Here is a 54,823-nt window from a genome sequence, read left to right on the forward strand (position 1 = left end):
GCGAGCTGTTCCGCCTGCCGGAGGGCTACGAGGTCGTCATCGGCAACGGCGGCTCGACCGCGTTCTGGGACGCTGCGGCGTTCGGCCTCATCGAGAAGCGCAGCGAGAACCTCGTCTTCGGCGAGTTCGGCGGCAAGTTCGCCAAGGCCGCGCAGACCCCGTGGCTGGAGGCCCCGCACGTCATCGAGGCGCCCGGCGGGTCGCGCAGCGAGGTCGAGGTCATCGAGGGCGTCGACCTGTACGCCTGGCCGCACAACGAGACGTCGACCGGTGTCATGGCGCCGGCCCGCCGCGTCCACGGCGACGACGGCGCGCTCACGGTGATCGATGCGACCAGCGCGGCCGGCGGCGTCGATCTCGACGTCAGCGAGGCGGATGTCTACTACTTCGCCCCGCAGAAGAACTTCGCGTCGGACGGCGGACTCTGGCTGGCCCTCTTCTCCCCCGACGCTCTGGAGCGGGTCGAGCGCATCGCGGCGAGCGACCGCTACATCCCCGAGTTCCTCAGCCTCAAGAACGCCGTCGACAACTCGCGGCTCAACCAGACGCTGAACACCCCGGCGATCGCGACGCTGGTGCTGCTGGAGAACCAGCTCGAGTGGATGAACGGCAACGGCGGCCTCGCCTGGGCCGACGCCCGGACCCGCGAGTCGTCCGGCGCGCTGTACTCGTGGGCCGAGTCGGTCGAGTACGCGACCCCGTTCGTCGCCGACCCCGCGCACCGCTCGCAGGTCGTCGTCACGATCGACTTCGACGACAGCGTGGATGCGGCGGCGATCGCGAAGACACTGCGCGCCAACGGCGTCGTCGACACCGAGCCGTACCGCAAGCTCGGCCGCAACCAGCTGCGCGTCGCGACGTTCACGGCGATCGAGCCGGCGGATGTGCGGGCCCTGATCGGCTGCATCGAGTACGTGGTCGAGCGGCTGGGCTGACCGCGCGATGCGCCTCTGGCTCCGCGACGACGAACGTCGGCCCGACCCGGTCCCCGTGAAGACGGATGACCGGCGGGCCGTCGTCGTCGGGCTAGCGCTGTGGCTGGTCGCCCTCGTCGTCGTCCTGATCGTCGGCGGCCCGGCGGTCGCCTCCGGCACCTGGCTCTGGACCATCGTCGTCGGACTCGTCCTCGGCGTCCTCGGACTCGGCTACCTCACCGTCACGCGCCGCCGCTGAGTCGTCTTCGTCGTCGGCCTCTTCGTCGTCGGCCTCGTCGTCTTCGTCGTCTTCGTCGGCGAGCGCCGCGGCCTCCTCCGCCTCCAGATCGAGGTCGCTGTCGACGTCCGTCTCCTCGTCGAAGTCGACGTCGACACTGTCGATGTCGACGCCGTCCACATCGTCGTCGCCGTGCAGGTCGTGCACGTCGTGGTCGTCCTCGGCGTCGTCGAAGCCCTCCTCGGACTCGTCGTCACTCTCGTCGTCACCCTCGTCCTCGTCGTCGTCCACGCTGTCGTCATCCGACTCGGCGTCCGCGCTCGCGTTGGCCTCCTGCGCGGCCTGGTACTCGGCCAGGCGCTCCGACCAGGGCACCCAGTCGGGCGCCAGCAGCGATCCGTCGCCCGGCATCAACTCGGCCTCGAGCACGGTCGGCTCGTCGTCATCGCCGGCGCGGCCGACGGTGACGGTCCAGCGCCAGTCCGGGTAGCCCGACAGGCGGCTGGCGAACAGCAGGGAGACGACACCGGGCCCCTCGACGACGTGGCCGAGGGGTTCGCCGATCGTGGCCTCCGGGGTGATCTCGGCCAGCGCCTGGAGCGCGAGCGGGACCGCGGCGAGCAGCTCGGGATCGGCGACCAGCGGTGCGGCCGGCTCCGCATCCACGATCACGTCCGTCACCTCAACGGCCTCGGCCGCCTCGGCGACCTCCGCCTCGGCGACCGGGTCGACGTCGTCGCCGCGCTCAGGCATCCAGGTCGTCCGCGACCTTGCGCAGCACGGCGGCGATCTTCGCGCCGTGCGCCTTGTCGGGGTACTTGCCGCGGCGCAGGTTCGCGCCGATGCCGTCGAGCAGCTTCACGAGGTCCTCGACGATGATCGCCATGTCGTCGGCCGACTTGCGCTTCATCTTCACCAGGCTCGGCGGAGCCTCCAGAACGCGCACGGAGAGCGCCTGCGCTCCGCGCTTGCCGTCGGCGATGCCGAACTCCAGACGGGTTCCCGCTTTGACGACGGCACCGGCGGGAAGCGCCGAGGCGTGCAGGAAGACTTCCTGGCCGTCATCGGAGCTGATGAAGCCGAAGCCTTTCTCCTCGTCGTAGAACTTGACCTTGCCGGTTGGCATGGGAACCTCACTTCGCATGGGGGATCGGATGACCAACCTCAATTATCCTTGATTTCGTGACCCAGCAGACCCCGCCGCCGGCATCGCGGCTCCAGCGCATCCTGTCGTACATCGTCGCCGCGCTCGTCATCGTTTCCCTGGTCTGCATCGCAGCCATCCTGATCGGGACGGCGGCCGGGCAATTCGCGGCCCAGGGTTCCGGCCTCGGGCTGTGGCCGACCGTCTTCTTCTTCCCCCTGGTGGCCCTGCCGATCGCCTTCGTGCTGATCATCGTCCTCCTCATCGTCAGCGCCCGGCGCAACCGGGCGGCCAACGCGGCCAACGGCACCAAGGGCCGGCGCTAGGGGCCGGGACGGCCGGCGGTTCGGCGCCATGACCACCACACTCGCTCTCGCAGCCCGGCTGCGGGAGCTGGACGACGCTGCGCTCGTCTCCGCGCTGCACCACCGCACCTACCGACGGACCGGGGTGTCCGACTTCTTCGACCTGGCGGACGCCCTCCTGGATGCGGACTCCCTCCAGCGCGCCCTCGCCCCGCTCGACCGGACGCACCTGGCGGCGCTCGTCGCCCTGGGCAGCGGAGGCGGCCCACTGACGGCCGACGAGCTCGCCCGGCGGCTGAAGGTCGAGCCCGCGACGACCGGGACGACGCTCGAGGCGGCGGAGGCGGCGCTGGCCGACCTCGACGGCCTCCTGCTCGTCCATCCCGCCGACGCCGACGCCGACGCCGACGCCGACGCGAGCGCCGACGCGCCCGCCGGTCGCGTGGTCGTCTACGACGCCGTCACCACCCACCTCGCCACCTGGCCCGCTTCCGGGCTGCCGTCGCCCGCCGAGCTGCTCGGCACCCCGCCCCCACCCGCCCTGGCGCCCGTGCCGGACACGGAGAGCCGGTTCACCGACCGCCTCGCCTCCGAGCGCGCGTTCGAGGCCGTGACGGCCGTGTCCGAACTCCTGGCGGAGCTGGGGCGCGAGGGCGCTCGCCGGCTGCAGAAGGGCGGACTCGCGCTCCCCGCGGTCAAGCGCCTGGCCGAGGCGCTCTCGGTGGATGCCGACATCGTCCCCGTGGTCCTCTCCGCCGCCGAGCGCGCCGGCCTCGCGGCGGTCGACGACGGGATGTGGCTGCCGACGGAGGCCGCCGCCGCCTGGTCGCACTCTCCCACCCGCGACCGCTGGCGCGCCCTCGCCGCCGCCTGGCTCGACGCGCTTCCGGCCGACCTCCGCACCCTCCTGGCGCTGCGCAGCCGCGCCGCGTGGGGCGACAGCCTGCGCGAGCACGTCGCCTGGCTGTACCCGGCGGCCGTCGAGGAGGCGCAGCGACGGGTGGATGCGCACACCCGCCTCGCCGAGTGGCTCGGCGTCACCGCGCACCAGGCGCCGTCATCCGCCGGCACCGCGCTGGTCGAGGACGGCCCGGAGGCCGCCACCGAGATCATGGCGGCCCAGTTCCCGTCCGAGGTGGACCGCGTCTACCTCCAGCACGACCTCACCATCGTCTCCCCCGGGCCACTGGCGCCGGAGGTCGAGGGGAGGCTGCGCGGGATCGCCGACCTCGAGTCCCGCGCCCTCGCATCGACGTTCCGCCTCTCCGCCACCTCGGTCGACCGCGCGCTGACCGCGGGCGAGACGGCCGACGGCATCCGCGACTTCCTGAGCACGATCTCGCTCACCGGGCTGCCGCAGCCGATCGAGTACCTGATCGCCGACGCCGCCGAGCGCCACGGGCGGGTGCGCGTGCACGAGGCGGAGCGCGAGAACATGCGCTCCGCGGTCCGGTCGGCCGACCCGACGGTGCTGCGCAGCATCCAGGTCGACCAGTCGCTCAGTTCGCTGCGGCTGATCCCGACCGGAGACGGCGAGCTGGGGAGCCGGTACCCGCGGGATGTGGTGTTCTGGGCGCTCAGCGACGCGCGGTACCCGGTGGTCGCCGAGGACGCGGACGGCCGCGAGGTGACGCTCCGGCGGCAGCGGTTCGCGCATCCGCGAGCCGCGCAGGAGGCCGACCGCGACGCGGAGCTGGTCGTCCGGCTGCGCCAGGCCGAGGACGACGCCGAGGAGGACACCGGCGAGCGGTGGCTGGCGCGGCAGCTGGATGCGGCGGTCAAGGCGCGCCAGACCGTGATCGTCGAGGTGGCGATGCCCGGCGGCGAGGTCGTCGACTACCTCCTGGAGCCGACCGGGGTCGGCGGGGGTCGACTGCGTGGACGCGACCGCGCCGCGGACATCGAGCGGACACTCCCCCTCTCGAGCATCCGGGGCGTGCGCCCGGCGCCCTGATCGCGGGAGCGCCCGGTTCCCGGCCACCCGGCCGGACCCCAGGGCGCAGGGCGTAGGCTGGTGAGCTATGTCCGATGGCCCCCTGATCGTCCAGAGCGACCGCACCGTCCTGCTGGAGGTCGCGCACCCGGAGGCGGAGGACGCACGCCACGACCTCGCCGTCTTCGCCGAGCTGGAGCGCGCGCCCGAGCACATCCACACCTACCGCATCACCCGGCTGGGGCTCTGGAACGCGCGGGCCGCCGGGCACACCGCCGAGGACATGCTGGGCACCCTGGAGCGGTACTCGAAGTTCCCCATCCCGCAGACGGTGTCGGTCGACGTCTCCGAGACCGTCGCCCGGTACGGGCGTCTCGTCATCGAGCGCGACGACGAGGGGACGCTGCTGCTCCGCTCCACCGACCTGGCCGTCCTGACCGAGGTCGCGACCGCCAAGCGGATCGCGCCGCTGCTGCTGGAGCGTCGTGACGACACGACGTTCGTCGTGGAGGTGTGGGCGCGCGGGCAGCTCAAGCAGGAGCTCGTCAAGCTGGGCTGGCCGGCGGAAGACCTTGCCGGGTACACCCCGGGGACGCCGCACGAGATCGGGCTGAAGGAGGACGGCTGGGCGCTGCGCGACTACCAGCGCAAGGCGGTGACCAACTTCTTCGACGGCGGCTCCGGCGTCGTGGTGCTCCCCTGCGGCGCGGGCAAGACGCTCGTCGGGGCCGGGGCGATGGCGACGGCGAAGACGACGACGCTCATCCTGGTGACCAACACGGTGTCGGCCCGGCAGTGGCGCGACGAGCTGCTGCGCCGCACGACGCTCACGGCCGAGGAGATCGGCGAGTACTCGGGTCAGGTGAAGGAGGTCAAGCCGGTCACGATCGCGACCTACCAGATCCTCACAGCGAAGCGGAAGGGCGAGTACGCGCACCTGGCGCTGCTGGACGCGCTCGACTGGGGACTCGTCGTCTACGACGAGGTGCACCTGCTGCCGGCCCCCGTCTTCAAGCTCACCGCCGAGCTGCAGGCCCGCCGCCGCCTCGGACTGACGGCGACGCTGGTTCGCGAGGACGGCCGAGAAGGCGACGTGTTCAGCCTCATCGGCCCGAAGCGCTTCGACGCCCCGTGGAAGGAGATCGAGGCGCAGGGCTTCATCTCGCCGGCCGCCTGCTACGAGGTGCGCGTCGACCTGCCGCCGTCGGACCGGCTCAGTTACGCCGCCGCCCCCGACGACGAGCGGTACCGTCTGGCGGCGACGGCTCCCGCGAAGCTCGACATCGTGCGTCAGCTGGTCGCGCGGCACGAGGGGGAGCGCATCCTGATCATCGGGCAGTACCTCGACCAGATCGACGAGCTCGCGACCGCGCTGGATGCGCCGCAGCTGACCGGCGCGACGCCAGTGGACGAGCGGGAGCGGCTCTACCAGGAGTTCCGCGACGGCCGGACGAAGGTGCTCGTGGTCAGCAAGGTCGCCAACTTCTCGGTCGACCTGCCCGAGGCGACCGTCGCCATCCAAGTGTCGGGCTCGTACGGCAGCCGGCAGGAGGAGGCCCAGCGCCTCGGACGCCTGCTGCGGCCCAAGGAGTCGGGACTGTCGGCCAACTTCTACACGCTGGTCGCCCGCGACACGGTCGACCAGGACTTCGCGCAGAACCGCCAGCGGTTCCTCGCGGAGCAGGGCTACTCGTACACGATCCTCGACGCGCACGCGCTGCAGGCGGCGTAATCGGGCGCGAGATCTGGCGCAAACCGCGGTTTTCCGCTCGCGGGGGCGGGCGGGGTCAGCGCAGGATGCGGGAGAGGGTCGTGCGCGCCTCGGGGTCGGCGGGGCGGTCGCGGAGCGTGATCGCGGCCTTCCAGAGGGCCCAGCCGCGCGCCCGCGACCACGTGTCGTCGTCGAGGCCGACCGTGTCGACGAAAGCATCGCGGGCCGCACCCTCGAACATGGTCCAGGCGGGCACGAGGTCGCAGGCGGGGTCTCCGACGCCGGACGTGCCGAAGTCGATCACCGCGGACAGCGTGCCCGACGCATCCGTCAGCAGGTTCCCCGGCGCGACATCGCCGTGGAACCACACCGGCGCGCCGGCCCAGCGGGATGCGGTGGCCTCGGCCCAGAGCGCGCGAGCCCGGTCCGCATCGACGGCCGGGAGGCGCGTGAACGCGGCGAGCGCCTCCTCGCCGTAGACCTCGGGCGGAGCGCCGCGGAAGAAGTTGTGCGTCCCCGGCTCGGGCGCGCCTTCGGTCGGAGCCGCCCGCAGCGCGACCAGGAAGCGGCCGATGGCCTGGGCGAGCGCCGCATCCTGCGACACGTCGCCCAGCAGCACCACCGGCCGGCCGGGCAGCCAGCGGTACACCGACCACGGCAGCGGGTACTCAGCGGTCGGCTCCCCCTCCGCGACCGGCTGTGGGATCGGCAGCGGCAGCAGCGGAGCCAGCCGCGGCAGCCACTCCTGCTCTTTGGCGACCTGCTCCCGGTACCCGGCGGCGCTCGGGAGCCGGACGCTCAGCTCGTCGCCGAGCCGGAAGGTCCGGTTGTCCCAGCCGTCGTGCTCGACCGGGCGGATGGGCAGCCCGCGCCACCGGGGGAACTGCGCGTCGACGAGGCGACGCACCAGGCCGGCGTCGATCTCCGGCCGGAGCTCGGCCTCCTCAGTTCCGGACATACCGCAGCAGCAGGGTGTCGTCCCCCGCCAGCGTGTGCGCCAACCGCAACCCGAGCGGGGCGATCGGCGCGGCGCCCGTCGCGATCCGCGACGACGTCCCTCCCTCCAGCCTCGGGCTGACCGTCAGGCACAGCTCGTCCACGGCGCGTGCCGCGATCAGGTCGGCGAACAGGTGCGGACCTCCCTCGCAGTGGATGCGCTTCAGCCCCCGCTCGTGGAGCACCCGCAGTCCGCGCTCGGCCTGCACGCGGTCCCGGCCGCAGACCACCACGTCGGCGACCTCCGAGAGCGCATCGCGCGCCTCCGGCCGCGACAGCTCTGTGGTGAGGATGATCGGGCGCTCCGGGGCGTCCTGGAAGATCGGGCTGCGCGGGTCGAGGTCGAGCCCGGCCGACACGATGGCGAACACCGGGTGCGCGGTCATCCCCGCCCCGCTGCGCGCTCTGGCCGACGCCGGGGCGACCCGCATCGCGCCGTACCCCTCGGCGCGCACGGTGCCCGCGCCCACCAGCACCACGTCGCACAGCCGCCGCAGCAGCTCGAACACCCGGCCGTCGACGTCGTTCGACAAGCCGCCCGACAGTCCCTGGTGGGTGGCAGCGCCGTCCACGCTGGTGACGAAGTTCACCCGCAGCCACGGCTCCCCCGCGCCCTCCTGGTAGAGGGCGGTGATCTCGTCGTCGGTCAGCTCGGGCTGCGACGGCAGCGGCGACAGGCGGTGGATGGCGGGCTCACTCATTCACGTCTCCCATGTTGTGCTTGAGGTAGGCCGGCGCACGGAAGCCGAGCACGGCCTCGGTCATGCGCACGGCGGCGACGGAGGCACGCACATCGTGCATGCGGACGATCCGCGCGCCGTTGACGATGCTGATGACCGCGGCGGCGAGCGACCCCTCCAGCCGGTCGGCACGCGGGGCGTCGAGCGTCTCGCCGATGAAGTCCTTGTTGGAGACGGCGGCGAGGGTCGGGTAGCCGAGGTCCGCGATCTCGCTGAGCCGGCGGGTCAGCTCCAGCGAGTGCAGCGTGTTCTTGTTGAGGTCGTGCCCCGGGTCGACGATGATCCGCTCCTCCGCAACGCCCGCGGCCTGCGCGCGCTCCACGCGGTCGAGCAGGAACGCGGACACCTCAGCGACCACGTCGCCGTACTGCGGCTTCGGGAAGGGGCGCCGCGGCTCGGCAAGGCTGTGGGTGATGACGAGCGTCGCCTCGCTGTCCGCGACGACCCGGGTGAGGTCGGGGTCGCGCAACCCGGTGGTGTCGTTGATGACGGTCGCACCGGCCGCGATGGCCTCGCGGGCGACGGCCGCGTGGAAGGTGTCCACCGAGATGACCACGTCGGATCCGGCCCGCAGCGCGGCGACCACCGGGACGACGCGCTCGATCTCCTCGTCGACCGGCACGGGCTCGCCCGGAGCGAAGGGCGCGCCGCCGATGTCGACCCAGTCGGCGCCGAGCGCAACCGCCTCGAAGCAGGCGTCCACCGCCCGGTCGAAGGCGTACGTGCGGCCCTGGTCGTAGAACGAGTCCGGCGTGCGGTTCACCACCGCCATGACGGCGACCTGCCGCGAGAAGTCGAACGTGCGCGCGCCGATCCTCCGGACCGGGACGCGCAGCGGCGGCAGGTACGGCTCAGAGCGTGGCAAGGTCGACGTCCCGACGGCGGTTCATGGCCTCATCGTATGCGTCCCGGCTGTCCGGCTTCGAGCGGCCGCACCGGCGGTCACCGCCGGAAGACGGCGTCGAGGGCCCGGAGCAGCACCTCCGAAGCGAGCAGGGCCGAGTGGTCCGACTCATTCGGAATGAGTTCGACAAGGTCGATTCCGACGATCTCCCGGCCCCGACACACCAGGTCGATGAGCTGCGTCAGCTCGGCCGGTGTCAGGCCACCGGGCAACGGCGTCCCTGTGCTCGGGAGGAATGCGGGATCGAGCACATCCACGTCGATGCTCAGATACCACGGCATCGAACGGTCGAGGGATTCCTCGACCCGGCCCGAGTCGAGCCTCAGGGCCGATGTGCCCGGCCAGACCATCACCTTGTCGCCGGGGACGGGATCCTCTTCCGCTAGTTGTCGAATTCCGAACTGAGCGATCGTCGCGATCTCACCCCGCCCTGCCAGCCAGCTCATGACATTCCCGTGGTGCAGCGATGTCCGCCAGTCCCCGTGCATCGGCTCCAGGTAGTCGGAGTGCGCATCGATGTGGAGGATACCGAGTCGTCGTCGCCGACGGAGATGCCCCGAGACGAGCCCGAAGGTGATGGAGTGGTCTCCCCCTATCGCGACCGAAACCGTCTGTCGGTCGGCACACGCGGAAGCGAACTCCTCCAGGCGCTCGAACATGTCACCGTTCCGTGTCTGCACCGTATCGGACAGGTTCCCGATGTCCGCCAGTCGCACGTTTTCGAGGACGCGTCTTCCACGAACCGGGTCGTACATCCCCCGTCCGTCTGCTCTGGTGAAGAGGCTGCCGCTCGCACGGCGGATGGCATCGGGCGCGGACCGCGACCCGGCCTTCTGCGACGCGCCCGCGTCGTACTCGACGCCTACGGCAATGGCATCGAAATGTGAAGTCCTGAGCGCAGCGGCGATCGTCGCGAAGGGGGCACCGAAGAGGCCCGTAGCACCCGGCGGCACATGTTCGGGGGACGCCACCGGCACGAGCAGTCCGGCCTCTCGAAGGCCGACGATCACTCGGGAGAGCGATGACCTTTCTGCCGCGTCGGTCGTGAGTCGTCGGAGCACCTCCTCCACGGTTCGGGGAAGGGCGAAGAAGCCCAAGATAGAGGCGGCGGTCCGCCCGATGGTCACCTCGGTTCCCTGCGTCGGATGCCAGAGCGTCGTCGCGGCAGCGTCTGCCGAGCGAACAATGAAGTCTTGATTTGCTCGAAGGACGTCGTTCGCACCCGGGGTCATCGGCCCGCCGCATCTGTGTCGTGCCACGCGTTCCAGAGCTCGGCGTAGAGAGCGTTCGACTCGAGAAGATCGGCATGCCGGCCATCGCCGACGATCAGTCCCCCGTCCATGACCAGGATGCGGTCCATCGACGGCATGACGTCCAGCCGGTGGACGATCGACAGGATCGTTGTCTGCGGCAAGAGCTCACCCAGACGCTGCTCCAGGCCGAACGCCTGCTGTCGTGGAATGGCAGAGGTCGCTTCGTCGAGGACGAGGACCTCCGGCTGTGCCAGCAGAACGCGCGCCAGAGCGAGTTGTTGGCGTCGCTCGGCGGAGAGGTCGCCATCCACCTCGTCGTCGAGCGCAGATGCGTGATCATCGATCCACTCCGCGGTCCCTGCCGTCATCAGCGCATCCGACATGGCAGAGTCGCTGACGTCGGACTGCGCCAGCTGCAGGTTGTACCGCAGCGTCCCTGCAAAGACATGCTGCTCCTGCGTCACCACCACGACGCGCGGAGGTCCGCCGGCACCGTCGGCCGTCCTGCCGGCGATCCGCACCACGCCCGCACTAGGTGGTTCGATGCCGGAGAGCACCAAGCCCAGGGTGGACTTTCCTGCGCCGGACGGCCCGACCAACGCGACTGTGGTCCCCGCCTCGACCTGCAACGTCACGGGTCCGAGCGCAGGTGTGCCCTTCTCATATTCGAAGCACACCGATGAGAGCTCGATGGTGCACGGCGCCGGGCGATCGAGCGAAGCCGGCGCCTCAGCCTGAGGGGTGGTGCCGCGCAGGACTCCGGCCACCCCCTGGATGCGCGCGAAGGCGCTACGGCCGAGTTGCAGCTGGTCCGCCCAGTACAACAGATCGTCCAAAGGGTCGATGACGATCTGCACGTACAGGGCGATAGCGACGACACTGCCGAGTGAGCTCACTCCCTCGATGACGAGCCACCCGCCCCACAGCACGACGAGAGCCAATGGCAGGTAGTACGCGGACTGGACGAGCGGGAACCACACGGCCTGGAGGCGCAGCGTGCGGTTCTCCGCCGCCGCGACATGCCCCGCACCCGCCGCCATGGCCTCGGCCCGTGCCGCTTCGAGGCCGAGCGTCCGAACACTGGTGCCGCCGGCGATCGTGGCCAGCACGGCCGTGTCGAACACGCCGTGGCTCCGCAGTTCTTCGTCGTACGACGGCTGCGAACGCCGGATGTACCACCGAGTGGACAGGACGAGGATCGGGAGCCCGACGATCATCGCGAGGGCGATTCGCCAGTCGATGGCGAAAGCCGCCACGGTCGTGACGATCACGGTCAATGAGCCGACAAGAACTTCCGGCAGCCCGATCCGCACGCCCTCGGACACGGCGTCGATGTCATTGGTCGTCCGCGCGAGCACGTCGCCGGCGGGGGCACGGTGAACGGTTCGGAATGGGAGCGCGACGATACCGCCGATGACCCGCTCGCGCAGCTGGGCGAACACGATCTCACCCGTGATATAGGACACGCGGTGCGCCAGCCAGGAGACGACGGCCTGGCCGGCCACCACACCGCACAGCACCGCAAGAGCAAGCCCTAGCCCCGTCCACCTCCCGGCAGTGGCCTCATCGAGGATCGTCCCGAACAGCAGGGGACCGATGGCGGCGAGGACAGCCGCGGAGAGGTGGAATCCAATCAGGAGCAGCACGCGCCTGGAGTGCTCCCGCGCGAGTGCCGCCACCGCTTCCACGGTCTCGCGCCTGCTCGCGACCGGCAGCCAGTCTGCGGTCATGCGAGCACCTCCTCGGCCAGGGTCCTGTACATCGATGACCGCTCCATCAGCTGCTCGTGGGTCCCGACTTCCACAGTCCCGTCCGTGCTGGCGAACACGACGCGGTCGGCGGCGCGCAGGAAGCAGGGACTATCGGTGACGACGATGGTTGTCTTCCCTGCTCTCGATTCGCGCAGTCGCGTGCTGATCGAGGCTTCAGTCGCTGCGTCTACGCCAGTGGTCGGTTCGATCAGGACCAGGACGTCCGGCTGTCGGGCGAGGGCTCGTGCGAGTATCATCCGTTGCCGCTGCCCGCCGGACAGGTTGCCCCCGTTGTCGTCCAGTACGCCCTCCATCCCGCCCAGATTCCGGATGATGTCGGTCGCCTGCGCGACCTCGCTCACTCGCAGGCAGACCTCCTCCGGAATGTGCGCTCCGAAGTGGTCGCGGATGGTGCCCTCGAAGATGTAGTCGGCGCCTGTTGCGATCAACCGAGGTCGTAAGTCCGTCGCGTCGGCCGCGAGGCTCTCGGCGAGACTCACGAGCGATTCGCTATCCGGTCCGGTGATGGCGACCAGCTCCTTTGCGCTGGAAGGACTCGGCGGGATTGGGCCCGCGTACCCGCCGGAGGCCCGAGGCTCGAAGTCCCCGGAGGACCGGAGCAGGCGACCCACCCGCTCCGCGGCGACGACGATCGGGGCGACCTCCTGTGCCCCATTGACAGCCGCACTGACGGGAGCCACCAGGTACAGCGCCAGGCCGTAGAAGGCCACGAGCTGTCCGTTCGTGATCGCTCCGGAGGCCAGCTGCGCCAAGGCGATCCCGAGGACCAGAAGCACCACGATCGCGGGCAGTGCGATCTTCACCCCATCGATGAGTGCGCGCACGCCGGCCACGCGCAGACCTGCCGAGCGCATTTCGCCGGACATCGCTGTGAACCGATCGAGGAACACGCGTTCTCCTCCGACGCCTTTGAGCACCTTGAGGCCCGTCGCCGCGTCCACACTCATCGTGCTCACCGCGCCGGCGAGATCTCGGTGTCGCGCAAGGCGCCGGGACAATGGTTTGACCATCACGGGCACTCCGAGTGCGAGGATCGGCGCGGCCGCCAGTATGACCAGGCCGAGCAGAGGCGACTGGAGGAGAAGGAAGACACCGACGACCACATAGACGGTGCTCGACACGACCAGGGAAACGACGACGTTATAGATGTCGCTCAGGGTCGCCGTGTCTTCCGACGCGATCTCAAGGGTCTCCCCGAGATCACGCCCTCCTGGCGCTTTCGCGACGTGTTCCGCGACGCGCCGCTTGAGGCGGACGCCAAGCCCGATCTCCAGACGCTTCCCGACCACGTGCGCCACCACGCTCAGGACGACGCGGGCGAAGACGAGCGCTGCGAGACCGAGTGTCGCGCCCCAGAGGGCTGTGATGTCGGCCGCAGAGATGGCCGCAACCCCGAACCCCAGTGCTACCGGGAAGCCCGCTTCGCACAGCGTGGACACCAGTTTCAGGAGAACGAGCCCCGCGGCCGGGACGCCGTCTCCTCGCACGAGCCCACGCAACTCCGTGATCGGCCGTATCGACCGGTCACCGTTTTCAGCCATGTCTTCCTCTCGTTGGACGCGCAGGCAGATCGAAGCGCGCAGGCGGAGCATCGGGATAGCGACGCGTCAGGGACCTCACGTCGGGATACTCGCCGAGCTCGCGAAAGAGGTCGAGCACAGCGTCGACTCCTGGGCCGGCACGTGTCCCGAGCGCGACTTTGAACATGCAGGACCGGGTGGCGACCGAGGGCACGATGACTTCGTAACGATGTCCGCGGAAACCGAAGCTTCCGCCGAGAGCCAGCGGGATCTTCCGACGGATGGCTTCCGCCCGCACAATGCCGAGCAGGGCTTGGTATTCCTCGAGCGTGCCGTCTGCGAACTGCAATACGGTGAACGGCGCAGGAATCTCGGCGGTGTCCGGTCGAAGCCCGGGATGCGCAACGCGGAACAATCCGCGGCCGCTGCCCGCCAGTTCACCTGCGAAGCGCCGGTTGTTCTCGAAGAGCGGACCGATGAATCGCTGATGATACTCGGCATCGAAGACGAAGCCGTTGGTCAGTACGGACGCTGCTTCGGCGCTCAGCGCTGCACCGCGCACACCGCGCACGACGGGAAGATTCGACACTGTCTCGCTCCACCAGCTCGTCGCGGATGCGTCGCTGGCGTAGCAGGTCACGATCCCGAGATTTGCCAACTCCAGACCTTGCTGATCGAGCTTCAGCCCCGATCGCACGTCTATCACCAGCTCAGGAGCCGAATCGCCGAGACCGCGAAGGAGTTCCGCGACCGGCCACTGTCCGCCGCATAGCGTCGAGTCGATGATGACGACCTGCGGATGGCGCTTGGTGGAGGACCACGCACCACGGACACGATCGACTGTCTCCCCCTCGAGATCCCCGTTGTACAGGACCGGCTCGAACATCATGAGGTCACAAGATGCGTCGAAGAGTTGCTCCAGACTGTGCACCATCGCGACGCCCGCAGCCCTCGGTCGGCTGAGTTCCAGCACCATCCTTGTTTCGAAGTACTCCGTCAGCGATCTCAGCTCGGGCCGCCGGGAATGCCTGCGTGTGAATTCATACGTCGTCCAGTCGAGGACGCAGGCGATCGCCGCCATGCCACTCGAGAAGACGAACGAAGCCGCCCTCCATCCTTCTGGGATTGGTCCGTCGCCCAGCCCTGTCACGCGCTGTTCGATGCTCAGACCCGGAAGGTTGCGCTCGTAGGTGTAGGCCAGCGGCCCCCCTCCTGCGAGGTCGAGGAAGGTACCGCTCTCGGGGCTGCGCATGATCGAGCCGCGTGCCCTCTCGGCGTCACGGAGGAGCATCCTCCGAAGAGCCTTCGCGCTGCTGGCGAGCTGCAGCTCCGCTCGCAACGAGTCACCGATGTCGATGGAGAGCACTCGTTCGGACAGCATCGCGTAGGCCGCAGGGGTCCGGCACTGATCGGCGTGCGCCTTCGCGAGATCTGCGAGCAGCTGACTCTCCGCGCGCAGCGGGTTCACGGTGGATCTCCCTGGTGATTCACCCATCCGGAGACACGCCGGAGGCCTTCACCGTCATACACATACTCGCTAACGCGCCCAAGGAGATTGAAATCGCGCTGGTTGGCCGTCGTGTATGCACCGGCGTTCGTGAGGACGAGCCGATCTCCCGGCACGCATACCGGAACGCCATAGTCCGAGACGCGACCGTGCGTGTCCACGCCGAAGTAGTCGTTCTCGTAGAGCGTGTTGCCCGCGATAACCCCCGGCACCAGTGGCGCGTCGAGCCTCGTCCGATCGGCGAGCGCGACGTGCGGTTTGTGCCATGGAGCAAGGTTCCACGCGGATGCGTCGACTTGCACGATGGAGCGGTCCGGCACGGGACGCCTCTGTTGCACCGACTGAACGGTGGCCACGAGGTAGCCGTGCGGGCCGAGCAGCGCGCCGCCAGGCTCGAATCGCGTGCTCAGCGAGCGCCGATGCGCAGCGCACCACGCGGAGATTCGTGCTCCCGCTTCACGGAGAGCCGATCGTGCCCGTGCGCGATCAGCATAGAAATCGAACAGACCGCCGCCGAAGTCGATAGTCGCCACGGTCGGGAGCGCGGCGGCGACACGGAGCAGGTACGACACGTGGAAGAGGAACGAAGCGGGAGTCAGCTGGCCGGTGTGAGTGTGCAGCCTCGTGACACGAAAGCTGTGTGTGGCCAGAAGCGCATGCAGCTCTGGGTCGAGAATGTCGACTCCGAATCGACTCCTGTCGCCGAAGCTGTGAAGAGAATCGAACTGAGCGGGCACGGGGACTCGAAGACGGAGTCCAATCTCCTTCCGATGACTGGGGTCCGCTGCGAGGAACCGCAACTGGTCTATGGAGTCCACATCGAGCGTGACCCCGGATCGCCGCAATACGCTCATCGCCGGGCGCGAGGTGAAGCTCGGGCCGGTAGCGGTGATCTCGGAGAACCCGGCTTCACGGACAAGATGCAGCTCACCGACGGAGGCGACATCGGCTCCTAGGCCCCAACCGCTCAGCTGCTCGAGAAGCGACACGCACTGCGTAGCTTTCGCCGCGACATTGAGCCCGCACCCGGGGATGAGCTCGAGATCGCGCCGCAACCTCTGAACTGTGCGCCCCAGATTCTCAAGGTCATAGACGAGAGCTGGGGTCTCCACGTCGTCAAAGCTCTGGAACAAACCGACGGTGGGGCTGTCGACGAGCGGCGGAGCAGGTGGTGATTCAGTCATGATGCGTCATTAGGAGCATGAGTGCAGGAAAGGCGGGCGCGAGTGCACTTCACGCCCGCCCGAGCCTCAGAACCTCGTGCGGGGGCGGCTCCCGCCCATCGTTGCGAAGTCGCTCGTCAGCGGAACGATCTCGCGAGTCAGCACGTCTGCCTCGCTGAGGGTTCCATCGACGTCGACGGCCCCCCACGATTCCACCTCGTCGAGGGAATGCAGAGACTCCTCGAGGTCTACCAGTGTTGCGAGCGTCATGTGTCCATCCTTTCGTCGGTCGGATGGACACACCATATCGTAACAAAAATATATGCATTTACATTGCGGACATGCGATGTCTAATCAGAGCGACGCAAGATCGACATCCCGATCGGCCAGGCGGCTCGCATCCACGTGCTCGCCCAGGCGGATGAGGCGCTGGATGTCGTCCTGCACATCCCACACGTTGACGTTCATGCCCGCCACCACCCGGTCGTTCCGCAGCCAGAACGCGATGAACTCGCGGGAGTCGACGTCGCCCCGGAACACGACGCGGGCGCCGGCGGTGAGCGGGCCGTACCCCGAATACTCCATGCCCAGATCGTATTGGTCGGAGTAGAAGTACGGGATGTCGTCGTACGACGCGCGCTCGCCCAGGATGGCATGCGCCGCGACCTTCCCGCTCGCGATCGCGTTCGCCCAGTGCTCGCTGCGGAGGTGCCGGCCGATCGCCGGGAGGAACGGGTTGGCCACGTCGCCGACGGCGTACACGTCGTCGATGCTGGTCCGCATCCCCTTGTCGGTGAGCACGCCCTCCGCCACGGCCGCGCCGGAGCGCTCGGCCACCAGGCTGTTCGGCGACGCGCCGACACCGGCGACCACCACGTCGGCCGGGATGCGCTCCCCGGTCGCCAGCACGACGTGCTGCTCCTCGCCGCCGTCGACGCCGACGACCTTCGCGCCGTTGCGGAACGCGACGCCGTTGTCCCGGTGCAGCCGCTCGAAGACGCCGCCGAGCTCCCGACCGATGGCCCCGCTGAGCGGGACCGCCGAGTGGCCGATCACGGTCACGTCGTTGCCGTACCCGCGCGCGGCCGCCGCGACCTCCATGCCGATCCAGCCGGACCCGACGATGACGACGCGCCGGCCGCCGACCTCGAGCGCGGCGCGCAGCCAGGCGGCGTCCTCGCGGGTGCGGAGCGGGAACACCGCGCCGTGCCCGCTGCCCGGCACCCCGAGCGGGCGGGCGCGCGCCCCGGTCGCGAGTATGAGGCTGTCGTAGGTGATCCGGCCGCCGTCGGAGACGAACAGCTCGTGCGCGTCCGCCTCGAACGAGCCCGCCTCGACGTTCGGAATGAACTCGACCGCGTTGTCGGCGTACCAGCCGGCGGGGTGCACGTCGGCATCCTCGATCCCGCCATCGCCCTTCAGGTACTCCTTCGATAGCGGCGGGCGGATGTACGGGTGGTGCTCCTCGGCACCGAGAAGCAGGATGCGACCGCCGAAGCCGCGCTCGCGCAGCTCGGTGGCGACGGTCGCGCCGGCCAAGCCGGCCCCGGCGATCACGACGGTGGGTTCAGACATGATCTCAGCATCCACCGTTCACACGGCCCGCGCCAGCGCCGTGCACTCAGGGCGCACCGACGGCTCACAGCTAAGACCCAGCCGACGCGCAGATACTGTCTCCATGAACGCAGGACCCCGCATTCTCATCGTCGACGACGAGCCGAACATCCGCGACCTCCTCACCACCAGTCTCCGTTTCGCCGGGTTCGCCGTCCGCGCGGTCGGGAACGGCGCGCAGGCGATCTCCGCGGTCCTCGAAGAGGAGCCCGACCTCATCATCCTCGACGTCATGCTGCCCGACATGAACGGCTTCGGCGTGACCAAGCGCCTCCGCGGCGCGGGCTACACCGCGCCCATCCTGTTCCTCACGGCGAAGGACGACACCGAGGACAAGATCACCGGCCTCACGGTCGGCGGCGACGACTACGTCACCAAGCCGTTCAGCCTCGACGAGATCGTCGCCCGCATCAAGGCCATCCTGCGCCGCACGATGCAGGCCGACGAGGACGCGGTCATCCGCGCGGGCGAGCTGACGATGGACCAGGACACGCACGAGGTCTTCGTGGGCGACACCCCGATCGAGCTCAGCCCGACCGAGTTCAAGCTCCTGCGCTACCTGATGCTGAACCCCAACCGCGTGCTGTCGAAGGCGCAGATCCTCGACCACGTCTGGGAGTACGACTTCAACGGCGACGCCGGCATCGTCGAGTCCTACATCTCCTACCTGCGCCGCAAGGTGGATGCGCACTCCAGCGAGCCGCTCATCCAGACCAAGCGCGGGTTCGGCTACATGCTGAAGGCCGCGAAAGCCTGAGGTGCACACCGGGCGCACACATGCCCGGCACAGCATCCCCCGCTTAGACTGACGGCCTGATGCACTCACGTCTGCTCGACCGCTGGAACGCGATCTCCCTGCGCACGAAGATCACGGGCGTGACCGTGCTCATGCTGACGCTCGGGCTGCTCGTCACCGGCATCGGCACGATGTCGATGCTGAAGCCGGTGCTTCTCGACCAGCTGGATGCGCAGCTCTCGGCCGCGTCGGGTGCGTCGTACCTGAACACCTACCTCGGCACGGCGTCGTCGGACGACGACCAGATCGCGACCGACTCGAGCCCGTCAGACTACTTCGCCGCGCTGTACGACTCCAGCGGCAAGCTGGTGAAGCGCAACTGGTCGAACATCCCGTACGCGCACCGTCCGGCGATCCCCACGACCCTGACCCTCCCCGAGGCGAAGGGCATGAACGGCGGATTCACGCTGCTGAGCAACGACGGCCGCACCACGTACCGTGCCCTCGCGACGACGCAGACGTTCGCGGGCAGCGGTGAGCTCGCCACCGCGATCGTGGCGACGACGACATCGCAGATCGACACCGTGATGGCGAGCTTCCTGGCGATCTTCCTCGGCTTCGGCGTGATCGTGATCGTGGTGGGCGCCGGGCTGACCCGGATGCTCGTCACCACGACGTTCTCGCCGCTCCGCGAAGTGGAGCAGACGGCCGCGGCCATCGCCGACGGAGACTTCAGCCAGCGGCTCGGCGGCGCCACCCCGAACACGGAGGTGGGGCGGCTCAACCGCTCGCTCAACACCATGCTGAACCGCATCGACCGGGCCTTCAGCGACCGCGCGCGCACGATCGACCAGATGCGCCGCTTCGTGGGCGACGCCTCGCACGAGCTGCGCACTCCGCTGGTCTCGGTGCGCGGCTACGCCGAGCTGTACCGGATGGGCGCGCTGCAGACTCCCGAAGACGTGGCTCAGGCGATGGATCGCATCGAGAAGGAGGCGATCCGCATGGGCATCCTCGTGGAGGACCTCCTCGAGCTCGCCCGGCTCGATGAAACCAAGCCGCTCGACCTGCACCGCGTCGACCTCGTGAAGATCGCGCAGGACGCGGCGATGGACGCGATGGCCGGCTCCCCGGGCCGTGTGGTGACCGTCGTGCCACCGGAGCCGCGTGCACCGGAGGACGACGACAGCACGGAGCCCGGGCTGGACACCGTCCCGATGACGATCCCCGACACGGACGCGCGGCCGAGCAACGCCACCGGACCGATCGCGTTCGCAGGCTCGGCGCTGGCGCGCCTGCGCCGCGGCCGCACCCGCCGTGCGACGACAGGACCGCTGCCGATCTCGACCGGCGAGAAGGTGGTGCTGACGCAGCCGGCCCCCTCGGAGCCCGCGATCGTCATGGCGGAGGAGAACAAGCTCCGCCAGGTCATCACCAACCTGATGGGCAACGCGCTGCGCTACACGCCGGAGGGCAGCCCGATCGAGATCGCGGTGCAGATCGACCACCGCACCGAGCGCGGCATCATCGAGGTCCGCGACCACGGCGAGGGCATCCCTCCGCAGATCCGCGAGAAGATCTTCCAGCGCTTCTGGCGCGCCGACACGTCGCGCGCCCGCGAGACCGGGGGCAGCGGACTGGGGCTCGCGATCGTCTCGTCCATCGTGGCCGCGCACAATGGGACGGTCGACGTCGTCGACACCGAGGGAGGCGGCGCGACCTTCCGCGTCTCGCTGCCGCTCGCCGGCTCCCCCGCCTCCCCCAAGCCCGTCGCGCCCTAACGGCCCGCCCCGCCCGCCGAGGTGCGACATCCTGTCGCCGCTCGACCCGGATTCCGGCATCGAGTCACGACTCGATGGCCCTCCGCGATGTCGCGAAGGGACGCACGCGAAGAGGGCGCCTCCCCGAACGGGGAAGCGCCCTCTCTGCGTGATGCGGGACTTAGAAGTCCATGCCTGCGCCCGGGTCGCCGACCGGAGCCGGGTTCTTCTCGGGCTTGTCGGCGACGACGGCCTCGGTGGTGAGGAACAGGCCCGCGATCGACGCGGCGTTCTGCAGCGCCGAGCGGGTGACCTTCACCGGGTCGTTGATGCCGGAGGCCAGCATGTCGACGTACTCGCCGGTCGCGGCGTTGAGGCCGTGGCCGACCGGGAGGTTGCGGACCTTCTCGACGACGACGCCGGCCTCGAGGCCCGCGTTGATCGCGATCTGCTTCAGCGGAGCCTCGATGGCGACCTTGACGATGTTGGCGCCGGTCGCCTCGTCACCAGTGAGCTGCAGCTTCTCGAAGGCGGTCTTGCCGGCCTGGATGAGGGCCACGCCACCACCGGCGACGATGCCCTCCTCGACGGCGGCCTTCGCGTTGCGGACGGCGTCCTCGATGCGGTGCTTGCGCTCCTTGAGCTCGACCTCGGTGGCCGCGCCCGCCTTGATGACGGCGACGCCGCCCGCGAGCTTGGCGAGGCGCTCCTGCAGCTTCTCGCGGTCGTAGTCCGAGTCGGTCGACTCGATCTCGTTGCGGATCTGCTGCACGCGGCCGGCGATGGCCTCCGGGTCGCCGGAGCCCTCGACGATCGTGGTCTCGTCCTTGGTGATGACGACCTTGCGAGCCTGGCCGAGCAGGTCGAGGGTGACGTTCTCGAGCTTGAGACCGACCTCCTCGGAGATGACCTGGCCGCCGGTCAGGATCGCGATGTCCTGCAGCATGGCCTTGCGGCGGTCGCCGAAGCCCGGAGCCTTGACGGCGACGGACTTGAAGATGCCGCGGATCTTGTTCACGATCAGGGTCGCGAGGGCCTCGCCGTCGACGTCCTCAGCGATGATGAGGAGCGGCTTGCCGGCCTGGATCACCTTGTCGACGATCGGCAGGAGGTCCTTGATGTTGCTGATCTTCTGGTTGGCGATGAGGATGTACGGGTCCTCGAACACCGCCTCCTGGCGGTCCTGGTCGGTCACGAAGTACTGCGACAGGAAGCCCTTGTCGAAGCGCATGCCCTCGGTGAGCTCGAGCTCGGTGCCGAAGGTGTTCGACTCCTCGACGGTGACGACGCCCTCCTTGCCGACCTTGTCGATCGCCTCGGCGATGATCTCGCCGATGGTGGTGTCGCCGGCGGAGATGGACGCGGTGGCCGCGATCTCCTCCTTGGTCTCGACCTCCTTGGCGGAGGCGATGAGCTCCTCGGTGACCGCCGCGACGGCCTTCTCGATGCCGCGCTTCAGGGTGATCGGGTCGGCGCCGGCCGCGACGTTCCGCAGGCCCTCCTTGACCAGGGCCTGAGCGAGGACGGTCGCGGTGGTGGTGCCGTCACCGGCGACGTCGTCGGTCTTCTTGGCGACCTCCTTGACGAGCTCCGCGCCGATCTTCTCGTACGGATCGTCGAGCTCGATCTCCTTTGCGATGGAGACGCCGTCGTTGGTGATCGTCGGTGCGCCCCACTTCTTCTCGAGGACGACGTTACGACCGCGCGGGCCCAGGGTCACCTTGACCGTGTCGGCCAGGGTGTTGAGGCCGCGCTCGAGGCCGCGGCGGGCGTCCTCGTTGAAAGCAATGATCTTTGCCATGTGTTTCTCGTCCCTCCCGGACGTGTGCGAAAGATTCCGTCTATTAGCACTCGATCAGATGGAGTGCTAAAGCGATTCTGGCACTCGCCGCTGTCGAGTGCAAGGTCACTCCGCGACCGGCGAACACCGGGAGCAACGGCGAAGCGCCGCCCCCGATGGGGACGGCGCTCCGCAGATTCGTTGGTTCGCTGTGCTCAGGCCAGTCGCACCGACTCGGCCTGCGGGCCCTTCTGCCCGGTGCCGACCTCGAAGACGACCTGCTGGCCCTCTTCGAGGACCTTGTATCCGTTCATGTCAATCGCGGAGTAATGAACGAAAACGTCCTGTCCCCCTCCATCGACGGTGATGAAGCCGTAGCCCTTCTCAGCGTTGAACCACTTCACGGTCCCGTTCGCCATGCATTACTCCCATTGCTGTGTCGCTCGCGCGATCCGTCGCCGCACGTTGACTCCCGATCCTAATGCTTTCAATAGGCGGCGACGCCAGAGATTTCGTGAATCGACTACGAAATGAAGCGAAAGTTAAACACGCGCGAAACAAAGGGATCCGGGGCTGGTCGGAGCGCGGATCAGCCCCGGTAGTTCGCGCCGATCACGACCGTGATGTCCGCGCCGGTGTCGTCGAACGCGTTGCTCTGCTGGATGGTCGCTCCCGGCAGCGACTGCACCACGCCCAGAGCGGCGGCCTGGTTGGCCGGGTTGCCGTAGTAGACGATCGTGGATGCCAGGTCGTTGCGGTCGGCGTTCGCCAGGGCGGCGACCTTCCAGCCCGCGGCCTTCAGCTTGTCGCCGACGGTCTGCGCCAGACCTTCCGTGGCCGTGCCGTTGAGCACGTTGACCTGCAGCGACGGGTTGACGGTCGGGACGATCGTCGGCGTCGGCGTGGGCGTCGGCGTCTGCGACCGGGACGTCGAGGCCGGCGATCCGTGGAAAGAGAGGTTGCCGTTGATGACCGAGAGCCCGAAGATGCCGGCGCCGACCAGCACGATCGTGGCGAGCGCCGCCCATCCGACCGCGATCCAGCCGCGACCCCGCGGGCGCGGTGCCCGGTGGGCGCCGACGCGCTTCAGGTCGTCGGGGATCTCGTCGAACCTGTCGCGGGGATACTTCTCAGCCATCGGGGGATGCGGTCCTCGGGGTCAGTCGCCGGACGGGAGGGTCCGTGCGTGTCGGGCGGCCAGCCTCGCCTCGCGCAGCCGCAGCAGCCTCTTGACGAGCATGGGGTCGTGGCGGAGGGCGGCCGGACGGTCGATCAGCGCACCGAGCAACTGATAGTACCGAGCCGCCGAGAGACCGAACTCCTCGCGGATGGCCTGCTCCTTGGCTCCGGCATGACGCCACCACTGGCGTTCGAACGCGAGGATCGCGGCATCCCGATCGCTCAGCTGATCCGTGTCCGAGGGCGTGCGGTCGGTGGCAGGCCGTCCGTCGGCAGACCGGGTCACGCGCACCGCCTTCCCTCGTCACGGACGCCGGGCGGTGCCGGTCGTGCCGGTCGCGCCCCGCGCTCGCGCATCATCCTAGGACGCCGGCCCTGTGTGTTCCTTGTTTCCGCCCGGCACGTCGCGGGACGAAACGGGAACAGCCGCCGGGGCGACGCCGTTTAGTCTGGTGACGACGAAAGGGACAGGCATGGCACAGAACGAGACGGCCACGAACGGGCACACCGACGGATACACGGTCTCCAAGAGCGAGAACGAGTGGCGTGAGGAACTCAGTCCCGAGCAGTACGCGGTGCTCCGCGAGGCCGGGACCGAACGCCCGTGGACCGGCGAGCTGCTCGACGAGAGCCGCGCGGGCCTGTACACCTGTGCCGCGTGCGGTGCCGAGCTGTTCAAGTCGGGAACCAAGTTCGACTCGGGATGCGGCTGGCCGAGCTTCTACGAGTCCGTCCGGCCGGAGGCCGTCCAGCTCATCGAGGACACCAGCCTCGGCATGGTGCGCACCGAGGTGCGCTGCGCCTCCTGCGGCTCGCACCTTGGACACGTCTTCCCGGACGGCTTCGGCACCCCCACCGGCGACCGCTACTGCATGAACTCCCTCTCGCTGAACTTCACGCCGGAGTCCTGATGACGGAGGCCCCGACGGTCGCCGGCCCCGCCGGCGGCCTCGCCGAGCGCGTCGCCGCACGCCGGTCGTACTCGCGTGTGACGCCGGATGCGCCGACGCACGAGGAGCTGCTGCCCCTGGTGGCCGCAGCCGGCCGGGTCGCCGATCACAGCGCGCTGCACCCGTGGCGGCTCATCGAGCTGCGCGGCGACGCCCGCCTGCGGCTCGGCCAGGCGTTCGTGCGGGATGCGAAGGCGACCGGGTCGGATGCGGAGAAGCTCGCATCCAAGCCGCTGCGCTCCTCCCTGCTGATCGCGATCGTCTCGGTGCGCACGAAGAGCGACAAGGTTCCCGGCTGGGAGCAGGACGCGGTGGCCTCGGGCGTCGCGCACATCCTGAGCCTGCTCCTCCACGACGCGGGCTGGGGCGTGATGTGGCGGACCGGCCACCACACCCGATCGAAGGCCGTGCACCGGATGCACGGGCTGAAGAAGAACGAGCGGCTGCTCGGCTGGCTGTACGTCGGCGGCATCACCGCGGACAGCCGGGAGGGGCACCGCCGGTCGATCGACCCGGAGCGGTTCCTGACGACGCTGGACTGACCGCCGGGCCTCTTGTCAGGCGGTTTGCCGGCGCCAGCCCCAGCGGATGCTGGCGACGGCGACCGCGACGATCGCCAGCAGCGTGCCGCCGATGGTCGAGAACGCGAGGACGTGGCCGGCGGTGGGCAGCAGGAGGTCGAGCAGCAGTGCGGAGGCCAGCTGACCGGCGACGGTGGCGAGGCCGAGCAGCAGGACGCCGGTGATCCGCACCAGGAACGCGGTCACCCCGATGAAGATGCAGCCGATCGCGCCGCCGACGTAGAGCCACGGCTCCGCCGGCAGGCGCGCGGGCAGCCCGGCGAGCGCCCAGTGCCCCAGCATGAGCACCACCAGCACGGAGGTGCCGACGGCGAAGTTGATGAAGGTCGCGGTGAGCGCGCTCTCGGCGACGACCCGGACCTGACCGTTGACGGCCTGCTGCCAACCGGTGCCGAGGCCGGCGATGAACGGGAGCAGCATCATCCACATCGGAGCGCCGCCGCCGAACTGCGCCGACACGGCCCACGTGACCGCGACCAGGGCGAGCATCGCGCCGACGAGACGCGCGGCGGTCAGCGGCCGGCGCCCTCCCGGGCCGAGGCCGATCCGGTCGAGGACGAGGCCGCTGATGGTCTGCCCCGCCACGACCGCGACCGTGAACAGCGCGACGCCGAGCGCGGCGGCGGTCAGCCCCTGCGACAGCACCAGGAACGAACCCGCGGCGCCGCCGAGGACGTACCACCAGCGCAGGCCGCGGCCGCGAAGGGCGTCGCGGACGCGCGCGAGGCCCCTCCGTCCGGCGGGGACGATCGCGAGCGCGACCGTGAGGATCACCAGGCCGGAGCCGAACGAGATGGCGGCGGCGGTGAAGCCGTCGCCCAGACGACTGCCCAGCTCACCATTGATGCGCGACTGCAGTGCGACCAGGGCGCCGCAGAGCAGGGCGAGGACGAGCGCGAGCCAGAGCGGGAGCGAGCGAGGGGTCACTCCTCCAACCCTAGGCCCGGCGGCGACCCGGCTCAGGGTGCCGGCGCCTCGCCGTCGGTCGGCTCCGGCGTCGGCAGCCAGTCGATGTTCTCCTCCGGCGCGACCTCCTTCTCCTCGCTGAGGTCGTAGTCGTCGTCGTTCTTCTTGTCGCTCATGCCGCCACCCTACGCTCAGCCGGCGACAGCGCCGGGCGTGTCCGCCAGCGCGCCGAGCGGCGACTCGATCGCGTCGGCGATCTCCCGCAGGAAGCCCGCCGCGACTCCCCCGTCGGTCACCCGGTGGTCGAACACGAGCGACAGCTGCAGGATACGCCGGGGCACGATCGCGCCGTCCACGACCCACGGCCGCTCGATGGCCCGCCCGAGGCCGAGGATGGCGACTTCGGGATGGTTGATGATGGCGGCGCTGCCGTCGACGCCGAGGCTGCCGTAGTTGTTGATCGTGAACGTCGACCCGGCGAGATCGGCGGGAGGGAGCGTCCCGTCGCGGGCCGCCCGCGCCAGGCGGTCGAACTCGGCGTCGAGCTCGCGCACCGAGAGGCGGTCGGCCCGGCGGACGACCGGGACGAGCAGGCCGCGGTCGGTGTCGGCGGCGAAGCCCAGGTTGACGCCGTCGAAGAGCTGCAGTCCCTGGCCGTCCGGGGTCACGCGACCCGCGAGCTCGGGATGCCGCGCGAGAGCGGTGAGGGCGAACCGCGCGACGAAGGACAGGAACGAGGGAGCGCGACCGCCGCGGGCGAGGCGGCGCCGGCCGTCCCACAGCTCGGTCGCATCCACATCCACCCAGACCGTCGCCTCGGGGATCTCGGAGCGGCTGCGCGTCATGGTCTCGGCGACGGTGCGGCGGAGGCGCGAGAACGCGGCGGTGTCGCGGACCGTGAGGCCCGTGCGCGGGTCGGCGGCGGCTTCGGGGGCGGCGGCTTCGGGGGCGGCGGGCACCGGGGAGGACGGGCCGGCGACGGATGCGCGCCGCGGCACCTGCGCGCGCGCCGACAGCGCCGCCTCCACATCGTGTCGGGTGACGACGCCGTCCGGGCGGCTCGGACGCAGGGTGGAGAGATCGATCCCGTGGCTGCGGGCGAGCGCGCGCACCACCGGCGAGACGACGGGGACGATCGGCGGCCGGGGCGAGGTGGATGCGAGACCGGCCGGAGTCGCGGGAGCCGCGGCGGGCGGGCGCGGCGGCTCGAGGGTCGTCGTGCGCGCGGACCGGGGCCGCCTGCCGGCGTGCGTCGTCGTCCCGTAGCCGACCAGCACGGCGCCCGACCCGCCGGACGCCGCCGGAGACTCGGCCGCCGCCGGAGACTCGGCCGCCTCCTCCACCTCGATCAGCGGCGCGCCGACCAGGATGTTCTCGCCCTCGGCTCCATGCAGCGCCGCGACCCGTCCGGCATACGGCGACGGCACCTCGACGACGGACTTCGCGGTCTCGACCTCCGCGATCGGCTGGTCGGTGACGACGGTGTCGCCGACCGCGACCAGCCAGCGCACCAGCTCCGCGTCGGTCAGGCCCTCGCCGAGATCGGGGAGGGTGAACACCCGTGCGGTCATGCGTCCTCCCACTGCAGCGCATCCACGGCGTCGAGCACGCGGTCGACGTCGGGCAGGTAGAACCGCTCCAGCTTCGGCGGCGCGAACGGAGTGTCGAACCCGGTCACCCGGCCCACCGGCGCGAGGAGGTGGTGGAAGCAGCGCTCCGAGACGCGCGCGACGATCTCGGCCGCCATGCTCGCGAAGCCCGGCGCCTCGGCCACCACGACCGCGCGGCCCGTGCGGCGGACCGCCGCGCAGACCGTCTCGTCGTCGAACGGGACGAGTGACCGCAGGTCGACGACCCCGATGCTGCGGCCGTCCTCCGCGGCGGCCTCGGCAGCGGCGAGCGCGACCGGCACGGACGGCCCGTACGCGATCAGGGTCGCGTCGTCGCCCTCGCGGGCCACACGCGCGCGGCCGATCTCGGGCAGCGGCGCTTCCACATCCACCTCGCCGGTCGACCAGTACAGCTTCTTCGGCTCGAGGAAGATCACCGGGTCGGGATGCGCGATGGCGGCGCGCAGCAGCCCGTACGCGTCCTGCGGGGTGACGGGCGACACGACGGTCAGCCCGGGCGTGTGCACGTAGTAGGCCTCCGACGAGTCGGAGTGGTGCTCCACCCCGCCGATGCCGCCGGCGTAGGGGATGCGGATGACGAGCGGAAGACGCACGCGGCCTTGCGTGCGGTTGCCCATCTTGGCGACGTGATCGACGATCTGCTCGAACGCGGGATACGCGAACGCGTCGAACTGCATCTCGACGACCGGGCGCATCCCGTTCATGGCCATCCCGACTGCGGTCCCGACGATGCCGGACTCGGCCAGCGGTGTGTCGAAGCAGCGGCTCTCGCCGAAGCGGGCGGTCAGCCCGTCGGTGATGCGGAAGACGCCGCCGAGGGCGCCGACGTCCTCGCCGAACACGACGACGGACGGGTCGGCGGCGAGCGCGTCGGCGAGCGCGCGGTTGAGCGCCTGCGCCATCGTCATCGTGGCCGGAGCGGCGGCCGGAGCGGCGGCTCCATTCTGGGGGTCGGCCCCGGCGGGGGCGTCATGCATGAGCGTCATCGGGCGGCCTCCTGAGTGTTCGGCCGACCCGCTTCCGCGGCGCGGAGTTCGGCGGCGAGCTGCGCGGCCTGCTCGCGCAGCTGCGGGGTCGGTGTGGCGTAGACGTGGGCGAACAGGTCTTCGGGGTGCGGCTCGGCGTCGGCCATGACCGCGGTGCGGAGGTCGGCGGCGACCCGCTCCGCCTGAGCGTGCGCCTCCGCATCGTCGCCCTCCGCGAGCTCCCCCTGGGCGGTCAGCCAGGCGCGCAGCCGGAGCAGCGGGTCGCGCGCGAGCCAGGGCTCCACCTCGTCGGAGGTGCGATAGCGGGTGGCGTCGTCGGCGTTGGTGTGCGACTTGATGCGGTAGGTGACGGCCTCCACCAGGGTCGGACCGCCGCCCTCCCTGGCCTCCTCGACGGCCTCCCCGAGCACCGCGAGCAGGGCGGCGAGGTCGTTGCCGTCGACGAGCCGGCCGCGCATCCCGTAGCCGATGCCCTTGTGCGCCAGGCTCGGCGCGGCGGTCTGCCTGCTGAGCGGCACCGAGATCGCGTAGCCGTTGTTCTGCACCAGGAACACGACCGGAAGGTGGAAGACGGCCGCGAAGTTGAGCGCCTCGTGGAAGTCGCCCTCGCTGGTCGCGCCGTCGCCGCACATCGCGAGCACCACCGTGTCCTCGCCGCGGAGACGGGCCGCGTGGGCGAAGCCGACCGCGTGCAGCAGCTGGGTCGCCAGGGGCGTGGCCTGCGGGGCGACGCGGTGGCGGTTCGGGTCGTAGCCCGAGTGCCAGTCGCCGCGGAGCAGCACGAACGCCTCGAACGGGTCGACGCCGCGGGCGATCACGGCGACGGTGTCGCGGTAGGTCGGGAACAGCCAGTCCTGCTCGCCGAGCACCATCGCGGCGGCGATCTCGCAGGCCTCCTGGCCGTGCGACGACGGGTAGACGGCGAGACGCCCCTGGCGCACCAGCGCGTCGGCCTGATCGTTGAGCCGGCGGGCGAGCACGAGCCGCCGGTAGCCCTCGAGCAGGGTGTCGGCGGCGGGCATCCGGTGGCGGTCGTCCGGGTGGGACGCGCCATCCTGATCGATGAGCCGCAGCGGGGTGTCGCCGGGCAGCAGATCGTCCGCGTGCATCTGTTCTCCTTCGAAAGACGTCGCTCCTCCCCAGCATGACTTCGGCAGACGCGGGACGCTACGGGTGCGCGCGAGTCGAGACGAACGGGTGCGGGCAGCGCGGATCGGTGGCAGACTGTCCAGCACCATGGACGACATCGACGTACGGATCCTGGACGCTCTGCGCGCGGACGGCCGCGCCTCCATCACCTCCGTGGCGGAGGCGGCCCACGTGTCGCGCGCCAACGCCTACTCGCGGGTCTCGCGGCTGGTGTCGGACGGGGTCATCACCGGGTTCACCGCGAAGGTCGACCCGCGGCGATCGGGGCGCGCATCGTCGGCGTACGTGACGCTGCGGGTGGAACAGGCGGACTGGCACGACCTGAGGGAGCGGCTGCAGCGCATCCCGGAGGTGGAGCACTTCGCGCTGGTCGGCGGCGACTTCGACGTCATCCTGCTCGTGCGCGCCCGAGACAACGAGGACCTGCGCCGCGTCGTCCTCGAGGAGCTCACGGCGATCCCCTCGGTGCGCGACACCAAGACCTCCCTCGTCTTCGAGGACCACGACCTGCGATGAGGATGGTCGGGAGCAGTGACCGCGACCCGGGCCGGGCCGACTGGATGGAGCTGTTCTTCGATCTGATCTTCGTGGCCCTGGTCGGCCAGCTGGCGCACGGCCTCCACGTGCATCCTGGCTTCGCGGCGATCGGGGTGTTCCTCGCCCTGTTCGCCGCGGTGTGGTGGGCGTGGGGCAACCTGACGTTCGTCGTCAACGTGTCGCGGCGGCTCACCCGGCGAGGGCTGTCGCTGGTGATGCTGCTGGCGATGGTGGCGGTCGGTGCGATGGCCGTCGCCGCTCCCGAGGCGATCGGCGAGCGCGCCTGGCTCTTCGCGGCCGGGAACGCCGCGCTGCGGATCGTGCTGCTCGTCGCCTGGATCCGGCTGTCGTGGGCGGACGGGGTGGCCTCGCGCATCCGGATCAGCGTCTACAACGGTGTGACGGCGGTGCTCTGGCTGGTCTCCATCCCGCTGCCGGAGCCGGCCGGCTACGTGCTGTGGGCGGTCGCGATCGCGCTCGAGGTCGTGCTGCTGGTCACGACGGCGTCGAGCTGGGCGTCCGGCGCGTTCGAGACGCTGAATGTGGACCACCTGTCGGAGCGGTTCGGGCTGCTGGTGATCATCGTCCTCGGCGAGTCCGTGCTGAGCATCGTGGCCGTGGTGAGCGAGTCGTGGACGGCGGGCGGTGCGCTCGTCGGCCTGCTGGGGCTGGTGATCGTGGCCGGGCTGGCGTGGACGTTCTTCCTCTACGGCGTCGACGTCATGCACCAGGGGCTGGAACGGCTGCTCGCGCGCGGGGATGTGCGAGGCATCCGGGACACGGTGGCCTTCCTGCCGTTCCTGCTGCTGGCGGGGGTGACCGCGCTCTCCGGCGCGCTGTCGGCGGCGATCGAGCATCCCGCCGAACCGCTGCCGCTCGCCCTCTCGGTGTGCCTCGGGGGCGGGATCGCGCTGTTCTACTTCGCGAACACGGTCATCTCCCGTCGCTACGGCGACGAGTGGCGGGTGGTGCTGCGCTGGGGCGTGCCGGCCGTCGTGCTGTCGCTGCTGCTGATCCCGCTTGGCGCGGTGCTCCCCGCCGCGGCGACGGTCGCGTGCGCCGTGCTCGTGCTCGCTTACAACGTCTCCGCCGCCGAGCGCACCTCCCGCCGCCGCGCCCGTGCCGCCTCCCTCTGACTCCGCCCACCGTCGAGTCCGCAAAGACTGCACGCTCGGGCGGCGTGTCGCGTGCAGTCTTTGCGGACTCGACGGTGGGGGATGGCGTGGGAGGCGGGTTGATTGCGCGGGCCGGGTCTGCGACGATGCAATTGCTGAACGATTGTTCGGTAATTCGTGGCGTCGAGGGAGAGGGCACGATGGCGGAGGCCTACCTGGTCGACGGGGTGCGCACGCCGGTCGGCCGCTACGGCGGCGCGCTGGCGGGCGTCCGGCCCGACGACCTCGCGGCGCTGGTGGTCGGCGAGGTGGTCCGCCGCGCGGGCGTTCCCGGCGACGCGCTCGACGAGGTCGTGCTCGGCGCGGCCAACCAGGCGGGCGAGGACAACCGCAACGTCGCCCGGATGGCCGTGCTGCTCGCCGGACTGCCGGACGAGGTCCCGGCACTGACCGTCAACCGGCTATGCGCGTCGGGGCTGACCGCCGTCATCCAGGCCGCGCAGGGCATCCGGGCCGGCGACGCCGACCTCGTGGTCGCGGGCGGCGTCGAGTCGATGACCCGCGCTCCCTGGGTGCAGGGCAAGCCCGAGCGCGCCTACGCGAAGCCCGGCCCGCAGTACGACACCGCGATCGGCTGGCGCTTCACCAACCCCCGGCTGCTCGCGCGCGACAAGGCGACCTACACGATGCCCGAGACGGCGGAGGAGGTCGCGAGGATCGACGGCATCAGCCGCGAGGGCGCCGACGCCTTCGCTCTGCAGAGCCACCGGCGGGCGGCCGCGGCGGCCGATGCGGGCCGGTTCGACGCCGAGCTGCTCGCGGTCGACACCCCCGCAGGTCCGGTCGCGGCCGACGAGGGCATCCGTCGCGACACCAGCCTGGAGGCGCTCGCCCGCTTGAAGCCGGTTGTGGCCGGCGGCGTCGTCGTCACCGCTGGCAACTCCTCCCCGCTGAACGACGGCGCGTCCGCGGTCGTCGTCGCGAGCGCGGAGGCGGTCGAGCGGCACGGGCTGAAGCCGCGGGCACGTATCGTCGCCGCGGCGAGCGCCGGCGTCGCGCCCGAGGTCATGGGACTCGGCCCGGTGCCCGCAACGCGCAAAGCGCTCGCGCGAGCCGGCCTCGACGTCTCCGACCTGGGCGCCGTCGAGCTCAACGAAGCGTTCGCCAGCCAGGCGCTCGCCTGCATCCGCCGGCTCGGACTCGACCCCGCGACCGTGAACGCCGACGGCGGCGCGATCGCCCTCGGCCACGCCCTGGGGTCGAGCGGGTCGCGCATCCTGGTCACCCTGCTCGGCCGGATGGAGCGCGAGGGCGCCCGCTACGGCCTCGCGACCATGTGCGTGGGCGTCGGGCAGGGCACCTCCCTCATCGTGGAGGCGGTATGAGCGACACCCGGAGGCTCACCGTGGCCGAGCTCCCCGACCGTGTGGTGGTGACCCTCGACCGGCCGGAGCGGCGCAACGCGATCGACCAGCGGATGGTGGACGAACTGCACGAGGTCTGCGACGCCCTGGAGCGCGCGCCGCGCATCCTGATCCTCACCGGCTCCGGTGGAGTGTTCGCGTCGGGCGCCGACATCGCACAGCTGCGCGAGCGCACCGCCGCGGACGCCGCAAGCGGCATCAACGACTCGGCGTTCACGCGGATCGCCGAGCTCCCCATGCCGGTCATCGCCGCCCTCGACGGGTACGCGCTCGGCGGCGGGGCCGAGCTCGCCTACGCAGCAGACCTGCGCATCGGCACGCCGCGAGTGCGGATCGGCAACCCGGAGACGGGTCTCGGGATCATCGCCGCCGCCGGCGCGCTCTGGCGGCTGCCCGCGCTCGTCGGCCTGCCGCTCGCGACCGAGCTCGTGCTGACCGGGCGCCTCCTGACCGGCGAGGAGGCCCTCGCCGCGGGTCTGGTGTCGTCGCTGCACGATCCGGACGAGCTGCTCGCCGCGGCGCACGCCCTCGCCGACCGGATCGCCGCGAACGATCCCCTGGCCACCCGCCACACCAAGCGCGTGCTGCGGGAGCCTGCCGACCGGCATCCCGCCGCCGAGCGCGAGGCGCAGGCCGAGCTGTTCGACTCTCCGGAGAAGCACCGGAGGATGACCGAGTTCCTGGAACGGAGGAGACGCACGTGAACCACGCGGCACTGCCCGAGCGCGTCGCCGTCATCGGCGGCGGCCGGATGGGCGCGGGCATCGCGCACGCCTTTCTGATGGCGGGCGCCGAGGTGGTCGTGATCGAACGGGACGCGTCGGCCGCGGCGGAGGCGCGCGACCGTATCCTCGCCGCAGTGGAGGGCAGCGTCCGTCGCGGCGCCGCACCGCCCGACCCGGAGAGCCTGCTGGTCACCGTCACCTGGGAGGCGCTCAACGGCGCCGGGCTGGCCGTCGAGGCGGTGCCAGAGCTGGTCGGCCTCAAGCGCGAGGCCCTGCGGCGGGCCGAGGACCTGCTGCCCGTGGATGCGGTGCTCGCGACCAACACCTCATCCCTGTCGATCGACGTGCTGGCCGAGGGGCTGCAGCGACCGGGCGCGTTCCTCGGAATGCACTTCTTCAACCCCGTGCCCGCCTCCACCCTCGTGGAGCTCGTGACCGGGACGGCGACCGCGACGACCGCCGCCGAAGCCGCGGAGGGCTGGGTCGCCGCGATCGGCAAGACGCCGATCACCGTGCGCGACTCCCCCGGCTTCGCCTCGTCGCGACTCGGCGTGCTGCTCGGACTGGAGGCGATCCGGATGGTGGAGGAGGGCGTCGCGACGCCCGAGGACATCGACACGGCGATGACGCTCGGCTACAAGCATCCGGTCGGGCCGCTCCGGCTCACCGACATCGTCGGGCTGGACGTGCGCCTCGACATCGCCGAGTACCTCTCGCGCGAGCTCGGGCCGCGGTTCGAGCCGCCGGAGCTGCTGCGGCGGATGGCCGCCGAGGGGATGCTCGGGCGGAAGTCGGGACGCGGCTTCTACGACTGGACCGAGGGCGATGAACCCGGGGACGCTCCCGGCTCCTCTACCGCTCCGGAGCGTCGATGATGAGGTTGGTGATGCGCGCCGTGCAGAGCCGGTTGCCCTCCTCGTCGGTGATGACGATCTCGTGCGACGCGATCGTGCGGCCGAGCCGGATCGCCGTCGCGACCCCCGTCACGAGGCCCGAGCGCGCCGACCGGTGGTGGGTCGCGTTGATGTCGATGCCGACCGCACTGCGCCCCGGCCCGGCATGGATGACGGCCGCCCACGATCCCAGCGCCTCCGCGAACGCGACGGACGCCCCGCCGTGCAGCAGCCCGAACGACTGGCGGTTGCCCTCCACCGGCATCGTCGCCACGACGCGCTCCGCGGACTGCTCCAGGATGCGCACGCCCATCTTCGTGTCGAGCTCGCCCAGTTCGATCGTCCAGTCGCCGTCGGCCATGCCGTCAGCTTACGCATCCACCGTGCCCGCCTCATCCACCGCATCCCGCATCCCTCGCCCCGAAGGAGCCCGCCCATGATCCTGCCCAGCTACCTCCGCGACGGATGGTGGACGCCCGACACGGAGGAGGGCGCGGCCGACGTGCTCGACGCCTCCACGGGCGAGCTCGTCACCCGGGTCAGCACGGCCGGCCTCGACCTCGCCGACGCACTGGAGCACGCCAGGACCGTGGGCCAGCGCTCCCTCGGCGCGCTCACCTTCCATCAGCGCGCCCTGCTGCTCAAGCAGCTCGCCCAGGCGCTGACCGAGCGCAAGGACGAGCTGTACGCGCTGTCGGCGCAGGCCGGCGCCACCCGGGCCGACGCTTGGATAGACGTCGACGGCGGCATCGGCGCGATGTTCACCTACGGCTCGAAGGGCCGGCGCGAGCTCGCGAACGCCCAGGTCGTGCTCGACGGCCCGGCGGAGCAGCTGTCGAAGGACGGCAGCTTCCTCGGCCGCCACGTCTACACGCGCCTGCCGGGTGTCGCGGTGCAGATCAACGCCTTCAACTTCCCGGTGTGGGGGATGCTCGAGAAGCTGGCGCCCTCCTTCCTCGCCGGGATGCCGACCCTGGTGAAGCCGGCGACCCCGACGGCGTTCGTGGCCGAGGCCGCCCTGCGGATCATGGTCGAGTCCGGGCTCCTGCCCGCGGGCTCCCTGCAGCTGGTGAGCGGATCGGTCCCCGACCTGTTCGACCATGTGCGGCTCGGCGACCTGGTCGCGTTCACCGGGTCGGCATCCACCGCCGAGCGCCTGAAGGCGCACGCGTCCGTGCAGACCGGCGGGGTGCGGTTCACCAGCGAGACCGACTCGATCAACGCGTCGGTGCTCGGCCCGGACGCCGTCACCGGGACACCCGAGTTCGACGCATACGTGAAAGGGCTGGTCGTCGAGATGACGGCGAAGTCCGGGCAGAAGTGCACGGCCATCCGCCGGGCGATCGTCCCAGCTCCCCTGGCGGACGACGTGATCGCCGCCGTTCGCGACCGCATCGCCTCCCGCGTCGTGATCGGCGACCCGCGCGCCGAGGGCGTGACGATGGGACCGCTCGCCTCGCGCACGCAACGCGAGGAGGTGCTGCGGCAGGTCGGCCGGCTGGTCGCCGCCGGCGGCGAGCTGGTGCTGGGAGGGCTCGACCAGCCGACCGTCGTGCGCGCCGACGGCACGACCGGAGCCGTCCTAGAGGGTGCGTTCGTCGCCCCGGTGCTGCTGCGCTTCGCCGACGCGTGGACGCCGGAAGCGCACACCGTCGAAGCCTTCGGGCCGGTCGCCAGCGTCCTGTCCTACGACACGGCGGAGGAGGCGGTGGCGCTCGTCGCCCGCGGCGGCGGGTCCCTCGTCACCAGCGTCGCGACGCACGACCCCGCGTTCGCGCGCGCGTTCGTGCTGGGCTCTGCGGCCTACAACGGCCGCATCCTCGTGCTCGACCGCGACGACGCGCGCACCTCGACCGGGCACGGCTCGCCGATGCCGCATCTGGTGCACGGCGGTCCGGGTCGGGCGGGAGGCGGCGAGGAGCTCGGCGGCATCCGCGCGGTGCTGCACCACATGCAGCGGACCGCGCTGCAGGGGTCGCCGGATCTGCTCACCGCGATCACCGGGGTGTGGCATCCCGGCGCCGCCGCGTCGCCGGAGCCGCCGCATCCCTTCCGCAAGTCGCTGGCGACCCTGCGGATCGGCGACCAGGTGCAGTCCGAATCGCGGCGCGTGACCCTCGACGACATCGAGACGTTCGCGACGTTCACCGGCGACACGTTCTATGCGCACATGGATGAGGAGGCGGCGGCCGCGAACCCGTTCTTCCCCGGCCGGGTGGCGCACGGCTACCTGCTGGTGTCGTGGGCGGCCGGGCTGTTCGTCGACCCCGCGCCTGGGCCGGTGCTCGCGAACTACGGGCTGGAGGACCTGCGGTTCCTGACGCCCGTCGTTCCCGGCGACAGCATCCGCGTCACCCTGACGGCCAAGCAGATCACGCCGCGCGAGACCGACGACTACGGCGAGGTGCGGTGGGATGCACGCATCCAGAACCAGCACAACGAGCTCGTCGCCACCTACGACGTCCTCACCCTCGTCGCCAAATAGCCCCGTCCCCAGCCCCCACCGTCGAGTCCGCAATCTTTGCACGCTGAAGCCCCCGAAAACGTGCAAAGTTTGCGGACTCGACGGTGGGGCGGAGGGGCGGGGTCAGCGGAGGGCGAGGGCGAGGATGGTGTCGGCGAGGTCGTCGGGGGTCAGCGGGCCCGCGGGGGTGTACCACTCGGTGAGGGAGTTGATCATCCCGAAGAGCAGGCGCGCAACGACGGCCGGGTCCGCATCCGTACGCAGGGAGCCCTCGGCCCGCGCCTCCGCCACCAGCTCGGCGACCGCGTGGTCGAACGCGCGACGACGGGCGAGCGCCGCCCGCTCCACGTCGGTGTTGCCGCGGACGCGCAGGAGCAGCGTCACATACGGCAGCCGGTCGGCGAGCACCCGGACCGCCCCGCGCAGCACGAAGGCCAGCCGGTCGGAGGCCGCCCCCGTCGTCGCCTCGGGCGCCCGCAGCACCCCCTCCAGCCCGTCGAGCGCTTCGTCGAGCGCCAGGCCGAGCAGCTCGTCCTTGGAGGCGACGTGGTGGTAGATCGCGGACTTCGACAGGCCGAGCCGGTCGGCGAGCATCCCGATGGAGGTCGCGTCGTAGCCGTGCTCGTTGAACGCGGCGACCGCGACCTCGAGGATCCCCCGCTGGTCGTAGCCGGGCCGCCCTCGGCGCAGGGCGTCGGAGCGCAGCGTCTCGGTCACGCGCCCAGTCTGGCACGCGCGCCCGTCCGACGGATATACTGAACGAACGATCAGTAAATAGTGATCGCGATGGGAGGGTCGACGATGACCACCACAACAGCCGACACGGCGTCCGAGACGGACGGCCGGGCCCGCTTCGACGAGCTCATCGCCGCCGACTCCCGCGTCGAGCCGCGCGACTGGATGCCCGACGACTACCGCCGCACCCTCATCCGGCAGATGTCGCAGCACGCCCACTCGGAGATCATCGGGATGCAGCCAGAGGCCAACTGGATCACGCGCGCTCCGAGCCTGAAGCGCAAGGCCATCCTCATGGCGAAGGTGCAGGACGAGGCGGGCCACGGCCTCTACCTGTACTCGGCGACGGAGACCCTCGGCGTCACCCGCGACGAGCTCACCGAGCAGCTGCTCTCCGGCCGCGCCAAGTACTCCTCGATCTTCAACTACCCCACGCTCAGCTGGGCCGACATCGGCGCGATCGGCTGGCTGGTCGACGGCGCAGCGATCTGCAACCAGGTGCCGCTGTGCCGCTGCTCCTACGCCCCCTATGGCCGCGCCATGGTCCGCATCTGCAAAGAGGAGTCCTTCCACCAGCGGCAGGGCTTCGAGATCCTGCTCACCCTGATGCGCGGCACCCCCGAGCAGCAGCGGATGGCACAGGATGCGGTGGACCGCTGGTACTGGCCGTCGCTGATGATGTTCGGCCCGCCCGACGGCGACTCGCCCAACTCGGCGCGTTCGATGGCGTGGAAGATCAAGCGGTTCTCGAACGACGACCTGCGCCAGCGGTTCGTCGCCATGCTCGTGCCGCAGGCGGAGGCGCTGGGCGTCACGCTGCCCGACCCGGACCTCCGCTGGAACGAGGAGCGCCAGGCCTACGACCTCGGCCCGATCGACTGGAGCGAGCTGCAGGAGGTCATCGCCGGCCGCGGCGTCTGCAACGCGCAGCGCCTGCAGCGTCGGCGCGAGGCGCACGAGGACGGCCGCTGGGTCCGCGAGGCCGCAGCCGCCTACGCCGAGAAGCAGCGCGCCGCGCGCGCGAGCGCGGAGGCCGTCGCATGACCGCGGAGCCGTGGCCGCTGTGGGAGGTCTTCGTGCGGGCCTCGCGCGGGCTCAGCCATGTGCACGTCGGCTCCCTGCACGCTCCGGATGAGGAGCTCGCGGTGCGCAATGCCCGCGACCTGTACACCCGGCGGGGCGAGGGCGTCTCGATCTGGGTGGTGCGCTCCGACCGGATCACCGCGAGCGACCCCGACGCGAAGGACGCCTTCTTCACCGCACCGGAGGGCAAGAACTTCCGCCACGCCACCTACTACACCGCCGCCGATGGGGTGAAGCACCTGTGACCGATGCGCAGCGCACGCACATCGGCGCCCCCGATGTCGATCACGGCCACGTGGAGCTCAGCGCGGTCGTCCTCTCCGACGAGTTCGTCTCCACCGACGCGCCCGCGTCCTCCGAGGTCGCCGAGTACGCGCTGTGGCTGGGCGACGACTCCCTGATCCTGGCGCAGCGCCTCGGCGGCTGGATCACCCGGGCACCGGAGCTGGAGGAGGATGTCGCCCTGGCGAACATCGCCCTCGACCTGCTCGGCCATGCGCGCTCCCTGCTCCGCTACGCCGGTTCGGCGACGGGACGCACCGAGGACGACCTGGCGTACTGGCGCGACGAGGGCGACTTCCGCTCCGCGCACCTGTTCGAGCAGCCGAACGGCGACTTCGCGCACACGATCGTGCGGCAGTTCGCCGCCGCGCACTACCTGCACCCGCTGTACGAGCGGCTGCGCGCATCCACCGATCCGGTGCTCGCCGGCGTCGCCGCGAAGGCGGTGAAGGAGGTCGACTACCACCGCGACCACGCCGACCAGTGGATGCTGCGCCTGGCGCTCGGAACGGACGAGTCGCGCCGCCGCACCCTGCGCGCGATGGAGGACGTCTGGCCCTACGTCGACGAGCTGTTCTCCGACGAGGCCGCGGGAGGAGTCGGCCTGTTCGACGCCCTCGACGGAGTGGCCGTGCCTCCCTCGACGCTCCGCGAGCCGTTCGAGGCCGAGGTCGGCCCCGTGCTGGCGGAGGCCCGGCTCGAGCCGCCGACGGCCTTCCATGCGGCAGGCGGCGGGCGCCGCGGCCGGCACTCCGAATACCTCGCACCCCTGCTCGCGGAGCTGCAGGTGCTCGCCCGTCAGCATCCGGGGGCGTCATGGTGACGCATCACGCCGACGCCGCGCGGGCGTGGTCGGCGGTCGCCGCCGTCGTGGACCCGGAGGTGCCGGTGCTCAGCATCGACGACCTCGGCGTGCTGCGCGAGGTGACGGTCTCCGACGACGGCGTCGAGGTGGTCATCACGCCGACCTACTCGGGATGCCCGGCGATGGATGCGATCCGCGAGGATGTCGTGCGCGCCCTGGCCGCGGAGGGGTTCGGCGACGTCCGGGTCCGGCTGGTGCTGTCGCCCGCGTGGACGACCGACTGGATCAGCGCCGCCGGCCGCTCCGCCCTCCAGGAGTACGGCATCGCTCCCCCGTCGGCCGCCGGCCCGGTCCGGCTGAGCATGTCGGTGAAGTGCCCGCACTGCGACTCGCTGGACACCCGCGAGGTCGCGCACTTCGGGTCGACGTCCTGCAAGGCGCTGTTCGTCTGCCGGTCGTGCGGCGAACCGTTCGACCATTTCAAGGCACTGTGAGGGAGGCCTGATGGCGCGGGCACGGTTCCACACGCTCGCGGTCGCCGACGTGCGACCGTTGACGGCGGCGAGCGTCGAGGTCACCTTCGCGGTGCCGGAGGGGCTCCGCGGCGAGTACGACTACCTGCCCGGGCAGCACGTCGCCCTGCGCGCCACCGTCGACGGCCATGAGCTGCGGAGGAGCTACTCGCTGTGCCGCCCGCCGCTGCCGCCGACCGGCGACCGGCCCGGCCGCATCAGCGTCGCGATCAAGCGCGACCTGGGCGGCGCGTTCTCGACCTGGGCGACCAGCGAGCTGCGGGCGGGCGACCGGATCGACGTGATGAGCCCGCAGGGCACGTTCACGGTCGACCCGTCGCGCGTGGACGGCCGGCACGTGGTGGGCATCGCCGCGGGGTCCGGCATCACGCCGCTGATGGCGCTCGCCGGCAGCATCCTGGCCGGCTCCCCCACGGCGCGGTTCACGCTCGTCTACACGAACCGCACGGCGATCGACGTCATGTTCCTCGAGGACCTCGCCGACCTGAAGGACCGCTACCCCGCGCGGCTGGCGCTGCACCACGTGCTCTCGCGCGAGCAGCGCTCCGCCCCCCTGCTCTCCGGCCGGATCGACGAGGAGCGGCTGCGCAGGATGCTCGACACGCTCGTCCCCCCGTCGACCGTCGACGAGTGGTTCCTGTGCGGACCGTTCGAGCTCGTGCAGCTGTGCCGTGACGTGCTGGAGGCCTACGGGGTGGCGCGGGACCGCATCCACTTCGAGCTGTTCACGACCGGCGAACCGGGCGAACCCCGCGGCGACGCAGGTCGTCCGGTGGTGGTCCACGAGGGCGAGCGCACCGCCGAGATCGAGTTCACGCTCGACGGCCTGAGTTCGACCGTGACCACGCCGGTGGATGCGAACGAGTCGGTTCTGAACGCGGCTCTGCGCGTGCGGCCGGACGTGCCCTTCGCGTGCACCGGGGGCGTCTGCGGGACGTGCCGCGCGCGGCTGGTCAGCGGCGACGTGCGGATGACGGAGAACTACGCGCTGGAGCCGGAGGAGCTCGAACGCGGCTACGTGCTGACCTGCCAGTCCCATCCCCTGACCGACCGCGTCGTGGTCGACTACGACGTCTGAACAGCGGAGGCCCCGTGATCGACCTGGACATCGCCGACGGGATCGCCCGTGTCACCCTCGACGCGCCGGAGCGGCTGAACGCGCTCGGCCCCGACGACCTGCGGGCGCTGGATGCGGCCTACGCCGAGGCGGAGGCGGCGGGCGTCCGCGCGCTGGTGCTGCGCGGCGAGGGTCGCGCGTTCTGCGCCGGCCGCGACATCGCGGGCGTCGACCCCGCGACCGACGACGTGAGCGGGTACCTCGACGGCCTGGTCACTCCCCTGCTACGCCGGATCGCAGCGTTCGCCGCGCCGACCTTCGCCGCCGCGCATGGCGCGTGTCTCGGGGTCGGCCTGGGGCTCCTGGTCGCGACCGATGTGGTCTACGTGGCGGAGGACGCCAAGGTCGGCTCGCCGTTCGCCGCCCTCGGCGCCGCCCTCGACTCCGGCGGCCACTGGCTGCTGGTCTCGCGCCTCGGCCCGCACCGGGCGCTCGACCTCATCTACTCCGGCCGGCTCCTGTCGGGCGCCGAAGCGGTCGCGGGTGGCCTCTTCTCACGATCCCTGCCAGCCGACGGCCTGCGCGACGAGGTGGATGCCGCAGCCCGGGCGGCCGCGTCCGGCGCCACCCAAGCGTTCCTGGCGAGCAAGCGGATCGTCTCGGGCCTGCGCGACGGCTCGCTCGGCTTCTGGGGCTCGGTCGCCGCCGAGAACGCCGCGCAGTCGGCCCTGCGCGACACGGACGACTATCGCGAGGGGTTCCGCGCCTTCCAGGAGAAGCGGAAGCCGCGCTTCTCCGGCCACTGACTCCGTGCAGGGACTAACGGATCTCGTAGGTTCCGTCGAGGCGGGCTCGGGCGATGACGTGCCCTCTCATGGCGCGGACAGTGTCGGCGAGGGTGAACGACGCCGGCAGATCGATCGGCTTGTCAAGCGCGAAGAGCTGGAAGGCGTACGTGTGGGCTCCGTGCGAGCGGATGGGGAGCGGCCCCGCGTAGCCACGTCGGCCGAACCCGCCTCTGCCCTGCCGGATCCCCCGGACGGGGCTCGGCTCGGCGAGCCCGTTCTCCGGGATGCCGTGTGCCGCCGGGTCGATCCCGACGGCGAGCGCGTGGGTGGCGGGTCTCGAGAAGGGCACATCGGGGTCCTGCACGATGAGCACGAGCTCTCGCGTCTCCGCCGGAGGCGTGGTCCACGACAGTGCGGGCGAGACGTTCGGTCCGCGCAGCCGGCCACGATGGCGGTCGGGAATCGGCGCGCCGTTGTCGAAGGCCGGACTGGTGAGCGTGAAGGTCTGCGGCGCATCCAGGCCGGGGTCGGCCCAGGCGAGGGTGCGGTGCCCTGCGCGCCGGCCGCGGAGGAGAAGACCGAGTGGATTGGCAGGCATGGTGGGCGGGCTTCCTTCTCGGTCAACGATGCTTAGGCATACTAAGGACTCTTCTTAGGTAGACTAATCACCCATGGAAGCCGAAGCAAGCGCCGGGCCCCCTGGAGCCCTCGCCGTCTCCGGCCTCGGCGCTCAGGTCCGCTCGACGGTCGGACGACTGTACCGGCGCTTCCGCAGCGAACGCCCGGAAGGCGGCCTCGGCGACGCCGCCCTGGACGTGCTGAACTGGCTGCACAAGACCGGCCCGCAGACCTTGACCGAACTCAGCGAGGTCGCCCAGGTCACTCCCGCGTCGATGAGCCAGAGCGTCAACAGACTCACGTCGGCGGGATACGTCGTCCGAACCGCCGATCCGAGCGATCGCCGCAAGGTGCTGTTCCGCACGACCCCCGAAGGCGCTCGCCTCGCCGAGACGACACGGGCTCGACGCGACGCGTGGCTGGAGGGGCGGCTCGGCGCGCTCAGCCCCGAGGATCAGCAGGTGGTCGCGCGCGCCTGCGCCATCCTCGCCACGATCTCGGATTCCTGACCCTCAGACGCGGTCGTGCAGCGTGATGTGGTACCCGTCGGGGTCGGCGAAGGTGAACGTGCGGCCGAAGGGTCCGTCGATGGGCGCGGCGACGATCGTGCGGCCGTCGGCGACGAGGGCGTCGTGGATGGCCTGGACATCGGTCGCGTGCAGCCAGATCGCGGCGCCGATGCCCGGCTGAGGAACGGAATCGAGATCGGTGCCCTGGACGATGTCCCGGAGCGCGAATGCGATGGGCTTCGTGTCGAAGACCACGGCGTGCGGTGGGCCGGCCGGCGAGCGGACGAGCCCGAGGTAGCGCTCGTAGAAGGCCTGGGATGCGGCGAGATCACGCGTCTGCAGCGAGAGGAAGTCGGGGCCGGTGGCGGGCATGGAATGCTCCTTCATTTCGTGTCAGTTATCTGACACGACTCAATCTATGTCAGAATACTGACATGAGTCAAGACGGAGTCGGCGTCGACCTCGAGACATCGCTGGGCTACCTGCTCAAAGAGGCGTCCAGCGCGCTGCGCGCAGCCATGGAGGAGGTGCTCCGCCCGCTCGGCATGACGATCACGCACTACTCGTGCCTGGAGCTGCTCTCCCAGCGCCCCGGCCTGTCGAACTCCGAGCTCGCCCGCGGCACGTTCGTCACCCGGCAGTCGATGAACGTGCTGCTCCAGACGCTGGAGCGGGAGGGGGACGTGACCCGGCCGGCGGAGGCGCCCGTCGGCAAGGTGCTCCCCACCCGGCTCACCGCCCGCGGCCGGCGGCGTCTCGAGCAGGCGAGCGCGGCCGTACGGTCCGTCGAGCTCCGCATGCTGTCCGGTCTCACGGAGCAGGACCAGGCCGCCGCTCGCCGCATCCTGCGGAGCATGATCGGCTCGCTCCGGGGCGATGTTCCCACCCGCACCGAATCCGCCGGCGCTGGCGAGGTCAGCTGACGCGGGTCGCCAGCAGGCGCTGCACCGCGGAGAGCGGGATCGGGATCCACGACGGGCGGTGCCGGGCCTCGTACGCGATCTCGTAGACCGCCTTGTCGAGCTCGAACGCGTCGAGCAGCAGCCGGAAGTCATCGACCTCGGAGCCCGCGACGGACGCGTAGCCCTCGAGGTACGCCTGCCGCGCGTTCGCGGCCCATGCCGTCGCATCCACCGGCGTCTCCCGGCGCGCGAGGGAACCCGCGACGTAGTCGAACGAGCGCAGCATCCCGGCGACATCGCGCATGGTCGCGTCGGGCAGTGCGCGCTCGGCGAGCGGCCGCAGCGGCTCCCCTTCGAAGTCGATGAACTGCCAGCCGCGGTCGGGCGCGTAGAGCACCTGGCCCAGGTGGAGGTCGCCGTGGATGCGCTGCAGCAGCGGAAGAGGCGCCGCGGCGGCGTCCTCGTAGACGGCCGCGATCCCGGCCCGCAGCTCCTCGACCTCGGGGACCTCGGTCGTGGTGACCGTGAGGCGCCGGAACATCCCGTCGAGGGCGAGCGCGACATCCTCCTTCGCCGCGCGCTTCGTCGGCAGCGAGCGCGCCAGGAGCGTGTGCAGCTCGGCGGTGCCCGCCCCCAGCAGGTACGCGCGGTCGGTGAAGTCCTCGCCGCGCTCCGCGGCGCTGACCGCCAGCTCCCAGCCGTCCTCGGCCCCCGGGACGAAGTCCTGCATGAGGGCGAGTTCGCCGGACGCGGTCCCGGCGACCGGGGTGGGCCAGCGGCCGGTGAGCCAGCCGAGCAGCGCGGGCGTCCGCCGCGACCCGGCCGCGGTGAGCGCGGCCAGGGTGGAGACGTCGGGGTTCTCGCCGTCCTGGACGACCCGGAACACCTTGATGAGGGCGAGGCGGTCGTCCTCCAGCTCGCCGACGATCGACGTGTTGGACTGCTCGCCCGTCAGTCGCCGCGACGACCGCACCGCGAGCCGGCCGCCGAGCGTGTGGCCCTGCGCGTGCGCATCACGGCCCTCGGCATGCTCCTGACCGGTCATCAGCTGGACGAGGGACGCGACGTACGCCTCCTCCGTCGGACCGTCGTACAGGTACCGTCCGCCCGCCTCGCCGATCAGCGCGGCTTCGTCGCCGTCGCGGCCGGCCCGCGCGACGACGGGCACCTGGTACACGCGGGGCGTGCGCGGTGCGTCGTCGCAGAAGAAGTGGGTGACGACGCGGACGTCGGCGTCCGCGGGTTCGGCGTCGAACGACGCGAGAAGCCGCAGGCGCGGCTCGACGTTCTTCGTCGAATACCAGCGCTGGCGTCGCATCCACGTGCCGACCAGCTCCGTGAGTTCGGTCATGCCAGAACCGTACGCCCGCTCCGCCGTTTGTGGGCGGGGTCCAGCGAATCCTGAGGATCAGTGCCGGCCGAGCACGACACCGCGAGCGGCCAGGAAGGGCTGCGGGTCGATCTGCAGACCGTTCACCCGCACCTCGAAGTGCAGGTGGCAGCCCGTCGACAGCCCGGTCGAGCCCACCTGCGCGATCGGCTGGCCCGCGGCGACCTGCTGGCCGACGGTCACGCCGATGCCTCCGTCGCGGATGTGGCCGTAGGCCGTCTGCACGCCGCCTCCGTGATCGATGAGGACGAAGTTGCCGTAGCCGCTGAACGGCCCGGCGCGCACCACCGTCCCGGCTGCCGCCGCGAAGATCGTCGTCCCGCAGGCGGCACCGAGGTCGTCACCCGGGTGGAAGGGGTCCGTGCCGAGAGGACGCGACGGCCGCGGTCCGAAGACATCGGTCAGCGAGCCCTGCACCGGGAGCGCCCACCCGCTCGCGACGAGCGTCGGATCGGAGGTGAGCACCTGCCAGCTGGAACCCGCCTGGATCACCGTCGGCGCCGCAGCGAGGGCGGCCGACGCCGCATCGACCTGCGCCTGCGCGGTCGCGACCGCCTGCCGGCTGCTGTCGACGTCGACCGCCGAGACGGCATCCGCCGCCTTCTGTGCCTTCTCGGCCCAGCCCTCCGCAGCCTTCTTCTGGGTGGAGGCTTGGCGGATGGCGGCGTCGCGGTCCTTCGAGAGGGCGGCGAGCCGGTCGGCGGCGCCGAGCTGCTCGAGCAGGTCGCCCGAGCCCTCCAGGGCCGCGCTGAGCGGGTCCTGGGTCAGGAAGCGGGCGCCGGACGAGCGGAGCAGCGCGGTCGCCAAGGCGGCGCTCTTGCGGGCCTGCTCGGCGGCGGCGTCCGCCTGCTTGCGCACGGCGTCGGCCGCGGCCTGCGCTTGATCGTGCTCGCGCTGGGCCGTCTCCGACTCCTGGGTCGCCGTCGCGAGCTGCTCCTGCGCCGAGGCGAGATCGCTGGCCAGCTGGACGGCGCGCTCGAGGTCGGCCGGGTCGACCGTGGGGAACTGCGGGAGGTCCGGCACGCTGAGAGTGATCTCATCCGTGGGCGCCGGCCCCGGTGCGGACGCGGGCGGGCTCACCGGCGGCGTCGCCGGGTCGGGGGTCGGGGTCGGAGTGGGGTCGGGCGTCGGTGTCGGGTCGGGAGTGGGAGTCGGGTCCGGCGTCGGAGTCGGGTCCGGCGTCGGAGTCGGGTCCGGGGACGGGTCCGGAGACGGGTCCGCCGACGGCGTCGGATCCGGGGTCGCCGACCCGTCGCCACCGGTCTTGTCCGCTATGTGGCCGCTCGATCCATCCGTGCCGGCCGGCGCGCACGCGGTGGTGCACTCCTCGGCAGAGGCGGGCGAGGAGACGCCCAGCAGACCTCCGGCGACCAGAGCGAGCACCGCCCAGGTGGAAGTCAGGCGCGGCCCCCCGAGTCGCGTCGCTCTCCTGTGTCGTCCGAGCGAACTGTGCATGATCAGAACGGCCCGGCGGCTGACGCCGTTAGGCCGATAGTGAGATGCTCTCACCGCTCGGGGTCGCGAACAAGACACCCGTTCGAGGTCGGATGCGGCTCACAGCATCGGCACGTTACGGTGAGAGATTGTGACCGACAGTACTGCCACCGCGCGCCCGCGACGTTCCGCCCGGCGCACGTCCAGCTGGAAGACGTTGCTGCGCGATGTGGTGATCATCTTCGTGGTCGCGGTGCTGGTGTCGTTCCTGATCAAGACGTTCGTCGCCCGCTCCTTCTACATCCCGTCGGGGTCGATGGAGAACACGCTCCAGATCAACGACCGCATCATCGTCAACGAGCTCCAGCCCAAGGTGTTCGGGCTGCAGCGCGGCGATGTGGTCGTATTCAAGGATCCGGGCGGATGGCTGCCGCCGGCGCCGCCGAAGACCGGCAACGCGTTCCAGCAGGGCGTCGGCGCTGTCCTCGACTTCGTCGGCCTGGGAGCGTCGGACTCCGACCAGCACCTGGTCAAGCGCCTCATCGGCCTGCCGGGCGACCACATCAGCTGCTGCAACGCCCTCGGCCAGATGAGCGTCAACGGCGTCCCGCTCAAGGAGCCGTACGTGCTCCTCCCCGCGGGCGTGCAGGCGGTCTCCGAGAAGTCGTTCGACGTGACGGTGCCGGAGGGCTCGGTCTGGGTGATGGGCGACAACCGCTACAACTCCGCCGACTCCCGCTACCACATGGACGACCCGGGCAAGGGCTTCGTGCCGCTCTCCGACGTCGTCGGCAAAGCCTTCGTCATCAGCTGGCCGGTCAGTCACTGGTCCTGGCTCGACGACTACCCGGACACCTTCCGCGGCGTCGAACGCGAAGACAAGTAAGCGGTCACTCGACACCGGGACCCGCGCGCACGTCGATAGCATCGACCGGATGAGCGCCCAGCCGACAGCAAACGTCTACGTCGACGGCTTCAATCTCTATCGGCAGAAGCTCCAGCACCATCCCGATGCGAAGTGGCTCGACCTGGAGGCACTCGCTCGAACGCTGATCCCCTCGCATTCGATCAAGCGTGTCCGCTATTTCACGGCGCTCATCCGTCCGGCCCTGGGCACGGATCCGCGCGCACCCATCCGTCAGCAGTCGTACATCCGCGCCCTGCAGACCAATCCGAGGATCTCGGTGCACGAGGGGCAATTCCGAAACGATACCCGGGCCATGCCCGCGGTGCCGATCGCGTTCGACGAAGCAGGCGAGATGGTCAGAGTCAAAGTCCGGAAGACGGAGGAGAAGGGATCCGACGTCAATCTCGCGTCGTACCTGATCTTCGACGCGTGCCAGGATGACGCCGATCTGTATGTCCTGCTCTCCAACGACTCCGACTTCGCTGCGATGCTCAGCATTCTGACGGATGAAGTGGGTGGCCGCTGGGCGCTTCTCAGTCCCGTCGAGCGCCCGAACAGCCGGCTGCTGGAACGCAATCCGGTGTTCATCAAGCAGATCCGCCGGGGAGCGCTGCTTGCCAGCCAGTTGCCCGATGAGATCAGGTCTGCGGATCACGGGGTCCTGCGGCGGCCGGCCACCTGGACCCCCGGCACCCGGGTCGTTAACGAAACAGGGGCCCCGTAGGGCCCCGTACCCGGTAGCCGAAGCATCCGGGGGTGTGATTCGAGCATAGCGTGCTGACGACCACTGCGTCGGGAGTCCCCGCATGATTCGACGCCCGCGGACTCGACGGGCGGCGGGTCAGTTCTCGGAGCGGCCGAGGCGCCAGTAGCCCATGAAGGCCACGCGCGAACGGTCGATGCCGTGGTCGCGCACGAGCAGGCGGCGCAGCGTCTTGACCGCCGCCGACTCGCCCGCGATCCAGGCGTAGAAGCCGGGATGCGTCCCCTCGGGCGTCTCCCAGAGGATGTCGCGGTCCACATCCACTTCGTCGAGCTGCTGGGACGCGGTGGCCGACGCCGCAGCGACCACGTGCGGGTTCTCGGCGAGCCAGCGCCGGACGGCGGGCAGGAGTGCCGTACCGGTCGCCGCCTCTCCGCGCGGCAGCCAGCTGACCGACGCGTTGGCGGGAAGGCGGAGCTCGAGCTCGTCATCGGCCGAGGGCACCTCGACGAACGCCCGCGCCCGGCAGCCGCCCGGCAGGGACTCCAGGATGGAGGCGATCGCGGGTGCGGCGGTCTCGTCGCCGACGAGGAGGAGCTCGCGCGCCTCACCGGGGCGCCAGTCGATGCCGACGCCGCGGTGCTCGCTGCGTGCGTCCGGTCCGATCACGACGATCCGGTCGCCGGGCGCCGCACCGAGCAGCCAGCGGGCGGCCGGGCCGCCGTCGCCGTGCATCACGAAGTCGACATCGAGCCGGCAGCCGTCCGTGTCGATCGCCCGAACGGTGTAGGTGCGGAAGGGGTTGCGGCGATGCTCGGGCAGGGCGCGCCAGCGCTCGTACCAGTCCCCCGCGGCGAGCGCCTCCTCGTCGTCGATGCCGAGGTCGGAGAAGGAACCGTCCGCCAGCGGGAACAGCAGCTTGATCCGCTGATCCAGACACTCCGTCCCGAAATGCGTGAAGTCGTCGCACCGGAAGCTCACGCGGGTGAAGTGCGGGCTGAGGCGCTCGATCCGATCGACGGCTGCCCGGTAGGGCCGGTACGCGGGCCGGGGGCGCTCGGTGCGGGTGGGGGCGAGAACGGTCACGGCGGCCTTCCGAAGCAGGGGGACGGGACTTAGGTAAGGCTACACTAACCTCGCCGCCGGCCGCCTGGCGATCCGCTGAGCCTTCTGCTCCAGGCGCCTTCGCGAACGGCATCTCCCGGGCCAGAATGTCGAGCAGGGGCCGTCTCGTTCGACGTCCGGAATGAAAGCGTTCGCGATCGAGAGGAAGAACGATGAAGTACATGATGTTCGTGGTCACCGATTCCCAGCGGGACACCGTGTCGGACGAGTCCGATGTCGACGTCTGGGTGGACGAGCTGGATGCCAACGGCAAGCGCCTGATCGGCGAAGTGCTGCAGGCTCCGTCCGAATCGCGCGTCGTCCGCGTCCGCGACGGCAAGCGCTACGTGACCGACGGGCCCTTCGCCGAGACCAAGGAGTGGATCTGCGGCTTCGACATCCTCGAGGTGGAGGACCTGGATGAGGCGATCGAGATCGCCTCCCGGCACCCGATGGCGCGCAACGGCCAACTCGAGCTGCGTCCCTTCATGCAGTGGGAGGAGACCGCCGGGGCGTGAACGGTCGGCCGGTCGTCGTCACGTCCGCGGGCGCTGTCCGCGGACGCGACGACGGCCGCGTGTCCACCTGGCGCGGCATCCGCTACGGGGAGCCGCCGACCGGCCGCCTCCGCTGGCGTTCGCCCATCCCCGCCGCACCCTGGAGCGGCGTCGCCGACGCGGTCGCCTTCGGACCAGCAGCCCCGCAGCGGCCGAACCCGGCCGTGCCGCTCGGACCTCCGGGCGAGACCCGGATGGACGAGGACTGCCTGTTCCTCTCCGTCACCCGGCCGTCCGCGGAGCCTCCGTCCGGCGGTCTGCGCCCGGTGATGTTCTGGCTGCAGGGCGGCGCGTACGCGATGGGCGCATCCAGCCAGCTCCTCTACCGCGGCGACCGTCTCGTCACGGGAGGCGACGTCGTCCTCGTCACGCTGAACCACCGGCTCGGCGCGCTCGGCTTCCTCGACGTCCGCAGCGTCGGGGTGGACGACGCCGAGACGAACGTCGCCCTGCGGGATGTGCTGCTCGCCCTGCGCTGGGTGCGCGAGAACATCCACGCGTTCGGCGGCGACCCGGATGCGGTCACGGTCTTCGGCCAGAGTGCCGGCGCCGGACTGGTCACCGCTCTGCTCGCCTCCCCCGCTGCGACCGGGCTGTTCCACCACGCCATCGCCCAGAGCCCTCCGGCCGGTTCGATGTACGGACCGGAGCGCGCGGGCACAGTCGCCCGGGCGTTCGTCGAGCGCCTGGGGGCGGGTGCGGCCGGCGACCTGCGCCGCGTCCCGGTCGAGGCGATCGTGGATGCGGGTGCGGCCGTCTACACCGCGATCCCGCGGGACCACCCCGGGATGCTCGCCTTCGCCCCGCTCGTCGGCGACGACCTGCTCCCTGAGGCGCCGATCCGCGTGCTCAGCGACGGGCGTGGGAACCCGATCCCGCTGATCGTCGGAAGCACGCACGACGAGGCGACGCTGTTCCGCCTCATGCGGTCGCCGCTGCTCCCGATCCGGCGGACCGCCCTCCGCCGGATGCTGGACGCCATGCGCTCCGAGCAGCAGCGCGCCGGAGTGACCTTCCCGGAGCGCGAGCAGGTGCTGTCGGCTTACGGCCGCCGCCGGCCGGCACGCGGCGTCCGCGTCGCCACCGACATCGCCTTCCGGATGCCGGCGCTCTGGGTCGCCGCCGGTCACAGCGCCGTCGCGCCCACCCACCTCTACCGGTTCGACTTCGCCCCTCCGCTGCTCCGGCTCACCGGTGTCGGTGCGGCGCATGCCACGGACCTCCCGTATGTCTGGGGCGAGTTCGACGCCCTCCCGCGCGACCCGTCGTTCCTGCTCGGGGGTCGCGGGGTCGCCGAGCGGGTGTCCGAGCGGATGCGCGGCCGCTGGACGGAGTTCGCGCACGGCCGGGGGCCCGGCGCGGACTGGCCGGCGTACGAGTCGCGGCGCCGGGCGACGCTCGTCATCGGTGCGGACGACCGAGTGGTGCCCGACCTCGATGAGGGCCTGCGGGCCGGGTGGGGCGAGCAGGTCCTGACGTTCGGGTGACGGCTCCCTCTAGACTCGGCGGCATGCTCGTCATCCCGCTGCTCGTCATGACGCTGTTCGTGTTCGCTCTGGTGGACATCATCCTGCGACCGAGCGACCAGGTGCGGCACCTGCCGAAGCTGGCGTGGGTGTTCATCGTCATCCTGCTTCCGCTGATCGGCAGCGTCCTGTGGTTCGCGATCGGCCGCGAGTACGGACCGTCCTCCGCGCGGCCGCGCACCCTGCGGATGCCCGCCGTCCGCACGGAGCCCGCCGCTGCATCCACCAGGGACGACAGCGCTCCGAGCAGCACGGAGGCGCAGCTCGCAGCCCTCGAACGCGAGATCGCGGAGGCCGAGCGCGACCAGCGCATCAAGCGGCTCGAGGAGGAGCTGCGGCGGCGCACCGACGCGGGTGGGACGGCCTGACACTCCCCCGGCCGCCGCGGCATGCTGAGCGGGTTCTGGGCGCCGCGTCATGCCCGCGCGCCACACCTCGTCCCTTATGGGTAGGACGGCAACGTCGAGACGCCCACGGACGGGGGAAACAGAATGGCCGACAACACCACAGCGGACCACGCGTCCGGTCGCATCGCACGGCGCGAGGCGGCGAGGATCCAGCTCCGCGGAGCCATCGCGGAGGAGTACGCGGCCAAGCTTCCCGATCTGTTGACGGTGGCCGAGTTCGCCCGGTTCGCGGGCATGACCATCGCGCAGGTCCGGCACGCGACGACGATCGGCGAACTCGTGATGTCGATCCGCGACGGCCGGCGGGGCATCGCGCCCGCCGACAACGTCGCGTTCCTGCTGCGGGAGCGTCTTCTCCGGCTGCCGGTGCACCAGCCGTCGTGGGAGCGCAGAGACCCGCGGTCGCTCGCCGTCAGCGAGGCGGTCTACGAGCGCGTCTGGGATGTGGCGGTCCGCTACGACACCACGCCGACCGACGCGCTCGACCGGCTGCTTCTGGCGGCCACGCACGTGGTGCGCTCTCCGCGCCCCGAGCGCGCCCGTGAGGGCGGGACGCCCCGGAGCACCTGAGGCGACGGAGCCGGCTGCGGGACTCGAACCCGCGACCGCTCGCTTACAAGGCGAGTGCTCTACCAACTGAGCTAAGCCGGCGGCGGCGGTCACCCGCCGAGCCCATCCTAGGGCAGCGGGCGCTGGCGCCGGATCAGGGGGACGGGGTGGGCGTCGGAGTGCCGGTCGACGAGTACTCGTCGCCCTGCGCCTGCAGCACGAACGCCTTGAAGTCCTCCGCGCTCGTCAGCGACCCGGTATACGGCTTCCCGTTCACGAGCACCAGGAGGGCGTTCGTCATCTTCTTGACGTCCGAGTTCGGGATGGGCCCGCTCAGAGCACGGTCGCTGGCCGATGTCACCCACGTCTTGAAGCGTCCTTCGTCGATGCAGGAGTCGATCTGGCTCGTCCGGGTCGCACCGGCCGCATCCACCCGCTTCTTCAGCACATCGTCGCTCAGTCCGGGGCCGCCCTCCGCCGGCTGCTTCTCGAAGAGCGCCGCATTGAACTTCCAGAACGCATTGGGGTCGTAGTTGGCGACGCAGGCGGCCGCATTGGCCGCACGCAGGGAATACTTGGTGCCCGCGGAGTGGCTGGTGTAGATCGCGACGGGATGCATCTCGACCGTCACCGCGCCGTTCTTCACGAGCGGCTCCAGCTGCTTCAGGTTGGTGCGCTGGAAGTCGCCGCACAGCTTGCACAGGTAGTCGGCGTAGATGCGGATGTCGACCGTGCTGCCCGCCGGGTCCGGCGAACTGGCGACCGGCTTCGCATCCGCTGCCAGCGCTGTGGTCGACTTGACCTTCAGGCCCGATCCGACGACGACGCCGTCACTGGCCATGTTCTTCGGACCGGGGACGGTGGGGCGGATGGCGCTCACGATCACGACGGCGACGATGGCCACGACGGCGAGGACTCCCACGACGATTCCGCCGGACAGCAGCAGTCGGTTCCTGCGGTCCTTGCGCTGCTGCGTCGTGCGGAGCTGTCGTGCCTTCTCGCGCGCAGCCGCGCGGACATCGCTGTTGCGACTGTCGTCGGGATCGGTCATAGGGCTCATATCTTCCGGATACTGCTCTCGGGTCGAACGGGCCGCGCGGGGGGACGCAGCGGATGGTGCACCGCCGGCGCACACAACCGGGAAAGCGTAAACCGCCAGTCTGGGAATCGACCAGACGGGGGCTGGACGCGCGGGTACAGCGGAAGCGCACGGCTCCGGGCGCTCCCGGCGGGTATCCGCACGTCCGGGTGGGGCTCCGGTCGTGAGCATGTCCGCCGATGCCATATTATGGCCACGTGGCATCGACGCCCATCGGACGTCGACGCCACGTTCATCCATTCACAACGGATCGTCCGGCACGTACCTGCCGGTGAAGGAGACACAGAAGAAAATGGCGACAGTCACCTACGACAAGGCGACCCGGCTCTACCCGGGATCGACCCGCCCCGCCGTGGACGCACTGGACCTGGAGATCGCAGACGGGGAGTTCCTCGTTCTCGTCGGTCCCTCCGGTTGCGGCAAGTCCACGTCCCTCCGCATGCTCGCGGGCCTCGAAGAGGTCAACGACGGCAACATCTTCATCGGCGAGCGCAACGTCACCGACGTGCCGCCGAAGGACCGCGACATCGCGATGGTGTTCCAGAACTACGCGCTGTACCCGCACATGACCGTCGCCGAGAACATGGGCTTCGCGCTCAAGATCGCCGGTGTCGGCAAGGAGGAGCGCGCCCAGCGCGTTCTCGAGGCCGCCAAGCTGCTCGACCTCGAGCCGTACCTCGGCCGCAAGCCGAAGGCCCTCTCGGGTGGTCAGCGTCAGCGCGTCGCCATGGGCCGCGCGATCGTTCGTTCGCCCCAGGTGTTCCTCATGGACGAGCCGCTGTCGAACCTCGACGCCAAGCTCCGCGTCCAGACCCGTACGCAGATCGCGTCGCTGACCCGCCGTCTCGGCGTCACCACCGTCTACGTCACGCACGACCAGACCGAGGCTCTGACCATGGGCGACCGCATCGCGGTGCTCAAGGACGGCGTCCTCCAGCAGGTCGGCACCCCGCGCGACCTGTACGCGCAGCCGAACAACGTCTTCGTCGCCGGCTTCATCGGCAGCCCGGCCATGAACCTGTTCAGCGCCGAAGTCACCGATGGCGGCGTGAAGTTCGGCTCGGCCGTCGTGCCGGTCGAGCGCGACACGCTCGCCGGCGCCGGCCAGTCGGTCACCATCGGTGTCCGCCCGGAGGACGTCGTCGTGTCGAACACCGAGGGCAGCGGCCTGAAGGTCACGGTCGACCTCGTCGAGGAGCTCGGCGCGGACGGCTACCTGTACGGCCACTCCGAGGTCGACGGCAAGCGCACCGACATCGTCGGCCGCGTCGACGGCCGTGTCCACCCGAACGCGGGCGACACGGT

58 protein-coding genes, 1 tRNA gene and 1 pseudogene (2 of these 60 only partly in view) are annotated in these 54,823 nt (G+C 70.8%); 30 read left to right on the plus strand and 30 right to left on the minus strand.

Annotation, left to right across the window (positions count from 1 at the left end; all coding sequences use genetic code 11):
- Positions 1-935, plus strand: the 3' portion of a protein-coding gene (serC, locus tag BJ963_RS08735) for a phosphoserine transaminase (RefSeq protein ID WP_179456019.1). It extends 181 nt beyond the left edge of the window; only the last 935 of its 1,116 coding nucleotides appear in the window; its start codon lies beyond the left edge, outside the window; its stop codon occupies positions 933-935.
- A 7-nt stretch (positions 936-942) separates the two neighbouring features.
- Positions 943-1,107 (plus strand): annotated as a pseudogene (locus BJ963_RS19120) (DUF2530 domain-containing protein); the annotation flags it as partial.
- Here the strand turns inward: BJ963_RS19120 and BJ963_RS08740 are convergent.
- Positions 1,027-1,905: a DUF3027 domain-containing protein gene (locus BJ963_RS08740; protein WP_179456021.1), complete on the minus strand. Its 879-nt coding sequence runs from the start codon at positions 1,903-1,905 to the stop codon at positions 1,027-1,029. The pseudogene BJ963_RS19120 and the gene BJ963_RS08740 sit on opposite strands and share 81 nt — an antisense overlap.
- On the minus strand, positions 1,898-2,278 hold the full coding sequence (locus tag BJ963_RS08745; RefSeq protein ID WP_018191747.1) for a cold-shock protein: 381 nt from the start codon (positions 2,276-2,278) through the stop codon (positions 1,898-1,900). The genes BJ963_RS08740 and BJ963_RS08745 overlap by 8 nt, the downstream gene beginning before the upstream one ends.
- A 56-nt stretch (positions 2,279-2,334) precedes the next feature.
- On the opposite strand from BJ963_RS08745, the gene BJ963_RS08750 reads away from it, so the two are divergent.
- From BJ963_RS08750 to BJ963_RS08760, 3 genes are all read left to right on the plus strand, one after another.
- A complete protein-coding gene (locus tag BJ963_RS08750; protein WP_089909079.1) occupies positions 2,335-2,622 on the plus strand; it encodes a hypothetical protein in 288 nt (95 codons plus the stop codon).
- Positions 2,623-2,650: 28 nt separating this feature from the next.
- On the plus strand, positions 2,651-4,555 hold the full coding sequence (locus tag BJ963_RS08755; RefSeq protein WP_179456023.1) for a helicase-associated domain-containing protein: 1,905 nt from the start codon (positions 2,651-2,653) through the stop codon (positions 4,553-4,555).
- Positions 4,556-4,622: 67 nt separating this feature from the next.
- Positions 4,623-6,266: a DNA repair helicase XPB gene (locus BJ963_RS08760; protein WP_179456025.1), complete on the plus strand. Its 1,644-nt coding sequence runs from the start codon at positions 4,623-4,625 to the stop codon at positions 6,264-6,266.
- Between the two features lie 55 nt (positions 6,267-6,321).
- Here the strand turns inward: BJ963_RS08760 and BJ963_RS08765 are convergent, their stop codons facing one another.
- From BJ963_RS08765 to BJ963_RS08810, 10 genes are all read right to left on the minus strand, one after another.
- Complete coding sequence (locus tag BJ963_RS08765; RefSeq protein WP_179456027.1) at positions 6,322-7,203, minus strand: aminoglycoside phosphotransferase family protein; 882 nt, start codon at positions 7,201-7,203, stop codon at positions 6,322-6,324.
- Positions 7,190-7,942, minus strand: a complete 753-nt coding sequence (locus BJ963_RS08770; RefSeq protein ID WP_089909069.1) for a pyrimidine reductase family protein — start codon at positions 7,940-7,942, stop codon at positions 7,190-7,192. The genes BJ963_RS08765 and BJ963_RS08770 overlap by 14 nt, the downstream gene beginning before the upstream one ends.
- Positions 7,935-8,846: a dihydropteroate synthase gene (gene folP / locus BJ963_RS08775; RefSeq protein WP_179456029.1), complete on the minus strand. Its 912-nt coding sequence runs from the start codon at positions 8,844-8,846 to the stop codon at positions 7,935-7,937. Before folP ends, BJ963_RS08770 begins: the two co-directional genes overlap by 8 nt.
- A 77-nt stretch (positions 8,847-8,923) precedes the next feature.
- Positions 8,924-10,012, minus strand: coding sequence for an arginase family protein (locus BJ963_RS08780; protein WP_179456031.1), 1,089 nt, complete (start codon positions 10,010-10,012; stop codon positions 8,924-8,926).
- Positions 10,013-10,113: 101 nt separating this feature from the next.
- Positions 10,114-11,868 (minus strand): ABC transporter ATP-binding protein, encoded by a 1,755-nt coding sequence (locus BJ963_RS08785; RefSeq protein WP_179456033.1) that lies wholly within the window; start codon positions 11,866-11,868, stop codon positions 10,114-10,116.
- Entirely contained in the window at positions 11,865-13,451 is a 1,587-nt protein-coding gene (locus tag BJ963_RS08790) for an ABC transporter transmembrane domain-containing protein (protein ID WP_179456035.1), read from the minus strand. Before BJ963_RS08790 ends, BJ963_RS08785 begins: the two co-directional genes overlap by 4 nt.
- On the minus strand, positions 13,444-14,898 hold the full coding sequence (locus BJ963_RS08795) for a hypothetical protein (RefSeq protein WP_179456037.1): 1,455 nt from the start codon (positions 14,896-14,898) through the stop codon (positions 13,444-13,446). The genes BJ963_RS08790 and BJ963_RS08795 overlap by 8 nt, the downstream gene beginning before the upstream one ends.
- Positions 14,895-16,121: a diaminopimelate decarboxylase family protein gene (locus tag BJ963_RS08800; RefSeq protein WP_179456039.1), complete on the minus strand. Its 1,227-nt coding sequence runs from the start codon at positions 16,119-16,121 to the stop codon at positions 14,895-14,897. Before BJ963_RS08800 ends, BJ963_RS08795 begins: the two co-directional genes overlap by 4 nt.
- Before the next feature lie 66 nt (positions 16,122-16,187).
- Positions 16,188-16,370 carry a hypothetical protein gene (locus BJ963_RS08805; protein WP_179456041.1) on the minus strand — a complete coding sequence of 61 codons (183 nt, stop codon included), beginning with the start codon at positions 16,368-16,370 and terminating at the stop codon, positions 16,188-16,190.
- Positions 16,371-16,454: 84 nt separating this feature from the next.
- Complete coding sequence (locus BJ963_RS08810; RefSeq protein WP_179456043.1) at positions 16,455-17,675, minus strand: NAD(P)/FAD-dependent oxidoreductase; 1,221 nt, start codon at positions 17,673-17,675, stop codon at positions 16,455-16,457.
- A gap of 103 nt (positions 17,676-17,778) precedes the next feature.
- On the opposite strand from BJ963_RS08810, the gene BJ963_RS08815 reads away from it, so the two are divergent.
- The gene (locus tag BJ963_RS08815; protein WP_018191755.1) at positions 17,779-18,471 is read left to right on the plus strand and encodes a response regulator transcription factor; all 693 of its coding nucleotides are present in this window, start codon (positions 17,779-17,781) and stop codon (positions 18,469-18,471) included.
- Between the two features lie 59 nt (positions 18,472-18,530).
- Complete coding sequence (locus BJ963_RS08820) at positions 18,531-20,231, plus strand: sensor histidine kinase (protein ID WP_179456045.1); 1,701 nt, start codon at positions 18,531-18,533, stop codon at positions 20,229-20,231.
- 160 nt (positions 20,232-20,391) lie between these two features.
- Here the strand turns inward: BJ963_RS08820 and groL are convergent, their stop codons facing one another.
- The 4 genes from groL to BJ963_RS08840 all read right to left on the minus strand — a co-directional run bounded on the left by groL (position 20,392) and on the right by BJ963_RS08840 (position 23,461).
- The gene (gene groL / locus BJ963_RS08825; RefSeq protein WP_089909058.1) at positions 20,392-22,011 is read right to left on the minus strand and encodes a chaperonin GroEL; all 1,620 of its coding nucleotides are present in this window, start codon (positions 22,009-22,011) and stop codon (positions 20,392-20,394) included.
- Between the two features lie 194 nt (positions 22,012-22,205).
- A complete protein-coding gene (locus BJ963_RS08830) occupies positions 22,206-22,409 on the minus strand; it encodes a cold-shock protein (RefSeq protein WP_018191758.1) in 204 nt (67 codons plus the stop codon).
- A gap of 170 nt (positions 22,410-22,579) precedes the next feature.
- On the minus strand, positions 22,580-23,128 hold the full coding sequence (locus tag BJ963_RS08835; RefSeq protein WP_179456047.1) for a LytR C-terminal domain-containing protein: 549 nt from the start codon (positions 23,126-23,128) through the stop codon (positions 22,580-22,582).
- A 21-nt stretch (positions 23,129-23,149) separates the two neighbouring features.
- Positions 23,150-23,461: a DUF3263 domain-containing protein gene (locus BJ963_RS08840; protein WP_089909052.1), complete on the minus strand. Its 312-nt coding sequence runs from the start codon at positions 23,459-23,461 to the stop codon at positions 23,150-23,152.
- Positions 23,462-23,642: 181 nt separating this feature from the next.
- On the opposite strand from BJ963_RS08840, the gene msrB reads away from it, so the two are divergent.
- Positions 23,643-24,080, plus strand: a complete 438-nt coding sequence (gene msrB / locus BJ963_RS08845) for a peptide-methionine (R)-S-oxide reductase MsrB (RefSeq protein WP_089909048.1) — start codon at positions 23,643-23,645, stop codon at positions 24,078-24,080.
- Positions 24,080-24,661 carry a nitroreductase family protein gene (locus tag BJ963_RS08850; RefSeq protein WP_179456049.1) on the plus strand — a complete coding sequence of 194 codons (582 nt, stop codon included), beginning with the start codon at positions 24,080-24,082 and terminating at the stop codon, positions 24,659-24,661. The genes msrB and BJ963_RS08850 overlap by 1 nt, the downstream gene beginning before the upstream one ends.
- Positions 24,662-24,676: 15 nt before the next feature.
- Here BJ963_RS08850 and BJ963_RS08855 read toward each other — a convergent pair whose 3' ends face one another.
- The 5 genes from BJ963_RS08855 to pdhA are packed head-to-tail and all read right to left on the minus strand — an operon-like array spanning position 24,677 to position 29,332.
- Positions 24,677-25,627 (minus strand): DMT family transporter, encoded by a 951-nt coding sequence (locus BJ963_RS08855; protein WP_179456051.1) that lies wholly within the window; start codon positions 25,625-25,627, stop codon positions 24,677-24,679.
- 32 nt (positions 25,628-25,659) lie between these two features.
- Positions 25,660-25,782, minus strand: a complete 123-nt coding sequence (locus tag BJ963_RS19375; protein WP_269457905.1) for a hypothetical protein — start codon at positions 25,780-25,782, stop codon at positions 25,660-25,662.
- 15 nt (positions 25,783-25,797) lie between these two features.
- Positions 25,798-27,177, minus strand: coding sequence for a dihydrolipoamide acetyltransferase family protein (locus tag BJ963_RS08860; RefSeq protein ID WP_179456053.1), 1,380 nt, complete (start codon positions 27,175-27,177; stop codon positions 25,798-25,800).
- Positions 27,174-28,223: an alpha-ketoacid dehydrogenase subunit beta gene (locus BJ963_RS08865; RefSeq protein WP_218857048.1), complete on the minus strand. Its 1,050-nt coding sequence runs from the start codon at positions 28,221-28,223 to the stop codon at positions 27,174-27,176. The genes BJ963_RS08860 and BJ963_RS08865 overlap by 4 nt, the downstream gene beginning before the upstream one ends.
- Complete coding sequence (gene pdhA, locus BJ963_RS08870; RefSeq protein ID WP_179456055.1) at positions 28,220-29,332, minus strand: pyruvate dehydrogenase (acetyl-transferring) E1 component subunit alpha; 1,113 nt, start codon at positions 29,330-29,332, stop codon at positions 28,220-28,222. The genes BJ963_RS08865 and pdhA overlap by 4 nt, the downstream gene beginning before the upstream one ends.
- A 127-nt stretch (positions 29,333-29,459) precedes the next feature.
- Between pdhA and BJ963_RS08875 the strand changes: the two genes are divergently transcribed.
- The 5 genes from BJ963_RS08875 (at position 29,460) to BJ963_RS08895 (ending at position 34,048) form a co-directional block, all read left to right on the plus strand.
- The gene (locus tag BJ963_RS08875; RefSeq protein ID WP_089909037.1) at positions 29,460-29,888 is read left to right on the plus strand and encodes an Lrp/AsnC family transcriptional regulator; all 429 of its coding nucleotides are present in this window, start codon (positions 29,460-29,462) and stop codon (positions 29,886-29,888) included.
- Between the two features lie 2 nt (positions 29,889-29,890).
- A complete protein-coding gene (locus BJ963_RS08880) occupies positions 29,891-31,045 on the plus strand; it encodes a low temperature requirement protein A (RefSeq protein ID WP_157696901.1) in 1,155 nt (384 codons plus the stop codon).
- 179 nt (positions 31,046-31,224) lie between these two features.
- Positions 31,225-32,409 (plus strand): thiolase family protein, encoded by a 1,185-nt coding sequence (locus BJ963_RS08885; protein WP_179456057.1) that lies wholly within the window; start codon positions 31,225-31,227, stop codon positions 32,407-32,409.
- Entirely contained in the window at positions 32,406-33,152 is a 747-nt protein-coding gene (locus BJ963_RS08890; protein WP_179456059.1) for an enoyl-CoA hydratase/isomerase family protein, read from the plus strand. The genes BJ963_RS08885 and BJ963_RS08890 overlap by 4 nt, the downstream gene beginning before the upstream one ends.
- Before the next feature lie 47 nt (positions 33,153-33,199).
- Positions 33,200-34,048 carry a 3-hydroxyacyl-CoA dehydrogenase family protein gene (locus BJ963_RS08895; protein ID WP_172824287.1) on the plus strand — a complete coding sequence of 283 codons (849 nt, stop codon included), beginning with the start codon at positions 33,200-33,202 and terminating at the stop codon, positions 34,046-34,048.
- Here BJ963_RS08895 and BJ963_RS08900 read toward each other — a convergent pair.
- Complete coding sequence (locus BJ963_RS08900) at positions 34,026-34,427, minus strand: PaaI family thioesterase (protein WP_179456061.1); 402 nt, start codon at positions 34,425-34,427, stop codon at positions 34,026-34,028. The two genes, BJ963_RS08895 and BJ963_RS08900, sit on opposite strands and share 23 nt — an antisense overlap.
- Positions 34,428-34,502: 75 nt before the next feature.
- Between BJ963_RS08900 and paaZ the strand changes: the two genes are divergently transcribed.
- The gene (paaZ, locus tag BJ963_RS08905) at positions 34,503-36,551 is read left to right on the plus strand and encodes a phenylacetic acid degradation bifunctional protein PaaZ (protein WP_179456063.1); all 2,049 of its coding nucleotides are present in this window, start codon (positions 34,503-34,505) and stop codon (positions 36,549-36,551) included.
- 102 nt (positions 36,552-36,653) lie between these two features.
- Here paaZ and BJ963_RS08910 read toward each other — a convergent pair whose 3' ends face one another.
- Positions 36,654-37,247, minus strand: a complete 594-nt coding sequence (locus tag BJ963_RS08910) for a TetR-type transcription factor C-terminal domain-containing protein (protein ID WP_179456065.1) — start codon at positions 37,245-37,247, stop codon at positions 36,654-36,656.
- Between the two features lie 69 nt (positions 37,248-37,316).
- Between BJ963_RS08910 and paaA the strand changes: the two genes are divergently transcribed.
- From paaA to BJ963_RS08940, 6 genes are read left to right on the plus strand one after another with little or no spacing between them, the layout of a single operon-like run.
- Positions 37,317-38,309: a 1,2-phenylacetyl-CoA epoxidase subunit PaaA gene (gene paaA / locus BJ963_RS08915; protein ID WP_425484717.1), complete on the plus strand. Its 993-nt coding sequence runs from the start codon at positions 37,317-37,319 to the stop codon at positions 38,307-38,309.
- The gene (gene paaB / locus BJ963_RS08920) at positions 38,306-38,593 is read left to right on the plus strand and encodes a 1,2-phenylacetyl-CoA epoxidase subunit PaaB (protein WP_179456069.1); all 288 of its coding nucleotides are present in this window, start codon (positions 38,306-38,308) and stop codon (positions 38,591-38,593) included. The genes paaA and paaB overlap by 4 nt, the downstream gene beginning before the upstream one ends.
- Positions 38,590-39,453: a 1,2-phenylacetyl-CoA epoxidase subunit PaaC gene (gene paaC / locus BJ963_RS08925; RefSeq protein ID WP_343037246.1), complete on the plus strand. Its 864-nt coding sequence runs from the start codon at positions 38,590-38,592 to the stop codon at positions 39,451-39,453. Before paaB ends, paaC begins: the two co-directional genes overlap by 4 nt.
- Entirely contained in the window at positions 39,447-39,929 is a 483-nt protein-coding gene (gene paaD / locus BJ963_RS08930; protein ID WP_089909010.1) for a 1,2-phenylacetyl-CoA epoxidase subunit PaaD, read from the plus strand. Before paaC ends, paaD begins: the two co-directional genes overlap by 7 nt.
- A 10-nt stretch (positions 39,930-39,939) precedes the next feature.
- Positions 39,940-41,046, plus strand: a complete 1,107-nt coding sequence (gene paaE / locus BJ963_RS08935) for a 1,2-phenylacetyl-CoA epoxidase subunit PaaE (protein WP_179456071.1) — start codon at positions 39,940-39,942, stop codon at positions 41,044-41,046.
- Between the two features lie 14 nt (positions 41,047-41,060).
- Complete coding sequence (locus tag BJ963_RS08940; RefSeq protein WP_179456073.1) at positions 41,061-41,831, plus strand: enoyl-CoA hydratase-related protein; 771 nt, start codon at positions 41,061-41,063, stop codon at positions 41,829-41,831.
- A gap of 13 nt (positions 41,832-41,844) precedes the next feature.
- On the opposite strand, the gene BJ963_RS08945 is transcribed toward BJ963_RS08940, so the two are convergent.
- Entirely contained in the window at positions 41,845-42,411 is a 567-nt protein-coding gene (locus BJ963_RS08945; protein WP_179456075.1) for a YbhB/YbcL family Raf kinase inhibitor-like protein, read from the minus strand.
- Positions 42,412-42,484: 73 nt separating this feature from the next.
- Between BJ963_RS08945 and BJ963_RS08950 the strand changes: the two genes are divergently transcribed.
- Positions 42,485-42,940, plus strand: coding sequence for a MarR family winged helix-turn-helix transcriptional regulator (locus tag BJ963_RS08950; protein ID WP_179456077.1), 456 nt, complete (start codon positions 42,485-42,487; stop codon positions 42,938-42,940).
- A 3-nt stretch (positions 42,941-42,943) separates the two neighbouring features.
- Here BJ963_RS08950 and BJ963_RS08955 read toward each other — a convergent pair whose 3' ends face one another.
- Positions 42,944-43,312, minus strand: a complete 369-nt coding sequence (locus BJ963_RS08955; protein WP_089908990.1) for a VOC family protein — start codon at positions 43,310-43,312, stop codon at positions 42,944-42,946.
- A gap of 62 nt (positions 43,313-43,374) precedes the next feature.
- Between BJ963_RS08955 and BJ963_RS08960 the strand changes: the two genes are divergently transcribed.
- Positions 43,375-43,863 (plus strand): MarR family winged helix-turn-helix transcriptional regulator, encoded by a 489-nt coding sequence (locus BJ963_RS08960; RefSeq protein WP_179456079.1) that lies wholly within the window; start codon positions 43,375-43,377, stop codon positions 43,861-43,863.
- Here the strand turns inward: BJ963_RS08960 and BJ963_RS08965 are convergent.
- Complete coding sequence (locus BJ963_RS08965; RefSeq protein ID WP_179456081.1) at positions 43,856-45,193, minus strand: maltokinase N-terminal cap-like domain-containing protein; 1,338 nt, start codon at positions 45,191-45,193, stop codon at positions 43,856-43,858. The genes BJ963_RS08960 and BJ963_RS08965 overlap by 8 nt on opposite strands.
- Before the next feature lie 57 nt (positions 45,194-45,250).
- Positions 45,251-46,615, minus strand: coding sequence for a M23 family metallopeptidase (locus BJ963_RS08970; RefSeq protein WP_343037247.1), 1,365 nt, complete (start codon positions 46,613-46,615; stop codon positions 45,251-45,253).
- Positions 46,616-46,817: 202 nt separating this feature from the next.
- Here BJ963_RS08970 and lepB point away from each other — a divergent pair, with 202 nt between their 5' ends.
- Both lepB and BJ963_RS08980 read left to right on the plus strand, forming a co-directional pair.
- Positions 46,818-47,552 (plus strand): signal peptidase I, encoded by a 735-nt coding sequence (gene lepB / locus BJ963_RS08975; RefSeq protein WP_231947057.1) that lies wholly within the window; start codon positions 46,818-46,820, stop codon positions 47,550-47,552.
- Positions 47,553-47,601: 49 nt separating this feature from the next.
- Positions 47,602-48,297: an NYN domain-containing protein gene (locus tag BJ963_RS08980; RefSeq protein ID WP_179456083.1), complete on the plus strand. Its 696-nt coding sequence runs from the start codon at positions 47,602-47,604 to the stop codon at positions 48,295-48,297.
- A gap of 117 nt (positions 48,298-48,414) precedes the next feature.
- On the opposite strand, the gene BJ963_RS08985 is transcribed toward BJ963_RS08980, so the two are convergent.
- A complete protein-coding gene (locus tag BJ963_RS08985) occupies positions 48,415-49,362 on the minus strand; it encodes an SIP domain-containing protein (RefSeq protein ID WP_179456085.1) in 948 nt (315 codons plus the stop codon).
- Positions 49,363-49,553: 191 nt separating this feature from the next.
- Between BJ963_RS08985 and BJ963_RS08990 the strand changes: the two genes are divergently transcribed.
- The 4 genes from BJ963_RS08990 to BJ963_RS09005 all read left to right on the plus strand — a co-directional run bounded on the left by BJ963_RS08990 (position 49,554) and on the right by BJ963_RS09005 (position 52,440).
- Entirely contained in the window at positions 49,554-49,898 is a 345-nt protein-coding gene (locus tag BJ963_RS08990; RefSeq protein ID WP_089908973.1) for a YciI family protein, read from the plus strand.
- A complete protein-coding gene (locus BJ963_RS08995; RefSeq protein ID WP_179456087.1) occupies positions 49,895-51,424 on the plus strand; it encodes a carboxylesterase family protein in 1,530 nt (509 codons plus the stop codon). Before BJ963_RS08990 ends, BJ963_RS08995 begins: the two co-directional genes overlap by 4 nt.
- A 23-nt stretch (positions 51,425-51,447) precedes the next feature.
- Positions 51,448-51,831: a PLD nuclease N-terminal domain-containing protein gene (locus BJ963_RS09000; protein WP_089908967.1), complete on the plus strand. Its 384-nt coding sequence runs from the start codon at positions 51,448-51,450 to the stop codon at positions 51,829-51,831.
- Between the two features lie 123 nt (positions 51,832-51,954).
- Positions 51,955-52,440, plus strand: coding sequence for a hypothetical protein (locus BJ963_RS09005; protein ID WP_246298018.1), 486 nt, complete (start codon positions 51,955-51,957; stop codon positions 52,438-52,440).
- 8 nt (positions 52,441-52,448) lie between these two features.
- Here BJ963_RS09005 and BJ963_RS09010 read toward each other — a convergent pair.
- Positions 52,449-52,521 (minus strand) — tRNA-Thr (locus tag BJ963_RS09010).
- Between the two features lie 52 nt (positions 52,522-52,573).
- Positions 52,574-53,470: a DsbA family protein gene (locus tag BJ963_RS09015; protein WP_179456089.1), complete on the minus strand. Its 897-nt coding sequence runs from the start codon at positions 53,468-53,470 to the stop codon at positions 52,574-52,576.
- Between the two features lie 340 nt (positions 53,471-53,810).
- Here BJ963_RS09015 and BJ963_RS09020 point away from each other — a divergent pair, with 340 nt between their 5' ends.
- Positions 53,811-54,823, plus strand: partial view of an ABC transporter ATP-binding protein gene (locus BJ963_RS09020; protein WP_179456091.1) — the 5' portion only. Its footprint extends 82 nt past the window's final position; only the first 1,013 of its 1,095 coding nucleotides appear in the window; the start codon lies at positions 53,811-53,813; the stop codon falls past the right edge of the window.

This window comes from Leifsonia soli (assembly GCF_013408745.1).
Classification (GTDB): domain Bacteria; phylum Actinomycetota; class Actinomycetes; order Actinomycetales; family Microbacteriaceae; genus Leifsonia; species Leifsonia soli.

Bases quoted from the DNA above. Each gene is read 5' to 3' on its own strand.
- BJ963_RS08745 (WP_018191747.1), bottom strand. From the start codon at position 2,278: ATGCCAACCGGCAAGGTCAAGTTCTACGACGAGGAGAAAGGCTTCGGC.
- BJ963_RS08980 (WP_179456083.1), top strand. From the start codon at position 47,602: ATGAGCGCCCAGCCGACAGCAAACGTCTACGTCGACGGCTTCAATCTC.
- BJ963_RS08945 (WP_179456075.1), bottom strand. From the start codon at position 42,411: ATGCCTGCCAATCCACTCGGTCTTCTCCTCCGCGGCCGGCGCGCAGGG.
- BJ963_RS08895 (WP_172824287.1), top strand. From the start codon at position 33,200: ATGGGCGCGGGCATCGCGCACGCCTTTCTGATGGCGGGCGCCGAGGTG.
- BJ963_RS08950 (WP_179456077.1), top strand. From the start codon at position 42,485: ATGGAAGCCGAAGCAAGCGCCGGGCCCCCTGGAGCCCTCGCCGTCTCC.
- BJ963_RS09000 (WP_089908967.1), top strand. From the start codon at position 51,448: ATGCTCGTCATCCCGCTGCTCGTCATGACGCTGTTCGTGTTCGCTCTG.
- BJ963_RS08965 (WP_179456081.1), bottom strand. From the start codon at position 45,193: ATGACCGAACTCACGGAGCTGGTCGGCACGTGGATGCGACGCCAGCGC.
- BJ963_RS08815 (WP_018191755.1), top strand. From the start codon at position 17,779: ATGAACGCAGGACCCCGCATTCTCATCGTCGACGACGAGCCGAACATC.
- BJ963_RS08955 (WP_089908990.1), bottom strand. From the start codon at position 43,312: ATGCCCGCCACCGGCCCCGACTTCCTCTCGCTGCAGACGCGTGATCTC.
- BJ963_RS08900 (WP_179456061.1), bottom strand. From the start codon at position 34,427: ATGGCCGACGGCGACTGGACGATCGAACTGGGCGAGCTCGACACGAAG.
- BJ963_RS08960 (WP_179456079.1), top strand. From the start codon at position 43,375: ATGAGTCAAGACGGAGTCGGCGTCGACCTCGAGACATCGCTGGGCTAC.
- BJ963_RS08830 (WP_018191758.1), bottom strand. From the start codon at position 22,409: ATGGCGAACGGGACCGTGAAGTGGTTCAACGCTGAGAAGGGCTACGGC.
- BJ963_RS08740 (WP_179456021.1), bottom strand. From the start codon at position 1,905: ATGCCTGAGCGCGGCGACGACGTCGACCCGGTCGCCGAGGCGGAGGTC.
- msrB (WP_089909048.1), top strand. From the start codon at position 23,643: ATGGCACAGAACGAGACGGCCACGAACGGGCACACCGACGGATACACG.
- BJ963_RS08810 (WP_179456043.1), bottom strand. From the start codon at position 17,675: ATGTCTGAACCCACCGTCGTGATCGCCGGGGCCGGCTTGGCCGGCGCG.
- paaD (WP_089909010.1), top strand. From the start codon at position 39,447: ATGGTGACGCATCACGCCGACGCCGCGCGGGCGTGGTCGGCGGTCGCC.
- BJ963_RS08860 (WP_179456053.1), bottom strand. From the start codon at position 27,177: ATGACCGCACGGGTGTTCACCCTCCCCGATCTCGGCGAGGGCCTGACC.
- BJ963_RS08890 (WP_179456059.1), top strand. From the start codon at position 32,406: ATGAGCGACACCCGGAGGCTCACCGTGGCCGAGCTCCCCGACCGTGTG.
- BJ963_RS08790 (WP_179456035.1), bottom strand. From the start codon at position 13,451: ATGGCTGAAAACGGTGACCGGTCGATACGGCCGATCACGGAGTTGCGT.
- BJ963_RS08820 (WP_179456045.1), top strand. From the start codon at position 18,531: ATGCACTCACGTCTGCTCGACCGCTGGAACGCGATCTCCCTGCGCACG.
- BJ963_RS08760 (WP_179456025.1), top strand. From the start codon at position 4,623: ATGTCCGATGGCCCCCTGATCGTCCAGAGCGACCGCACCGTCCTGCTG.
- BJ963_RS08765 (WP_179456027.1), bottom strand. From the start codon at position 7,203: ATGTCCGGAACTGAGGAGGCCGAGCTCCGGCCGGAGATCGACGCCGGC.
- pdhA (WP_179456055.1), bottom strand. From the start codon at position 29,332: ATGCACGCGGACGATCTGCTGCCCGGCGACACCCCGCTGCGGCTCATC.
- BJ963_RS08865 (WP_218857048.1), bottom strand. From the start codon at position 28,223: ATGACGCTCATGCATGACGCCCCCGCCGGGGCCGACCCCCAGAATGGA.
- BJ963_RS09015 (WP_179456089.1), bottom strand. From the start codon at position 53,470: ATGACCGATCCCGACGACAGTCGCAACAGCGATGTCCGCGCGGCTGCG.
- BJ963_RS08880 (WP_157696901.1), top strand. From the start codon at position 29,891: ATGGTCGGGAGCAGTGACCGCGACCCGGGCCGGGCCGACTGGATGGAG.
- BJ963_RS08800 (WP_179456039.1), bottom strand. From the start codon at position 16,121: ATGACTGAATCACCACCTGCTCCGCCGCTCGTCGACAGCCCCACCGTC.
- paaZ (WP_179456063.1), top strand. From the start codon at position 34,503: ATGATCCTGCCCAGCTACCTCCGCGACGGATGGTGGACGCCCGACACG.
- BJ963_RS08990 (WP_089908973.1), top strand. From the start codon at position 49,554: ATGAAGTACATGATGTTCGTGGTCACCGATTCCCAGCGGGACACCGTG.
- groL (WP_089909058.1), bottom strand. From the start codon at position 22,011: ATGGCAAAGATCATTGCTTTCAACGAGGACGCCCGCCGCGGCCTCGAG.
- paaA (WP_425484717.1), top strand. From the start codon at position 37,317: ATGGGAGGGTCGACGATGACCACCACAACAGCCGACACGGCGTCCGAG.
- BJ963_RS08805 (WP_179456041.1), bottom strand. From the start codon at position 16,370: ATGACGCTCGCAACACTGGTAGACCTCGAGGAGTCTCTGCATTCCCTC.
- paaE (WP_179456071.1), top strand. From the start codon at position 39,940: ATGGCGCGGGCACGGTTCCACACGCTCGCGGTCGCCGACGTGCGACCG.
- paaB (WP_179456069.1), top strand. From the start codon at position 38,306: ATGACCGCGGAGCCGTGGCCGCTGTGGGAGGTCTTCGTGCGGGCCTCG.
- BJ963_RS09005 (WP_246298018.1), top strand. From the start codon at position 51,955: ATGGCCGACAACACCACAGCGGACCACGCGTCCGGTCGCATCGCACGG.
- BJ963_RS08835 (WP_179456047.1), bottom strand. From the start codon at position 23,128: ATGGCTGAGAAGTATCCCCGCGACAGGTTCGACGAGATCCCCGACGAC.
- BJ963_RS08885 (WP_179456057.1), top strand. From the start codon at position 31,225: ATGGCGGAGGCCTACCTGGTCGACGGGGTGCGCACGCCGGTCGGCCGC.
- BJ963_RS08875 (WP_089909037.1), top strand. From the start codon at position 29,460: ATGGACGACATCGACGTACGGATCCTGGACGCTCTGCGCGCGGACGGC.
- BJ963_RS08755 (WP_179456023.1), top strand. From the start codon at position 2,651: ATGACCACCACACTCGCTCTCGCAGCCCGGCTGCGGGAGCTGGACGAC.
- BJ963_RS08785 (WP_179456033.1), bottom strand. From the start codon at position 11,868: ATGACCGCAGACTGGCTGCCGGTCGCGAGCAGGCGCGAGACCGTGGAA.
- BJ963_RS08850 (WP_179456049.1), top strand. From the start codon at position 24,080: ATGACGGAGGCCCCGACGGTCGCCGGCCCCGCCGGCGGCCTCGCCGAG.
- BJ963_RS19375 (WP_269457905.1), bottom strand. From the start codon at position 25,782: ATGAGCGACAAGAAGAACGACGACGACTACGACCTCAGCGAGGAGAAG.
- BJ963_RS08770 (WP_089909069.1), bottom strand. From the start codon at position 7,942: ATGAGTGAGCCCGCCATCCACCGCCTGTCGCCGCTGCCGTCGCAGCCC.